This is a genomic window from Kitasatospora sp. NPDC032121, from assembly GCF_055580145.1.
Map to the genome: position 1 here is coordinate 1 of NZ_JBVILX010000015.1, position 41,061 is coordinate 41,061.

At 72.2% G+C, this 41,061-nt stretch carries 42 protein-coding genes; 29 read left to right on the plus strand and 13 right to left on the minus strand.

The features are described 5' to 3' along the window. Nucleotides 1-116: 116 nt before the first annotated feature. From mshD to pstB, 8 genes are all read left to right on the plus strand, one after another. A complete protein-coding gene (gene mshD / locus ACZ5OX_RS29050; RefSeq protein ID WP_465634200.1) occupies nucleotides 117-1,151 on the plus strand; it encodes a mycothiol synthase in 1,035 nt (344 codons plus the stop codon). 215 nt (nucleotides 1,152-1,366) lie between these two features. Next, nucleotides 1,367-3,637 carry an RNA degradosome polyphosphate kinase gene (locus ACZ5OX_RS29055; protein ID WP_465634201.1) on the plus strand — a complete coding sequence of 757 codons (2,271 nt, stop codon included), beginning with the start codon at nucleotides 1,367-1,369 and terminating at the stop codon, nucleotides 3,635-3,637. Between the two features lie 113 nt (nucleotides 3,638-3,750). Next, on the plus strand, nucleotides 3,751-4,839 hold the full coding sequence (locus tag ACZ5OX_RS29060; protein ID WP_465634203.1) for a CHAD domain-containing protein: 1,089 nt from the start codon (nucleotides 3,751-3,753) through the stop codon (nucleotides 4,837-4,839). 1 nt (nucleotide 4,840) lies between these two features. Continuing rightward, on the plus strand, nucleotides 4,841-5,350 hold the full coding sequence (locus ACZ5OX_RS29065; protein WP_465634204.1) for an NUDIX hydrolase: 510 nt from the start codon (nucleotides 4,841-4,843) through the stop codon (nucleotides 5,348-5,350). Between the two features lie 244 nt (nucleotides 5,351-5,594). After that, nucleotides 5,595-6,731 (plus strand): phosphate ABC transporter substrate-binding protein PstS, encoded by a 1,137-nt coding sequence (pstS, locus tag ACZ5OX_RS29070; protein ID WP_449792210.1) that lies wholly within the window; start codon nucleotides 5,595-5,597, stop codon nucleotides 6,729-6,731. A 151-nt stretch (nucleotides 6,732-6,882) separates the two neighbouring features. Beyond that, nucleotides 6,883-7,860, plus strand: a complete 978-nt coding sequence (gene pstC, locus ACZ5OX_RS29075; protein ID WP_449792211.1) for a phosphate ABC transporter permease subunit PstC — start codon at nucleotides 6,883-6,885, stop codon at nucleotides 7,858-7,860. Further along, nucleotides 7,857-8,927, plus strand: coding sequence for a phosphate ABC transporter permease PstA (gene pstA, locus ACZ5OX_RS29080; RefSeq protein WP_465634205.1), 1,071 nt, complete (start codon nucleotides 7,857-7,859; stop codon nucleotides 8,925-8,927). The genes pstC and pstA overlap by 4 nt, the downstream gene beginning before the upstream one ends. Before the next feature lie 42 nt (nucleotides 8,928-8,969). Continuing rightward, a complete protein-coding gene (gene pstB / locus ACZ5OX_RS29085) occupies nucleotides 8,970-9,746 on the plus strand; it encodes a phosphate ABC transporter ATP-binding protein PstB (RefSeq protein WP_449792213.1) in 777 nt (258 codons plus the stop codon). Nucleotides 9,747-9,898: 152 nt separating this feature from the next. On the opposite strand, the gene ACZ5OX_RS29090 is transcribed toward pstB, so the two are convergent. Together ACZ5OX_RS29090 and ACZ5OX_RS29095 are read right to left on the minus strand one after the other, a co-directional pair. Continuing rightward, a complete protein-coding gene (locus ACZ5OX_RS29090) occupies nucleotides 9,899-10,894 on the minus strand; it encodes an inorganic phosphate transporter (RefSeq protein ID WP_392882662.1) in 996 nt (331 codons plus the stop codon). Between the two features lie 5 nt (nucleotides 10,895-10,899). After that, nucleotides 10,900-11,520 carry a DUF47 domain-containing protein gene (locus ACZ5OX_RS29095; protein WP_031064133.1) on the minus strand — a complete coding sequence of 207 codons (621 nt, stop codon included), beginning with the start codon at nucleotides 11,518-11,520 and terminating at the stop codon, nucleotides 10,900-10,902. A 359-nt stretch (nucleotides 11,521-11,879) separates the two neighbouring features. On the opposite strand from ACZ5OX_RS29095, the gene ACZ5OX_RS29100 reads away from it, so the two are divergent. Further along, on the plus strand, nucleotides 11,880-12,248 hold the full coding sequence (locus tag ACZ5OX_RS29100; protein ID WP_392882659.1) for a metal-sensitive transcriptional regulator: 369 nt from the start codon (nucleotides 11,880-11,882) through the stop codon (nucleotides 12,246-12,248). Between the two features lie 36 nt (nucleotides 12,249-12,284). Here ACZ5OX_RS29100 and ACZ5OX_RS29105 read toward each other — a convergent pair whose 3' ends face one another. Beyond that, nucleotides 12,285-12,473: a hypothetical protein gene (locus ACZ5OX_RS29105; protein WP_449810227.1), complete on the minus strand. Its 189-nt coding sequence runs from the start codon at nucleotides 12,471-12,473 to the stop codon at nucleotides 12,285-12,287. Nucleotides 12,474-12,690: 217 nt separating this feature from the next. Beyond that, the gene (locus ACZ5OX_RS29110) at nucleotides 12,691-13,590 is read right to left on the minus strand and encodes an SCO4651 family lipoprotein (RefSeq protein ID WP_465634207.1); all 900 of its coding nucleotides are present in this window, start codon (nucleotides 13,588-13,590) and stop codon (nucleotides 12,691-12,693) included. A gap of 160 nt (nucleotides 13,591-13,750) precedes the next feature. Between ACZ5OX_RS29110 and ACZ5OX_RS29115 the strand changes: the two genes are divergently transcribed. Then, nucleotides 13,751-13,966 carry a hypothetical protein gene (locus ACZ5OX_RS29115; protein ID WP_465634209.1) on the plus strand — a complete coding sequence of 72 codons (216 nt, stop codon included), beginning with the start codon at nucleotides 13,751-13,753 and terminating at the stop codon, nucleotides 13,964-13,966. Nucleotides 13,967-14,021: 55 nt separating this feature from the next. Here ACZ5OX_RS29115 and ACZ5OX_RS29120 read toward each other — a convergent pair whose 3' ends face one another. Both ACZ5OX_RS29120 and ACZ5OX_RS29125 read right to left on the minus strand, forming a co-directional pair. Then, on the minus strand, nucleotides 14,022-14,744 hold the full coding sequence (locus ACZ5OX_RS29120) for a phosphatase PAP2 family protein (protein ID WP_465634210.1): 723 nt from the start codon (nucleotides 14,742-14,744) through the stop codon (nucleotides 14,022-14,024). A 193-nt stretch (nucleotides 14,745-14,937) separates the two neighbouring features. Then, nucleotides 14,938-16,122 carry a C40 family peptidase gene (locus ACZ5OX_RS29125; protein WP_465634364.1) on the minus strand — a complete coding sequence of 395 codons (1,185 nt, stop codon included), beginning with the start codon at nucleotides 16,120-16,122 and terminating at the stop codon, nucleotides 14,938-14,940. Between the two features lie 248 nt (nucleotides 16,123-16,370). On the opposite strand from ACZ5OX_RS29125, the gene ACZ5OX_RS29130 reads away from it, so the two are divergent. The 6 genes from ACZ5OX_RS29130 to ACZ5OX_RS29155 all read left to right on the plus strand — a co-directional run bounded on the left by ACZ5OX_RS29130 (nucleotide 16,371) and on the right by ACZ5OX_RS29155 (nucleotide 23,963). Then, nucleotides 16,371-16,721 carry a hypothetical protein gene (locus ACZ5OX_RS29130; protein ID WP_224284734.1) on the plus strand — a complete coding sequence of 117 codons (351 nt, stop codon included), beginning with the start codon at nucleotides 16,371-16,373 and terminating at the stop codon, nucleotides 16,719-16,721. Nucleotides 16,722-16,887: 166 nt separating this feature from the next. Then, nucleotides 16,888-17,691 (plus strand): hypothetical protein, encoded by an 804-nt coding sequence (locus ACZ5OX_RS29135; protein ID WP_465634212.1) that lies wholly within the window; start codon nucleotides 16,888-16,890, stop codon nucleotides 17,689-17,691. Further along, a complete protein-coding gene (locus tag ACZ5OX_RS29140) occupies nucleotides 17,681-18,958 on the plus strand; it encodes a hypothetical protein (protein ID WP_465634213.1) in 1,278 nt (425 codons plus the stop codon). The genes ACZ5OX_RS29135 and ACZ5OX_RS29140 overlap by 11 nt, the downstream gene beginning before the upstream one ends. A gap of 7 nt (nucleotides 18,959-18,965) precedes the next feature. After that, nucleotides 18,966-20,540 carry an SCO6880 family protein gene (locus tag ACZ5OX_RS29145; RefSeq protein ID WP_449792219.1) on the plus strand — a complete coding sequence of 525 codons (1,575 nt, stop codon included), beginning with the start codon at nucleotides 18,966-18,968 and terminating at the stop codon, nucleotides 20,538-20,540. Between the two features lie 65 nt (nucleotides 20,541-20,605). Next, nucleotides 20,606-21,955, plus strand: a complete 1,350-nt coding sequence (locus ACZ5OX_RS29150; protein WP_465634214.1) for an ATP-binding protein — start codon at nucleotides 20,606-20,608, stop codon at nucleotides 21,953-21,955. Nucleotides 21,956-22,163: 208 nt separating this feature from the next. Beyond that, nucleotides 22,164-23,963, plus strand: coding sequence for a bifunctional metallophosphatase/5'-nucleotidase (locus ACZ5OX_RS29155; protein WP_465634216.1), 1,800 nt, complete (start codon nucleotides 22,164-22,166; stop codon nucleotides 23,961-23,963). A gap of 60 nt (nucleotides 23,964-24,023) precedes the next feature. Here the strand turns inward: ACZ5OX_RS29155 and ACZ5OX_RS29160 are convergent, their stop codons facing one another. The 5 genes from ACZ5OX_RS29160 to ACZ5OX_RS29180 all read right to left on the minus strand — a co-directional run bounded on the left by ACZ5OX_RS29160 (nucleotide 24,024) and on the right by ACZ5OX_RS29180 (nucleotide 29,601). Beyond that, entirely contained in the window at nucleotides 24,024-25,520 is a 1,497-nt protein-coding gene (locus tag ACZ5OX_RS29160) for a HAMP domain-containing sensor histidine kinase (protein ID WP_465634217.1), read from the minus strand. Continuing rightward, nucleotides 25,517-26,287, minus strand: coding sequence for a response regulator transcription factor (locus tag ACZ5OX_RS29165; protein WP_402406154.1), 771 nt, complete (start codon nucleotides 26,285-26,287; stop codon nucleotides 25,517-25,519). The genes ACZ5OX_RS29160 and ACZ5OX_RS29165 overlap by 4 nt, the downstream gene beginning before the upstream one ends. Nucleotides 26,288-26,366: 79 nt before the next feature. Further along, nucleotides 26,367-27,548 (minus strand): S1C family serine protease, encoded by a 1,182-nt coding sequence (locus tag ACZ5OX_RS29170; protein ID WP_465634218.1) that lies wholly within the window; start codon nucleotides 27,546-27,548, stop codon nucleotides 26,367-26,369. Nucleotides 27,549-27,663: 115 nt separating this feature from the next. Continuing rightward, complete coding sequence (locus ACZ5OX_RS29175) at nucleotides 27,664-28,722, minus strand: LacI family DNA-binding transcriptional regulator (protein WP_449792224.1); 1,059 nt, start codon at nucleotides 28,720-28,722, stop codon at nucleotides 27,664-27,666. A 150-nt stretch (nucleotides 28,723-28,872) separates the two neighbouring features. Further along, complete coding sequence (locus tag ACZ5OX_RS29180) at nucleotides 28,873-29,601, minus strand: response regulator transcription factor (protein WP_402406160.1); 729 nt, start codon at nucleotides 29,599-29,601, stop codon at nucleotides 28,873-28,875. A gap of 726 nt (nucleotides 29,602-30,327) precedes the next feature. Between ACZ5OX_RS29180 and ACZ5OX_RS29185 the strand changes: the two genes are divergently transcribed. The 7 genes from ACZ5OX_RS29185 to ACZ5OX_RS29215 all read left to right on the plus strand — a co-directional run bounded on the left by ACZ5OX_RS29185 (nucleotide 30,328) and on the right by ACZ5OX_RS29215 (nucleotide 35,009). Continuing rightward, nucleotides 30,328-30,621 carry a MoaD/ThiS family protein gene (locus ACZ5OX_RS29185; protein WP_392882623.1) on the plus strand — a complete coding sequence of 98 codons (294 nt, stop codon included), beginning with the start codon at nucleotides 30,328-30,330 and terminating at the stop codon, nucleotides 30,619-30,621. Between the two features lie 5 nt (nucleotides 30,622-30,626). Then, nucleotides 30,627-32,060 carry a hypothetical protein gene (locus tag ACZ5OX_RS29190; protein WP_465634220.1) on the plus strand — a complete coding sequence of 478 codons (1,434 nt, stop codon included), beginning with the start codon at nucleotides 30,627-30,629 and terminating at the stop codon, nucleotides 32,058-32,060. 162 nt (nucleotides 32,061-32,222) lie between these two features. Further along, nucleotides 32,223-32,957, plus strand: a complete 735-nt coding sequence (locus ACZ5OX_RS29195) for an LmeA family phospholipid-binding protein (RefSeq protein WP_465634221.1) — start codon at nucleotides 32,223-32,225, stop codon at nucleotides 32,955-32,957. 224 nt (nucleotides 32,958-33,181) lie between these two features. After that, nucleotides 33,182-33,262, plus strand: coding sequence for an Ms5788A family Cys-rich leader peptide (locus ACZ5OX_RS29200; protein ID WP_350517234.1), 81 nt, complete (start codon nucleotides 33,182-33,184; stop codon nucleotides 33,260-33,262). 233 nt (nucleotides 33,263-33,495) lie between these two features. Continuing rightward, nucleotides 33,496-34,332, plus strand: a complete 837-nt coding sequence (locus ACZ5OX_RS29205; RefSeq protein ID WP_449792226.1) for a sulfurtransferase — start codon at nucleotides 33,496-33,498, stop codon at nucleotides 34,330-34,332. 40 nt (nucleotides 34,333-34,372) lie between these two features. Further along, the gene (locus ACZ5OX_RS29210; protein ID WP_030288989.1) at nucleotides 34,373-34,663 is read left to right on the plus strand and encodes a DUF1416 domain-containing protein; all 291 of its coding nucleotides are present in this window, start codon (nucleotides 34,373-34,375) and stop codon (nucleotides 34,661-34,663) included. Nucleotides 34,664-34,736: 73 nt separating this feature from the next. Then, entirely contained in the window at nucleotides 34,737-35,009 is a 273-nt protein-coding gene (locus ACZ5OX_RS29215; protein ID WP_449792227.1) for a DUF3099 domain-containing protein, read from the plus strand. A 13-nt stretch (nucleotides 35,010-35,022) separates the two neighbouring features. Here ACZ5OX_RS29215 and ACZ5OX_RS29220 read toward each other — a convergent pair whose 3' ends face one another. Beyond that, entirely contained in the window at nucleotides 35,023-35,385 is a 363-nt protein-coding gene (locus tag ACZ5OX_RS29220; protein ID WP_392882614.1) for a DsrE family protein, read from the minus strand. Between the two features lie 370 nt (nucleotides 35,386-35,755). On the opposite strand from ACZ5OX_RS29220, the gene ACZ5OX_RS29225 reads away from it, so the two are divergent. From ACZ5OX_RS29225 to ygfZ, 3 genes are all read left to right on the plus strand, one after another. Continuing rightward, nucleotides 35,756-36,340 carry a heme-binding beta-barrel domain-containing protein gene (locus tag ACZ5OX_RS29225; protein ID WP_402406171.1) on the plus strand — a complete coding sequence of 195 codons (585 nt, stop codon included), beginning with the start codon at nucleotides 35,756-35,758 and terminating at the stop codon, nucleotides 36,338-36,340. A gap of 103 nt (nucleotides 36,341-36,443) precedes the next feature. Further along, on the plus strand, nucleotides 36,444-36,908 hold the full coding sequence (locus ACZ5OX_RS29230; protein WP_402406172.1) for a Fur family transcriptional regulator: 465 nt from the start codon (nucleotides 36,444-36,446) through the stop codon (nucleotides 36,906-36,908). A gap of 19 nt (nucleotides 36,909-36,927) precedes the next feature. Then, nucleotides 36,928-37,890, plus strand: a complete 963-nt coding sequence (ygfZ, locus tag ACZ5OX_RS29235; RefSeq protein WP_465634365.1) for a CAF17-like 4Fe-4S cluster assembly/insertion protein YgfZ — start codon at nucleotides 36,928-36,930, stop codon at nucleotides 37,888-37,890. A 36-nt stretch (nucleotides 37,891-37,926) separates the two neighbouring features. Here the strand turns inward: ygfZ and dtd are convergent, their stop codons facing one another. Next, nucleotides 37,927-38,367: a D-aminoacyl-tRNA deacylase gene (dtd, locus tag ACZ5OX_RS29240; protein WP_359818859.1), complete on the minus strand. Its 441-nt coding sequence runs from the start codon at nucleotides 38,365-38,367 to the stop codon at nucleotides 37,927-37,929. A 553-nt stretch (nucleotides 38,368-38,920) separates the two neighbouring features. On the opposite strand from dtd, the gene ACZ5OX_RS29245 reads away from it, so the two are divergent. The 3 genes from ACZ5OX_RS29245 (at nucleotide 38,921) to ACZ5OX_RS29255 (ending at nucleotide 40,919) form a co-directional block, all read left to right on the plus strand. Next, nucleotides 38,921-39,541: an RsiG family protein gene (locus tag ACZ5OX_RS29245; protein WP_449792251.1), complete on the plus strand. Its 621-nt coding sequence runs from the start codon at nucleotides 38,921-38,923 to the stop codon at nucleotides 39,539-39,541. Nucleotides 39,542-39,615: 74 nt separating this feature from the next. Then, nucleotides 39,616-40,584 (plus strand): asparaginase, encoded by a 969-nt coding sequence (locus ACZ5OX_RS29250; RefSeq protein ID WP_465634224.1) that lies wholly within the window; start codon nucleotides 39,616-39,618, stop codon nucleotides 40,582-40,584. Between the two features lie 125 nt (nucleotides 40,585-40,709). Beyond that, nucleotides 40,710-40,919, plus strand: a complete 210-nt coding sequence (locus ACZ5OX_RS29255; protein WP_030288965.1) for a dodecin — start codon at nucleotides 40,710-40,712, stop codon at nucleotides 40,917-40,919. The last annotated feature ends 142 nt before the right edge of the window (nucleotides 40,920-41,061 follow it).

A 41,061-nucleotide genomic window follows, 5' to 3' on the forward strand; every position in this document is an offset into this window, starting at 1 on the left:
GTACTGCAGGGGGGACCCTGTGGGAGAGTAGGACGCCGCCGAACAATTCTTCTGAAAAGCCCCTGATCCATTCGGATCGGGGGCTTTTCGCATTTCCGGTGACGTATCGTCGGTGCATGGACGATCAGACAGCGGTCATGGCGAACGATGTGCTCCGGCCCGAGCAGCGCGACGGTGCTCTGCGTGTTCTGGCGGAGGCCCAGGCGGTGGACGGTAGGGCCGCCGTGTCCGAGCAGGGCCGGCTCCGGCTGCGGAACGCGGAGACTCCGCGCCCGGGCGTCATCCACCTCGTCGAGACCGAGACCGAGACTGAGACCCAGACCCAGACTCACACCGAGGCCGGGACCGGGACCGGGACCGGGACCGAGGAGAAGCACTCAGCCGTCCTCGGCTACGGCCAGCTCGAAGTACCGGAGAACCCCGCCGCGAACCCCGCCGCCGAGCTGGTGGTCGACCCGGCCGTCCGCGGCCGAGGCCTGGCCCGCCCCCTGGTGGACACCGTTCTGGCGCGGGCCCACCGGGCGGGGCACGACGCGGTGGACTTCTGGGTGCACGGCGGCCACCCGGCGGCCCGGCACCTGGCCGAGGTGTACGGCGCCGAACTGGTCCGCGAGCTGCGGCAGATGCGTCGCACCGGCCGGCAGACCGAGGAGGTGGCCGTCCCCGAGGGCATCGAGCTCCGCACCTTCCGTCCCGGGGAGGACGACGCCGAGTGGCTGCGGCTGAACGCCCTGGCCTTCGCCCACCACCCGGAGCAGGGCTCCTGGACCGAGCAGGACCTGGCCGAGCGGATCGCCGAGCCCTGGTTCGACCCGGCCGGCTTCTTCCTCGCCACCCGTGAGGGCAAGGTGGTCGGCTTCCACTGGACGAAGGTGCACCCGGCGAGCGCCACCGAGCCCGAGCTCGGCGAGGTGTACGTGGTCGGGGTGGACCCGGCCGAGCAGGGCAGCGGCCTCGGCCGGGCGCTGACCGCGGCGGGCCTGCGCCACCTGACCGGCACCGGTCCGGGCGAGCGCGGGCTGCACACCGTTCTCCTCTATGTCGACGCTGACAATCCGGCCGCCGTGCGGGTATACGAACGATTGGGGTTCGCCGTTCACGAGGTGGACCTCATGTACCGAGCCCGGTACCGGGCGAACCGGCCGTCCTGAGCGCTGGGGACGGCCCCCTGAGCGGTCGCGGGCGAGCGACGGGACGGCGACGCCTCTTGCCCCGACCGACTCAGCTTTCCTCCCGGCCATGCGGTGTTTACCGTGGATTCAATTGCTGCCGCGAAGATCACAGGATGAAGTCCGTAGTGTCTCGCTCGTGCAGAGTCGACCGCCACGCGCCGGCCGGTCCTGTACGGACCGCACCGGGAGGGTGGGTGCTGTCCCCGGGGTCGGCCCGGGGCGAGGGCGACGGCCCGCAGAGCCATTCGCGTCCGGACGCAGTCCTGCTGCTGGAGGAGCTGGAGCTCATGAGCATCCCCCGCCCCGTCTCTGCCCCGCTGTCGCCTACGGCCCGGATGTCCGGTGCGCTGGGTGTTCCGCCGGAGCTGCCGGCCACGGACGAAGAGGAGTTCGAAGCGTTGCCTCAGGGCCGCTTCCTGGACCGCGAGCGCAGTTGGCTCGCGTTCAACGAGCGGGTCCTGGAGCTGGCCGAGGATCCGGGCATCCCGCTGCTGGAGCGGGCGAAGTTCCTGGCGATCTTCGCCAGCAACCTGGACGAGTTCTTCATGGTCCGGGTGGCCGGCCTCAAGCGCCGGATCGCCACCGGCGTCGCCCAGCGCAGCGCGTCAGGCCTCCAGCCGCGCGAGGTGCTGGACCTGATCTGGACCCGCTCGCGCGAGCTGATGGCCCGCCACGCCGCCGCGTTCCAGCAGGAGGTGCTGCCGGACCTCGCCACCGAGGGCATCGAGGTGGTCCGCTGGTCGGAGCTGGCCGAGAAGGAGCAGGCCCGGCTGCACACGCTGTTCCGCCAGAAGATCTTCCCGGTGCTGACCCCGCTGGCCGTCGACCCGGCGCACCCCTTCCCGTACATATCGGGGCTCTCGCTCAACCTGGCCGTCGTGGTGCGCAACCCGGTCTCCGGGCACAAGCACTTCGCGCGCGTCAAGGTGCCGCAGTCGCTGGCCCGCTTCCTGGAGGCCTCGCCCCAGCGGTACGTCCCGCTGGAGGACGTCATGGGCGCGCACCTGGAGGAGCTCTTCCCGGGGATGGAGGTGCTGGCCCACCACGCCTTCCGCGTCACCCGCAACGAGGACCTGGAGGTGGAGGAGGACGACACCGAGAACATCCTCAAGGCCCTGGAGAAGGAGCTGATGCGGCGGCGCTTCGGCCCGCCGGTCCGGCTGGAGGTCGAGGAGTCGATCGACCCGTACATCCTGGACCTGCTGGTGCGGGAGCTGAACATCACCGAGGCGGAGGTCTTCCCGCTGCCCGGGCCGCTGGACCTGACCGGGCTGTTCGGGATCGCCGACCTGGACCGCCCGGAGCTCAAGTACCCGAAGTTCGTGGCCGGCACGGCCCGCGGGCTGACCGACGTCGAGTCGGCCTCCCAGCCGGACATCTTCGCCGCGATGCGCGAGCGCGACGTCCTGCTGCACCACCCGTACGACAGCTTCTCCACCTCGGTGCAGGCCTTCCTGGAGCAGGCCGCCGCCGACCCGGACGTGCTGGCGATCAAGCAGACCCTGTACCGCACCTCCGGCGACTCGCCGATCGTCGACGCGCTGATCGACGCGGCCGAGTCCGGCAAGCAGGTGCTGGTGCTGGTCGAGATCAAGGCGCGCTTCGACGAGCAGGCCAACATCAAGTGGGCCCGCAAGCTGGAGGAGGCCGGCTGTCACGTGGTGTACGGCCTGGTCGGGCTGAAGACGCACTGCAAGCTCTCGCTGGTGGTCCGGCAGGAGGGCGACACCCTGCGCCGCTACTCGCACGTCGGCACCGGCAACTACCACCCGAAGACGGCCCGGCTGTACGAGGACCTCGGCCTGCTCACCTCCGACCCGCAGGTCGGCGCGGACCTCTCGGACCTGTTCAACCGGCTCTCCGGCTACTCGCGCCGCGAGTCCTACCGCCGTCTGCTGACCGCCCCGCGCGGTCTGCGCGACGGGCTGGTCTCGCGGATCCACAACGAGATCGCGCACCACAGGGACGGCCGCCCGGCCTACGTGAAGCTCAAGGTCAACTCGATCGTCGACGAGGCCGTGATCGACGCGCTGTACCGGGCCTCCCAGGCCGGGGTGCCGGTGGACGTCTGGGTGCGCGGGATCTGCGCGATCCGCCCGGGCGTGCCGGGGCTGAGCGAGAACATCCGGGTCCGCAGCATCCTGGGCCGCTTCCTGGAGCACTCCCGGGTCTTCGTGTTCGGCAACAACGGCGATCCCGAGGTCTGGATCGGCAGCGCCGACATGATGCACCGCAATCTGGACCGCCGGATCGAGGCACTGCTGCGGATCACCGATCCGGCGCACCGTGCCGAGTTGTCCGGGCTGATCGACCTCGGGGTGTCGGACGAGACGGAGTCCTGGCACCTGGGGCCGGACGGCGCGTGGGCCCGCCACTCCCAGGACGCCGAGGGCCGGCCGCTGCGACACGTCCAGGACCTGCTGATCGACTCGCGCCAGCGCCGCCGGGCCGCCACCTCGCGCTGACGCGTCCACTGATGCGAAGCCGCCGGGGCAGTGGCCCACGAGAGGGCACAGTCGCCCCGGCGGTCGGCCACCAGCTCCGGGACCACCCCGGGGGAACGGGGATCTACCACGCCATGACCGAAGCGCCGATGACGGCCCAGGCGGCCTCCACAGCGACCGCCGGGGACATCCTTTCCCGCCACCTCACCGCCCAGGCCGGCGCCTTCCTGCGCGCGCTGCCGCTGGCGGTGGGCGAGGTCGGCGCCAGACCCGGGACGGCCTCGATCGTCCCGTCGGCCGGCACCTCGGACCTGCTGCGGGCCGTCCGGCGGGTCGGCGGGCTGCTGCACACCTTCGGTTCGCTCTTCGAGCAGACCTGGGCGCAGGAGTCGCGCACCGAGCTGCGCTGGCTGCTCAACCTGCTCGCGCTGGAGCCCGGTTACGTCCGCCGCTCGGCCCGGCTGCTGGGCGCGCTGGACTCGCTGAGCGCCACCGGTCCGGACGGGACGGGCATGCTGGCCGGCCACGCCGGCGCCCCCAAGGCGCGGGCGCTGCTGGACCGGCAGCTGACCCTGGCCCGGACCAGGGCGCACTCCACGGTGCTCCAGGAGCTCCGCTCCGCCCGGCTGCACGCGCTGGCGGACCGGATGACCCTGCTGGTCGGCGAGGCGCCGCTGCTGGAGCCGGCGGGCGGCCGGGCCCCGGCGGTGCTGCTGCCGCAGGCCGCCGCCGCGTTCGCCGCGCTGTTCACGGGCGCCCAGCAGCTGCCGCTGCATCGGGCCGCGACGCCGTACGGCGGGGACGGGCTGCGCCGGCTGGGCACGGTGCCCGCGTCCCGCGGGGCGACGGACGCGGACACCGCGCTGGCGGCCGACGACGCGCCCTGGTCCCGGCTGCGGATCCTGGTGAAGCGGGCCCGGTACGCGCTGGAGGTGTGCGGCCGCTCGTCCTCCGAGCTGGACGAGCTGGACCTGGTGCTGGCCCGGCAGCAGGAGGCGGCGGACGCCGCCGTCACCGCCGCCACCGCGGCGCGCACCCCGCGGATCACCCCGGCGACCGCGTACGTGCTGGGCGTGGTGCACGCCGACCAGCGGCTGGAGGTGGAGTCGGCGCGGTACGCCGTCGGCCGCCGCTGGCCCGACCTGCCGCCCGGCCCGGACGGCTGGCTGGAGCTCGTGCCGGCCGAAGCCTGGGGGCACCCGGGCGTGCCCGGGACGGTCTGAGGTGGGGGAGCGCCCGGGCACCGGACGGGCGGCGGCCCGGGCCGGGAGCGGGGCGGAGCACGCCCCGGTGGTGCTGGCGGCGGGTGCGGTGCTGTGGCTGCCGGGGCGGCCGAAGAAGAGCGGCCGGCTGGGGCGGCCGAGGATCGCGGTGATCCACCGGCCCAAGTACGACGACTGGAGCCTGCCGAAGGGCAAGCTCGAACCCGGCGAGGGCGTGGTCGAGGCGGCGCTGCGCGAGGTCCGGGAGGAGACCGGGTTCGGCTGCCTGCTGGGCCCGGAGCTGCCCACCCGGCACTACCGGGTGCAGGGCCGTCCGAAGGAGGTCCGCTACTGGGCGGCGGTGCCGTCGAGCGGGTCGTTCCGGCCCAACCGGGAGGTGGACCGGCTGGAGTGGCTGCCGGCCGGGAAGGCCCGTGCCCGGCTCACCCACGACCACGACCGGGAGCTGGTCGACGCCCTGCTGGCGGTCCTGGGGGCGGAGCCGGTGCGGACGGAGGGGCCGCAGCGGTGAAGGAACGGTGGAAGTGATCTCCCCGCGCCCTTGCCGTGACGCAACCGTTACTACCTGACGTAGTTTCCTGTCATCCCTTCGAGGTTCACTCTCCGTTCACTTGCGACCGGCTGTCGTGTCACTTACCCGGCCTAACTTCGGGACCACCGGAGGGCCGAACGGGCCCCGGACCACAGCAAAACCCGCGCTGGGCCGTACGCGTACGGCCTGCGCAGAGGGCATTGCCACAGAAAGGGACACCCCTGTGAAGCTCCAGCGGAACGGCCGCTCCAAGGCCCTCGCGATCGGTGCCATGGCGCTCGTCAGCTCGCTGTCGCTCGCTGCCTGCGGGTCGGACGACAACAACAACACGACCGCCTCCGGCGGCTCCAGCGGCTCCGCCGCGGCCGCCGGCGCGATCAATTGTGGCAAGCCCGGTTCGCTGATCTCCGCCGGTTCGACCGCCCAGGGCGCCGCGATGGACGTCTGGAAGACCAGCTTCGCCGCCGCCTGCTCCGGTACCACGATCAACTACCAGGGTGGCGGCTCCGGTGCCGGCATCCAGCAGTTCAACCAGGGCAAGATCCAGTTCGCCGGCTCCGACTCGGCCCTCAAGCCGGCCGAGGTCGACGCCTCCAAGGCGGTCTGCACCGGCGGCCAGGGCATCGACCTGCCGATGGTCGGCGGTCTGATCTCGCTGGTCTACAACGTCGACGGCGTCGACAAGCTGGTCCTGGACGGCCCGACCGCCGCCAAGATCTTCGACTCGCAGATCACCAAGTGGAACGACCCGGCGATCGCCGCCCTGAACCCGGGCGCCAAGCTGCCGGACGCGGACATCCAGACCTTCCACCGCTCGGACGACGCCGGCACCACCGAGAACCTGACCAAGTACTTCGCCGCCGCCGGCGGCGGCGCCTGGTCCTACCCGGCCGGCAAGGCCTGGGCGGGCAAGGGCGGCCAGTCGGCCAACGGCAGCGCCGGCGTCTCGGCCCAGGTCAAGCAGGTCAAGAACTCGATCAGCTACGTCGAGCTGGCCTACGCCCAGACCAACAGCCTGAAGAGCGCCGCGATCAACACCGGCGCCTCCAAGCCGGTCGAGGCCACCGCCGAGGCCGCCGCCACCACCATCGGCAAGGCCCAGGCCGCCGGCACCGGCAGCGACCTCGCGCTGAAGCTCGACTACGCGACCAAGGAAGAGGGTTCCTACCCGCTGGTCCTGGTCACGTACGAGATCGTCTGCGACAAGGGCAACAAGGCCGACACCCTCGACACCCTGAAGTCCTTCCTGACCTACACGGCCAGCGACGCGGGCCAGAAGGCCATCGGCGAGAAGGGCTACGTCCCGCTGCCGAAGGCCGTGACCGACAAGGTCAACGGCGTCATCGCCACCCTGGCCTGACCCGACAGGACCCCCGGTGGGGCGGCCCCGTGAGCGAGGGGGGCCGGGGCCGCCCCCACCGGAACGCACCACACCCAGCACCACGTCCGGGGCACCGCCGCCATGGTGCCGTCCCCCTTCCGGGGCGGCGCCACCAGACCGGAGTAGACCAATGACTTCATCCTCCCCTGCCGCCCCGCGAGGCAGGGAACGCCGGCCGCGCGACAGCCGGGTCGGCGACAAGATCTTCATGAACCTCGCCCGGGGCTCGGGCATCCTGCTGCTGGTCATCATGGCCGCGATCGCCGCGTTCCTGACCTGGCGGTCGGCGCTGGCCCTGAGCACCAACGAGGGCAACTTCCTCACCACCTTCGAGTGGACGCCGGACGCCCCGAAGCCCGTCTTCGGCATCGCCGTCCTGGCCTTCGGCACCATCGTCAGCGCCGTCATCGCGATGGCCATCGCCGTCCCGGTCGCCATCGGGATCGCGCTGTTCATCTCGCACTACGCGCCGCGCCGGATCGCCCAGCCGTTCGCCTACCTGGTCGACCTGCTCGCCGCCGTCCCCAGCGTCGTCTACGGCCTGTGGGGCGCGCTCTTCCTGGTGCCGCACCTGGACGGCCTGACCAGCTGGCTCAACGAGTACCTGGGCTGGACGTACATCTTCGACCAGACCCGGACCGGCACCCCGCGCAACCTGTTCACCGTCGGCATCCTGCTGGCGATCATGATCCTGCCGATCATCACCGCGGTCTCCCGCGAGGTGTTCCGCCAGGTGCCGCGGATGCACGAGGAGGCGGCGCTCGCGCTCGGCGCGACCCGCTGGGAGATGATCCGCACCGCGGTGCTGCCGTTCGGCCGCCCCGGCATCATCTCGGCCTCGATGCTCGGCCTCGGCCGCGCGCTCGGCGAGACCATCGCGGTCGCGATCGTGCTCTCCGCCAGCAACGTCCTGTCGCTGCACATCCTGGACGCCGGCGGCGGAACCTTCGCCCAGAACATCGCGCTGAAGTTCAACGAGGCCGGCACCAACGGCCGCGACGCGCTGATGGCCTCCGGCCTCGTCCTGTTCGTCATCACCCTGCTGGTGAACGGCGCCGCGCGAATGATCATCGCCCGCCGCAAGGAGTACTCGGGGGCCAACGCATGACCGCCACCGTCGTCATCGAGGACGCCCGGCCCGTCGCCCGTCCGCTGACCGCCAACCGCCTGCCCAAGTGGGCCCCGGCCGCCATCGCCGGCGGCTCGATCGCCCTCGGCTGCGGGATCGGCGCGGTCGCCGGACTGACCAGCCACATCCAGTGGGGCCTGATCTCGGCCCTGCTCTTCGTCCTGATCACCTACGGCCTCGCGGCCCGGGTCGAGGGCCGCCGGCAGGCCAAGGACAGGGTCGCCACCTCGGTGGTCTGGGTCGCCTTCATCCTGGCGGTCATCCCGCTGGTCGCCCTGACGGTCTACACCGTCCAGCAGGGCATCGAGGTGATCAACGGGAACTTCCTGAGCCACTCGATGAAGGGCGTGATCCAGTCCGGTCCCGGCGGTGGCATCTACCACGCGCTGATCGGCACCCTGGAGCAGGTCGGCCTGGCCACCGCGATGGCCGCCCCGATCGGTCTGCTGACCGCCGTCTACCTGGTCGAGTACGGCCGCGGCAAGCTCGCCAAGGCGGTCACCTTCTTCGTCGACGTCATGACGGGCATCCCGTCGATCGTCGCGGGTCTGTTCGTCCTCTCGCTCTGGAACCTCGCCCTGGGCTTCGGCTACTCCGGTTTCTCGGGCAGCCTCGCGCTGGCGATCCTGATGATCCCGGTCGTGGTCCGGTCCACCGAGGAGATGCTGAAGCTCGTCCCGAACGAGCTGCGCGAGGCCTCCTACGCGCTCGGCGTGCCGAAGTGGAAGACCATCCTGCGGATCGTCCTCCCCACCGCGATCGGCGGCATCACCACCGGTGTGATGCTCGCGGTCGCCCGCATCACGGGCGAGACCGCCCCGGTGATGATGCTGGTGTTCGGCGCCGACTACATCAACAGCAACCCGTTCGACGGGCCGCAGCAGTCCCTGCCGATGTACATCTGGACGCAGTACTCGCAGGTCAACAACGACTTCGGCTACGCCCGTGCCTGGGGTGCGGCGCTGGTGCTGATCGCCTTCGTGATGGGGCTCAACCTCATCGCCCGGGGCATCGCACGCTGGCGCTCGCCCAAGGGCGGGCACTGAGCGACCGACTGACGTACGAGACAGACGAGAGAAGCAACGATCATGGCCAAGCGCATCGACGTCAGCGGACTGTCGGCCTACTACGGCTCCACCAAGGCCATCGAGGACATCTCGATGAGCATCGAACCCCGCTCGGTGACCGCCTTCATCGGCCCCTCCGGCTGCGGCAAGTCCACCTTCCTGCGGACCCTCAACCGGATGCACGAGGTGATCCCCGGCGCCCGGGTCGAGGGCAAGGTCCTCCTGGACGACGAGAACCTGTACGCCTCCAACGTCGACCCGGTCGCCGTGCGCCGCTCGATCGGCATGGTCTTCCAGCGCCCGAACCCGTTCCCGACCATGTCGATCTACGACAACGTGGTCGCGGGCCTGCGGCTCGCCGGCGTGAAGAAGAAGTCCGTGCTGGACGAGGTGGTGGAGCGCTCGCTGAAGGGCGCCAACCTCTGGAAGGAGGTCCACAACCGGCTGAACAAGCCGGGGGCCGGCCTCTCCGGCGGTCAGCAGCAGCGCCTGTGCATCGCCCGTGCCATCGCGGTCGAGCCCCAGGTCCTGCTGATGGACGAGCCCTGCTCCGCACTCGACCCGATCTCCACCCTCGCCATCGAGGACCTGATCGGCGAGCTGAAGGAGCAGTTCACCATCGTCATCGTGACCCACAACATGCAGCAGGCGGCCCGCGTCAGCGACCGCACCGCCTTCTTCAACCTGGCCGGCGTCGGCCAGCCGGGCAAGCTGATCGAGCTGGACGACACCCAGCGGATCTTCTCCAACCCGCAGGTCCAGGCGACCGAGGACTACATCTCCGGCCGCTTCGGCTAGACCGGACCCCGTCGCGCCCCCGGCAACGGGGAGCGCGACGGACCCGAGCTGTCCCGTGGTGCTGCATGGCGGTGCCGCCGCGGGACATGGAAAAGGGCCCGCCCCCGAGATGTGGGGGCGGGCCCTGTCCGTTCACGCGTCCTGCCGGGGTGTCAGCCCCAGAACAGGTGGACGAACCAGTACACCAGCGCTGCGACGATGGCGGCCGCCGGCATCGTGATGAACCAGCCGAGCACGATGTTCTTCGCGACGCCCCAGCGCACCGCGCGGATCCGCTTGGTGGCCCCCGCGCCCATGATCGCCGCGGTGATCACGTGGGTGGTGGAGATCGGCGCCTTGAAGACGAACGACGTGATGTACATGACCGTCGCGGAGGTGGCCTCGGCCGCGAAGCCCTGCGGCGGGTCCAGCTCGATGATCTTGCGGCCGAGCGTGCGCATGATCCGCCAGCCACCCGCGTAGGTGCCCAGCGAGAGCATGGTCGCGCAGGAGATCTTCACCCAGACCGGAATCCCGTTGCCGGACTGGTGGCCGGAGATGGTCAGGGCCAGGACCACGATGCCCATGGTCTTCTGGGCGTCCTGGAGGCCGTGCGCCAGGGCCATCGCGGCGGCCGAGGCGGTCTGGGCGACCCGGAAGTTGCGCTTCGCCCGGTGCGGGTTGGCCCGGCGGAAGATCCACAGGATCGCCAGCATCACCAGGAAGCCGCCGACCAGGCCGACCACCGGCGAGACGATCATCGGGATGATGATCTTGTCGAGGACGCCGCCCCAGATCACGTCGACGCCGCCGGCCAGCGCCGCGCCCACCATGCCGCCGAACAGAGCGTGCGAGGAGGAGGACGGGAGGCCGAAGTACCAGGTGACCAGGTTCCAGGCGATCGCCCCGACCAGGGCCGCGAACAGGATCACCATCCCCTGGTCACCGGTGGGGGTCTCGATGATCCCCTTGGAGACGGTGTGCGCCACGCCGCTGCCGAGGAACGCGCCGGCCAGGTTCATCACCGCGGCCATCGCCAGCGCCGCCCGCGGGGTGAGCGCCCGGGTGGAGACCGAGGTGGCGATCGCGTTCGCCGAGTCGTGGAAGCCGTTGGTGTACGTGAAGAAGAACGCAACGCCGACGACGGCGATGAGTGCTGCCATGTCCACGAGGGTCAGGACTCCTTGACGGCGATGGTCTCCACCGTGTTGGCGACGTGCTCGAACGCGTCCGCCGCCTCCTCAAGGACGTCCACGATCTGCTTGAGCTTGAGGACCTCGATGGCGTCGTACTGACCGGAGAACAGGTGGGCGAGCAGCTTGCGGTGGATCTGGTCGGCCTGGTTCTCCAGCCGGTTGACCTCGATCCAGTACTCCGTCAGGTTGGACATGCTGCGCAGGTTCGGCATCGCCTCGGCGGTGAGTTCCGCGGCGCGCGCCAGCACCTCGATCTGCTGCTCGATGCCCTTCGGCAGGGTCTGGATGTCGTAGAGGACGACCAGGTCGACGGCCTCCTCCATGAAGTCCATGATGTCGTCCAGCGACGAGGCGAGGCTGTAGATGTCCTCGCGGTCGAAGGGCGTGATGAAGGACGAGTTCAGCTGGTGGAAGACGGCATGGGTGGTGTCGTCCCCGGCGTGTTCGGCGGCGCGCATGCGCTCGACGATCTCCGCACGGGCCGACACGTCTGATCCCAGCAGCTCCAAAAGGAGCTTCGATCCGACGACGAGGTTCTCCGCCGCGGCGGCGAACATGTCGTAGAAGCTCGTCTCCTTCGGGGTCAGGCTAAAACGCACGGAAATCTCCGATGTGCGGGGTAGGGACTGAACGATGCTAGGTGCAACCAAGCGCAATCACGCAAGCGGGGTGTCGGGGCAGGAGCCGGAACCTCCCCTTCCGTTCGACGGTCGCACCGGCTGTCCGGGCCGCACCACCACACGTGGACTCGAACCCTCAGTCTGACGGAACCTCGACCGGATTGTCCCCGTCGTGCGCACGGAAGACGGGGTCGACGCCCAGACGGGCCAACCGGCGGGCACCCCCTCCCGGGCCCCGTGGCACATGCCGGGTCGGCCGTCGGAACACCACGGAAGGCCCCGGTGTTGGACACTGGTGGCCGACGCAGCCACCAGGCACTGAGACGAAGGCGGGGCCGATGACCACGACGCAAGCGCGCACCGAGCCGGAGCAGGCGCAGGGGACCGACCCGCACGCCGACCACGCTCCGACGGGGCACCACGGCCCGCACGGCTACAGCGCGCAGAAGGACGCCCACCTCAAGCGGCTGCGCCGGATCGAGGGCCAGATCCGCGGCCTGCAGCGCATGGTCGACGAGGACGTCTACTGCATCGACGTGCTCACCCAGGTCTCGGCCAGCACCAAGGCGCTGCAGTCCTTCGCGCTCTCCCTGCTGGAGGAGCACCTGCGGCACTGCGTCGCCGCGGCCGCCGAGGAGGGCGGCACCGAGCTCGACGCCAAGGTCGCGGAGGCCACCGCCGCGATCAGCCGCCTGCTGCGCAGCTGAGCGCGGCCCCGGGGGCGCTTCGCCCCCGGGCGCCCGCTAGCCGTCGGCCTCCCGGTCGGCCCGCCCGGGCTCGGCCCGGTCCAGCAGCACCTCGTCGATCCGCTCGGTCGGCAGCCGGTCGCCGGAACTGGCCGTCGCGGCGATCATCAGCTCGCCGGCCAGATCGATCTCGTCGAGGGCCGCGTCGTCGTGGCCGCCGCTGCGGCCACCCGTGGACGACACCACCTGCACCACCCCTTCAGTGCCTCGCCAGCCCGGGCGGCAGCCACCCGGAGTCCAGCCTAGGCACTTCGGGGCCCGTCCACATGGCACGGACGGGCCATCTCGGCGCCGCCGAAACGGGTGGCCGCCGCTCCCCGGACGGCCACCCGCCCCGGTGGCACCCCGTCTCGCCCCGACGCCGGAGCGCTGCCCCGGCGACCCGGGGCGTGTCCGACCCGCCCTACTTCGGGCTCTCCGTGGGCTTCATCTGGTAGATGTCCGAGGCCGAGGGCTCGGCCGCCTCGACCGGCTTGCCGAAGTCCGTCAGCGAGGTCGTCGACGTCACCTTCACCTGGTCCTTGGGCTCCTTCGACCCGGCCACCCCGGCGAAGGTGAACACCTCGACCACCTTGCGCAGCCGGCCCTGGTCGTCCAGCCAGGCGTCGTACGGGACCTCCTTGACGGTGAAGGTCTGCCCGCCCATCCGCAGGCCGTCACCGCCGCGGCCGCCGGTCGCGTCGGCCGCCTTCGCCAGGTCCAGGGTGCCCCGGTAGTGGTGCAGCGCGACCCCGTCGACGGTCTCGGTGCCCACCGCCTCCGCCTTCTGCGCCCCGCGCAGCGCCCCCGCCGCCGAGGCCGGGTCGGTGGCGCCGCTGCTGACCAGGTTGCCGTCCGGCAGCTGGCGCACGTCCAGCTTGACCCACTTGCCCTCGGGGACCTTGGCGCCGCTGTTCTGGAGGTAGACGGTGCCCGGCAGGACCACCTCGACGATCTTCCCGGTGGTCGCCGCGCCCGGTGGCACCTGGACCTCCAGCCGGCCGATCCGCTTGACGTAGTCGTAGCCGCCGGTGCCGCTGAACGAGGCCTTCTTCTCGGCGGACTCGGTGACCAGCTCCGTCGCGGTGTGCGCGGAACCGGTGCGACCGGTGATGTCGGCGGCGTTGCGCACCGCCGTCAGCGCGTCCGCGGCGAGCTGGTCGGGGGCGCCCGACTGCTGGTCGGAGGAGCCGTCGACGGAGCCGCCGGAGCAGCCGGCGGCCCCCGCCGCCAGGGCGGCGGCGAGCAGGGCGGCCCCGGCCGCCGCGCGCAGGCGCGGACCCGGACGGCGTGCCGACCGTCCGGTGCGCTGCTGGTCGGTCATCTTCATCCTCGCGACAACCCCCTCGGGCCCGACAGCCCCGCCGGCCACCACCGGGTGGGCAGAGCTCTTTCCGGGCAAACGAGTTGGGAGGCAAAGGGTTACGGGGGCCGGTGTGACGGGGGCTTCGCGACGGGGCCCGTGGCGCGTTACGGTGAGCCACGTGCACAGTGAGCTGCCGGTCGCCCCCGGCGCCGCCCGGATGCCCGAACACCGCCTCGTGATCAGCGAGCGCGGCTCCTTCGCCTTCGCGACCTGCAGCTGTGGCTGGTACGCCCCGGCCCGCCGCTCCCGCGACCTGGCCCGCCGCGAGGGAGCCGACCACCTCGCCGGGAACGGTGCCGGGAACGATGCGGCGAACGGTGCGGAGCCGGACTGATCCGGAGCCGGACCCCGGCACCCCCGCGGGGCCGCAGGAGGGGGCGGGCGCGAGGTCAGGCCGCGAGGTCGGACTCCGGCGGCTGCTCCCCGGTCCGCACCGCCCCGCGACCGCGCCGACGGCCGCGCGCGGCTCCCCCGCCGCGGGCCGCTCCGCCGCGCTCGGGCGCCCGGATCAGCGGGGCGACCGCCGTCCGGCTCAGCGCGTGGCAGAACGGCACCAGCACCGCCATCGCGATCGGCGCCAACAGCAGCACCACGGCGACCGCGAGCGCGAAACCGCCGATCACGTCGGTCGGGTAGTGGACGCCCATGAACATCCGGCAGAAGCCCTGGAGGAGCGCCAGCCCGCCGGCGATCCAGCCGAGCCTGCGGTTCACCAGGAACAGCGCCACCGCGACGGCCATGGTCATGGTCGAGTGGTCGCTGACGAAGGAGTGGGTGCCGGCCTTGCCGTCCACCAGCACCAGCAGCCCCGGATGGTCGACGAAGGGGCGCGGGCGGTTCACGATCGCGGCGATCGGGAGGTTGGCCAGCTCGGCGACGGCCACCGAGAGCGGCACCCAGAGCAGCCCGGCCATCGCCACCGGCGCGTCCGGACGGCGCCTGGCCTGGAGCCAGGCCACCAGACCGAGCATCGCCAGGCCGATCAGGATGCCGTACTCGCCGATCCACGAGACCAGGTGGTCCAGCCACTGCGGGGAGCGCTTGGCCAGGCCGTTGACGGCGTAGAGCAGATCGAGGTCGGGGTTGGTCGTGTCGGCAAGCGGCGTCGACACGCCGCACCTCCTTCTGGTCCGCTGCACCTGGTCGTCGTGGCCGGGGCCCGCCCGATGCGGGGTGCTGACGAGGGGCCACCGGAGGAAACGTCATTTCCGGGGCACAGCGTTCCACGGAAACGCGCGGTTATCGAAACTTGACTCAGCGTCCACAGTGCGCACACAGGTCCCGGCCGTCCCCGCCGCACCGGGCCTATCGTCCCGACCCGGCGGGGCTCGGCCCGGCCGGCGCGGGCGGCGCCGCGACCGCCGACCGGGTGGGGGCCGCCGGAGCCGCGGTGGCGCCGCCCTGCGCGCCGCCCTGCTTCCCCGCCGGGGCGGTGGGCTCCGTCCCGCCCGGCCGGCTCGGGGCGTTGACCGCGCCGTCGTTGTTGCGGGTCGGCAGCGCCTGGGCGCCGTCCGAGGTGACCCGGGTCGCGCCGATGTACTCCCGGGTGTCGATCTTGTCGTAGCGGATCACCGCGCCGGTGTGCGGCGCGTTGATCATGTACCCGCCGCCGACGTAGATCCCGACGTGGTGGATGCTCCGCGGATCGCTCAGGTCCGTCGCCCAGAACACCAGGTCGCCCGGCCGCAGCTGATCGCGCGACGGGTGCGGCCCGGCGTACCACTGGTCGTTGGCCACCCGGGGCAGGGTGATGCCCACGCTGGCGAACGCGGCCTGGGTCAGGCCCGAGCAGTCGAACCGCCCGTTCTGCGAGGGCAGGCCCTCACCGCCCCACAGGTACGGGGTGCCGAGCTTGGTCTGCGCGAAGTAGATCGCGGCCGACGACTGCGGGGACACCTCAAGCGGAGCGGTCGGCGAGGCCGGCGCGGCGAAGCTGCGGGCCATCGCCTGGATGTTCCGCACGTAGCCCTGGGTCTCCTTGTACGGCGGGACCCCGTTGTACTTGATGACAGCGCCCTCGCCGGCGTTGTAGGCGGCCAGCACGTTGGCCTGCGGGTCGCCGGGCACCTTCGCGACCTCCTTGGCGATCGCGCAGTCGTAGGTCGCCGCCGAGGCGATCGCGTCCAGCGGATCCCAGACGTCCGTCTTGCCGTCCCCGTTGCCGTCGGTGGCGTAACTGGGCCAGGTGCCCGGCATGAACTGCGCCATTCCCTGCGCCCCGACCCCGGACCGCGCCCTGGGGTCGAAACCGCTCTCCTGGTACAACTGCGCCGCGAGCATCGGCGGGGAGATCTCCGGGCAGAGCGAGCCCCACCGCTGGATCGGATCCTGGTAGGCCGCGGGGACCGTTCCGGGGGACAAGGCGGAACGATTCGCCGACTGTTGCGGCGTCCCACTTGCCGCAAAAGTCCCCATCGTCACCAGCCCGATGAACCCGAACGCGACAACTCCCGCAGCGGCGGCGGCCGTACCGGCCTTCCGGAGTACCATCAGCACCATCCCGACGAATCGTCAGTCGAAGTGTCCCGGAAGGCGTTGCTCACCGCAATCATCAGAGATACGAACAGTGAGCGCTATCCTTCGTACGGTGTACATCCTCGCGTACGTGCCCGATGCCTCACGACCAATTTGCGAGAAGTAGCCAAGTCGACATCAGATCTGGCCAAGAATAGGTACCGACCCTTCGCGCGGGCCGGGTCCGGGCCCTTGAATTTGCCTGATCGGGCGGTGAGATGGAAATGAACCTGAGCAGCGTGCACACCAATGCGGTCGGCCACCTGGCCGAGGACCCCCCCAAGAAGCCGAACATCGACACCATCATCGGCGGAATCGCGCCGGACTGGGGTCCGTTCGCGAGCCTCGGGTCGGAGGCGCGGGTGATGGTCGAGGTCATCATGGCCGTCGCCATCCTCATCTGCCTCGGCCTCGCGGTCTGGGGTGCGGCCAAGCAGCGGATCGGAGCGACCGCGATGCGCGACAGCTTCGGCGCCGAACAGGGCAAGGGGCTGATCGTCGCCGGCCTGACCGGCGTGTTCATCATCGGATCACTCGGCACTCTGTTCACCATTGTCTACGGCATGGCGATCTGACGAACAGGCAGCAGTAGTCCGACCTGCCTGAGGCCGGGGCCCGTCCGGACCCCCTCCGACGGCCGGCCCGCCAGGAGTCCATCCCCGTCCCCGCCCTCCGCCCGCGCCCGCCCCCGGGCGGAGGCCCCCCGGAGCCGACCCGGCTCCCCGCACTTGGAGGGCCGCCGTGCCGTTGTCCGACGACCAGCCGCGCACCCGCACGCGCCTGCCGGTCGGCGAACAGTCCTCCGCCCAGCCGAACCCCCGTCAGACCCGACCGCTGCGCGCCCTGCTGGCCGTCCTGGTCGTCGTCACCCTGCTCGTGGTGGCCGTCGCCATCGCCAACCGCGTCACATCCGGCACCGCAGGCGGCAGCTCCTCCGCCGACCGCGCCGACGCCGGTGCCGGCCCCGCCCCCAGCGGCGACCAGCCCGTCGGCACCACCGTCAACGGCATCCCGACCGGCTACCCGCACACCGAGCCCGGCGCCCAGTCGGCCGCCACCAACTACGCGGTGGCGATCGGCTCCGCGGACATGTTCCGCACCGACAGCCGCCACGGCATCGTCGCCACCATCGCCGACCCGGGCGCACTGGCGGGGCTCCAGAGCCGACTGGACCAGGGCTTCGGCGGCGACACCGTCACCCGCTACGGCCTCGACTCCCAGGGCCGCGCACCCAAGGGCCTCACCTTCGTCAGCCGCACCGTCCCGGTCGGCGCCAAGTCGACGGGCTACAACGAGGGCGACGCCAAGGTCGAGGTGTGGTGCACCGGCCTCACCGGCCTCGCCGGCGAGCGCTCCGTCCAGCCGGTGACCACCAACTGGTTCACCCTCACGCTCTCGCTGCACTGGACCGGCAGCGATTGGAAGCTCACCGACTTCACTCGAAAGTCAGGCCCGGCCCCGCTGCCGGGCGACCAGCAAGCGGCCACAGCGGATGAGATCGCCGGATCAGCAGAGCAGTTCGGAGGGTTCCGCTATGCGCGTTGACAGTGCGAACGGGAAGCGGCTTCCTCGCTTCGGCCGGATCGTAACGGCCCTTGTTCTGTTCCAGGCCGCAGCCATCGGTATGGCGTCCCGCGCCATGGCTGAGCCAAGCCCGAGTCCTTCAGCCAGCAACAACTGCGATGTCCTTCCCCTGCCCGGTAGCGACGTCTACTGCGCCTCCAAGCCTGGTGGCTCTCTTCCCGGGAGTGGCACCGTCGGGACTGTGACCGATCCGCTCGGGTCGTTGGCCAAGAGTTGTGCGCAGGCCGCGGCGTGGGTGGTGCGGAAGTTGTCGGGGGCGATCGACGGGACGACGCAGGTGGACTTCACCAATGCGTCGTTCCTGCAGCAGTACGCCGTGGTGTTCGCCGTGTCGACGGTGATCACGTTGGTGCTGTGGCTGCTGGCGGTGACGAAGCGGGCGGTGCGGGGGGCGCCGCTGACGACGGCGTTCTCGGAGGCGATCGGCTTCCTGTGGCTGACGGTGGTGGCGTCCGCGTTCACGCCGTTGATCCTGTTCACCGTGGTGAGTGTGACGGACGGGCTGACCAAGGCGATCGCGGTCGGGACGAAGACGGACACCGGGTCGTACCTGGGGGGGTTCGCCGACACGCTGGAGAAGGGCGACGTGGGTGGTGGTCCGCTGATCCTGGTGATCGTGTCGTTGGTCGCGGTGCTGGCGGCGGCGGTGCTCTGGATCGAGCTGCTGATACGGGCGGCGATGCTGTACGTCGGCGCGCTGTTGGGTACGGCGGTGTACGCGGGGCTGGTGGACCGGCAGTTGTGGAAGCACGTGCGGCGCTGGGCGGGGGTGATGCTGGCGGTGGACCTGGCGAAGCCGATCATCGTGGTCATCCTGGGGCTGGCGGGCGCGGTGGCGACCGGGTCCGGGGCCGACGACGACTTCGCCCGGGTGTTGTCGGGGCTGGCGATCCTGTTCCTGTCGATCTTCGCGAGTGCCGCGGTCTACCGCTTCGTGCCGGGCTTCGGCGACGAGATGCTGAACATGCGCGGGGCCCGGGCCAACGCGGTGCAGGCCGGTTCGGCGATGATCAACGGCACCGCGAACCTGATGAAGCAGGGCATCACGACCCACGGCGACCGTGGTCCGCAGGCGGCGGGCACGGGTGGCGGCGGGGGTGCGGGCGGCGGTTCGGTCGCGCCGGGCATCGCCGCCCACGCCGGCCGGACGCCTACGCCACCGCCGCAGGGCGGGCCCCCGCAGGCTTCGGTTCCGATCCGCGACAGCAATCCAGCGAAGGGAGGGTGACGGGTAAGTGAGCAGCGAACCGCTGGGCCAGTACGGTGCCCAGTACGCCCAGCCGTACGTGCACCAGCGCCGTACCTACCTGATCGGCAAGGCCCGCCCGAACGCGCCGATCGGCCGGAACCGGGAGTCCGGCGAGATCATGCTGATCATCCTCGGGGCCTTCCTCGGCATGCTCTGGGGCCTGTTGATGCCGATCCTGCCGCTGCGGATCGGCGGGTTGGTCGGTCTGCCGGCGCTCGCCATCGCGGCGGTGTACGTGCCGTACCGCAAGCGGACGTTCTACAAGTGGGTGGAGATCAACCGCACCTACCGCCGGACGGTCCGCAGTGGGCGGGCGGTGTGGCGCTCGGACGTGATGGACGCCGGCACCCGGCTGGACGGCCGGGAGGTGGAGGTCGGCCCGCCGCCGGGGGTGGGGCGGCTGCGCTGGCTGACGGCGCCGTTCGGGCCGGACGAGGTCGGGGTGCTGATGCACCTGGAGCGTCGGACGGTGACGGCCGCGATCGAGATCGAGGGTCCGGGCGTCGGCCTGCGTGACTCGGAGGACCAGGAGGCCCTGGTCGACCGGTTCGGGACGCTGTTGAAGCACGTCGCCAACGGGGACGGCTTCGTGACGCGGCTGCAGATCCTGGCCCGGACCCTGCCGGCCGATCCGGACGCGCACGCCAAGGACGTCGAGCGGCGCGGCGACCCGTCGTCGCCGCGCTGGCTGCAGGACTCGTACGACCAGTTGCAGTCGATGGTGTCGACCTCCTCGGAGCAGCACCGGGCGTACCTGGTGGCCTGCATGCACTACACCCGGGACCTGGCCGCCGAGGCGCACGCGATGGGCCGGACGGCCACCGGGCGGCGGGCGCGGGACGACGAGGGGCTGGCGGCCGTGATGGCGCGCGAGCTGACCGACATCTGCGCCCGGCTGGCCGAGGCGGACATCCGGGTGCGTCAGCCGCTGGGTCAGGCCCGGCTCTCCTCGCTGCTGCACTCGATGTACGACCCGGACCACCCGATCGACCACATCCAGGCGATGTCCCGGCGCAACGCCTGGCCGGCCGAGCTGGACGCGACCCAGCCGCAGTACCTGCAGGCGAAGACCCGCGAGTCGGCGACCCGGGAGCCGTGGTGCCACGCCACCGCGTGGATCAAGGAGTGGCCGCTCACCCCGGTGGGCGTCAACTTCCTGGCGCCGCTGCTGGTGCACACTCCGGACGTGATCCGGACGGTCGCGGTGACGATGGACCTGGAGCCCACGGACGTCGCGATCGAGCGGATGCTGACCGAGAAGACCAACGACGAGGCCGAGGCCAGCCGTGCGGCCAAGATGAACCGCACGGTCGACCCGCGCGACCTGGCCCACACCGGCCGGGTGGACCAGCGCGGTGACGACCTGGCCTCCGGCGCGGCCGGGGTGAACCTGGTCGGCTACATCACGGTCTCCTCGCGCAACCCCGACGCGCTGGCCCGCGACAAGCGGACCATCCGGGCCTCGGCCGGCAAGAGCTACCTCAAGCTGGAGTGGTGCGACCGCGAGCACCACCGGGCCTTCGTCAACACGCTTCCGTTCGCCACCGGCATCCGCCGCTGAGCACGGCCGCACGCCCCCCGTACACCCGCACCCTCGTCCACCGCTGACCCGTCAGGAGGCCGCCCATGGCGCTCGGCAACCTCACCGATGCGTTCACCAGCCTGATGTTCGGCAAGGTGGAGACCACCCGCCTGCCGGTGCGCACCTCCACCGGCCAGGCGCAGGCCGTCTACCTGCCCACGGCGGCTCCGGGCCTGGGCGACTCCGGTGTGATCATCGGTCGCGAGGTGTACAGCGGCAAGGGGTACGTCTACGACCCGTTCCAGCTGTACGGGCAGCAGCTGCCCGCCCCGCACTGGCTGGTGCTCGGTGAGTCCGGCAACGGCAAGTCGGCGCTGGAGAAGACGTACGTGCTGCGGCAGCTGAGGTTCCGCGACCGCCAGGTCGTGGTGCTGGACGCGCAGGGCGAGGACGGCGTGGGCGAGTGGAACCTGATCGCCGACGCGCTGGGCATAAAGTCGATCCGGCTGGACCCGATGGCGGCCAGGGACGGCGGGGTGAAGCTCAACCCGCTGGACCCGGCGATCACCCAGACCGGCCAGCTGTCGCTGCTGCGCACGATCGTCGAGGTGGCGATGGGGCGCGGGTTGGAGGAGCGCGCGGGCTTCGCGCTGAAGGCCGCGCACGCCCACGTGGTGGCCGCGGTGAAGGATCGCCAGCCGGTGCTGGACGACATCATCGACACGCTGCGCAACCCCGACCTGTCCTCGGTGGAGTCGCTGGGCGTGGCGGTGGAAGAGGTGCAGTCCTGGGGCCTGGACGTGGCGCTGGTGCTGGACCGGCTGGTCGACGGCGACCTGCGCGGCATGTTCGACGGGTCGACCACCGAGGGCATCGACCTTGACGCGCCGCTGATCGTCTTCGACCTCTCGCACATCGACCGCAACTCGATCGCGATGCCGATCCTGATGGCGATCGTCGGGGTGTGGCTGGAGCACACCTGGATCAGGCCGGATCGGAAGAAGCGCATCTTCCTGGTCGAGGAGGCCTGGCACATCATCAACAGCCCCTTCGTGGCCCAGCTGTTCCAGCGGCTGCTGAAGTTCGGCCGCCGGCTGGGCCTGTCCTTCGTCGCGGTGGTCCACCACCTGTCCGACGTGGTGGACGGCGCGGCGGCCAAGGAGGCCTCGGCGATCCTGAAGATGGCCTCGACCCGGACGATCTACATGCAGAAGGCCGAGGAGGCGCGGGCGACCGGCCGGGTGCTGGGCCTGCCGCGCTGGGCGGTGGAGATCATTCCGACCCTGTCGCCGGGCATCGCGGTCTGGGACGTCAACGGCAACGTCCAGGTGGTCAAGCACATCGTCACCGAGGCCGAGCGTCCGCTGGTCTACACGGACCGCGCGATGACGGAGGACGCGGTGGCCGAACGGGACCGCGCGGAGCGGCAGTTGGCGGCCGAGCCGGGGGTCTGAGGGCCCCTCGGGAGGGCCCGCGCGGCGGCCGTCTCCGCGGGCTCCGCGCCCCTCGGACGGCGATGGTTCGTCAGTAGGTAATCCTCTCGTTACGTTCGACGTCCTGACAGCTACGCGCGTTGACCATAGGCTTCGCAGTCGCAACACATGCCCGAACGCCGATGCTGTCCACAGCCGGTGCTCCTTCCAAGGTGCAGGGGAACCCTTCATGCTCACCGTCAGATCCCGACGGACGGCGCTCGCCGTCGTCGCCGCCGCAGGTCTGTTCGGCACGGTGGTCGTGCCGACGGCCGCCCAGGCCGCCGACGCCGACGCCAAGCGCCACAAGACCGTCAACCTCCAGCTGCTGGCGATCAACGACTTCCACGGCAACCTGGAGCCCCCGGCCGGCTCGTCCGGCACGATCAAGGAGATCGACCCGGCCACCGGCAAGGAGGTCGCCACCCCGGCCGGCGGCATCGAGTACCTGGCCACCGAGCTGCGCAAGGCGCGCATCCCGGCCGACGACTCGATCACCGTCGCCGCCGGCGACATCATCGGCGCCAGCCCGCTGACCTCGGCGCTCTTCCACGACGAGCCGACCATCGAGGCGATGGACAAGCTCGGCCTGGACGTCACCTCCGTGGGCAACCACGAGTTCGACGAGGGCGCGCAGGAGCTGCGGCGCATGCAGGACGGCGGCTGCCACCCGACCGACGGCTGCTACGAGCCCGGCCGCACCTTCAAGGGCGCCAACTTCAACTTCCTGTCGGCCAACGTCACCGACGAGAAGTCCGGCAAGCCGCTGCTGGCCCCGTACTGGATCACCAAGTCCCAGGGCGTGAAGGTCGGCTTCATCGGCGTCACCCTGGAGGGCACGCCGAACATCGTGACCGCCGAGGGCATCAAGGGGCTGAAGTTCGCCAACGAGGTCACCACGATCAACAAGTACGCCGCCGAGCTCAAGGCCAAGGGCGTCAACTCGATCGTCGCGCTGATCCACGAGGGCGGTTACCCGGCCAGCGGCGTCTACAACTACGACTGCGGCGCGGCCGGCCAGGGCATCTCGGGCCCGATCGTCGACATCGCGAAGAAGATCGACCCTGCGGTCGGCGCCATCGTCACCGGCCACACACACAACGCGTACGCCTGCAGCATCCCCGACCCCAACGGCGTCCCGCGCTCGGTGACCAGCGCCGCCTCCTTCGGCCGGCTGTTCACCGAGATCGACATGAAGCTGGACAAGACCACCGGCGAGATCGTGCGTCCCTCGGTCAAGGCCGAGAACCACGTGGTGCGCCGCACGGTCGAGAAGGCGCCCGACATGACGGCGCTGGTCGGCCACTACTCCAAGCTGGCCGCCCCGATCGCCAACCGTCCGATCGGCTACATCGCCTCGGACATCAACGGCCGCGGCAACGGCGACCCGGAGAAGCCGCTCGGTGACGTGATCGCCGACGCGCAGCTCGCCGGGCTGGCCCCGGCCGACAAGGGCGGCGCGCAGGTCGCCTTCATGAACCCCGGCGGCATCCGCTCCGACCTGGTCTACAAGGCCTCGGGCGGCGAGGGCGACGGCGTGGTGACCTACGGCGAGGCGTTCACCGTCCAGCCGTTCACCAACATGATGCAGGTCAAGACGCTGACCGGCGCCCAGCTGATCCAGCTGCTCCAGCAGCAGGTGAGCGGCTCCAATGCCGCCGCGCCGAAGATCCTCCAGGTGTCCTCGAACCTGCACTACACCCTGGACATGCGCAAGACCGGTGCGGACCGCGTGGTCCTGGACTCGGTCCGGCTGAACGGCGCCCCGGTCGACCCGGCCGCCACGTACCGCGTCGCGGCCAACGAGTTCCTGGCCGGCGGCGGTGACGGCTTCCCCGCCTTCGCGGCCGGCACCGACAAGCTGGTCGGCGCCTCGGACCTGGACGTCTTCACCGCCTACCTGGGTGCCCACAGCTCGGCGGCCGCGCCGCTCCAGGCCCCGGCGCAGGACCGGATCAAGGTCATCGGCCCGGGCAGCACCATCGACTGACCGTGAGCCGGCCATGGGGCGGGTGGGAGCGCTGTCGGGGCGCCCCCACCCGCCCTTCCGTCATTCCGGGGCGGGGCCGCCGGGCAGGCGGACGGTGGCCAGCGCGCCCGGGCCGCCGTCGGTGGCGGGGCCGAGGGTGACCTCGCCGCCGGCCTCCCGGACGCTCTGGGCGACGATCGAGAGCCCGAGGCCGGAGCCGGGCAGCTGGCGCGAGGACGGCGAGCGCCAGAACCGGTCGAAGACGTACTGGAGCTCGTCCGGTGGGATGCCGGGGCCGTGGTCGCGGACGGTCAGGACGCCCTGGTGCAGCCGGACGTCGATGGTGCCGCCGGGCGGGCTGTACTTGACCGCGTTGTCCAGCAGGTTGATCACGGCCCGTTCCAGCCCGGCCGCGTCGCCGTGCACGTACCAGGGCTCGGTGTCGGTCTCGAAGACCAGCCCCGGGCCGCGCAGCTCGGCCCGTTCGACGGCCCGTCCGGTGATCTCGTGCAGGGCGACCACGGTCGGTGCCGGACCGCTCTTCGGGGTGTCCGGGCGGGAGAGCTGGAGCAGGTCGCCGATCAGGACGGTGAGTTCCTGCATCTGCGCCTTCATGTTGCCGAGCAGCTTGGTCTTGGTCGCGGCGGGCAGCGGGCGGCCGGTGTCGTTGCTGCGGATCAGCAGGTCGACGTTGGTGCGCAGGGAGGTCAGGGGGGTGCGCAGTTCGTGTCCGGCGTCGGCTATCAGCCGGGTCTGCCGCTCGCGGGAGTTGGCGAGGGCGGTGCTCATGGAGTTGAAGGAGGTGGAGAGGCGGGCGATCTCGTCGTCCCCGCGAACCGGGATGGTGGTGCCGACCTCCTCGGTCCTGGCGATGTGTTCGACGGCGTCGGTGAGCCGGTCGACGGGCTTCAGGGCGGAGCGTGCGACCAGGCGGCCGGCGATGGCGGCGAGCAGGATGCCGCCGGCGGAGACCGAGCCGAGGAGGATGGCGAGGCCCTGGAGGGACTCCTCGATCGGCTGGGTGGAGGTGGCCACCATCATGAGTGCCGGGCGTGATCCGTGGGTCGGGGAGATCCGGACGACCGCGGGGGTGCCATCGGTGAACCGGCCGTCGCGGATGATCGACTGGCCGTTCTGGAGCTTGAACCCGGTCAGGTCGCCGGGCTGGACGACTATGGCCTTGCTCGCGTTCGGCGGCAGGCAGACGGCGGTCGGGCCGGCCACCACGTACTGGGTGTCCCGGGCCACCGCGCCGCCGTTCTCCGGGGTGAGGCTCGTCGGCTGTTCCGCCAGGGCCTGGTCCGCGGTCGGGTAGCAGCTCAGGAGTACTCGGGGGGCGGGGGGCATCGGTGCGCTGAGGAGGTCCGTCCGCACCTGCCCGTACAGCTGTTTCTGCACGATGAACCAGCACGCCAGCGCCGAGAGCGCGATGGCCACCGCCACCGCGGCCGCGCTCAGGAAGGTGAGGCGGCCGCGCAGCGAGCGGGAGCGGTACCAGTGGACCAGACGGTGCCGGAGCCCCGGCGTGCGGGGCGGAGCCGGCGGAGGGGCCAGCGGAGGGGGCGGGACGTTGTTCACGCGCTCGTGCCGGAGGCCGGGCGCAGCGCGTAGCCGACGCCGCGCACGGTCTGGATCAGGCGGGGCATGCCGCCCTGCTCGGTCTTGCGGCGCAGGTACATCACGTACACGTCCAGGGAGTTGGAGGAGGGCTCGAAGTCGAAGCCCCAGACCGCCTTGAGGATCTGTTCGCGGGTGAGGACCTGGCGCGGGTGGGAGAGGAACATCTCCAGCAGCATGAACTCGGTGCGGGTGAGCTCGATCGGCTTGCCGGCCCGGGTGACCTCGCGGGTGGCGGTGTTCATCCGCAGGTCGGCGAAGGCGAGCACCTCGCTCTCGTCCTCGACGGCGGCGCGGGCGGCGGCCTCGGCGGCGAGGGCGTTGCGGCGCAGCAGGGCGCGGACGCGGGCGAGGAGTTCGTCGAGTTCGAAGGGCTTGGCGAGGTAGTCGTCGGCGCCGACGTCGAGGCCGGTGACGCGGTCGCCGACGGCGTCGCGGGCGGTCAGCATCAGCACCGGGACGGTGTCGCCGCGCGAGCGCATCCGGCGGACGGCGGTGAGGCCGTCCATCCGGGGCATCATGATGTCCAGCAGGACGAGGTCGGGCCGGTCGCGTTCGACGGACTCCAGGGCTTCGTAGCCGTCGGTGGCGGTGGCGACCTCGTACCCCTCGAAGGCGAGGCTGCTCTCCAGGGCGTCCCGGAGGGCGGGTTCGTCGTCGACCACGAGGAGCCGGGCGGAGGGGTGGGCGGCCTCGGCGGTGGTGCGGTCGTCGGCGGACGGGGTCATGGGCGGGTGCCCTTTCTCGTCGGGTTCTCGTCGGCTGGAGGGCCTGCTGGGAGCAATTGTCCGTCTCAGGGAGTGTGGCTCACAGGCTCTGTCCGGCTGCGAGCTTCGGCAGGACCTGCTTGATGTCGTTGATCGGGATGGCGAAGCCGAGGCCGACGCTGCCGGCCGAGCCGTTGCCGGAGGCGCCGGAGCTGCCGGGCGCGTACATCGCCGAGTTGATGGCGATGACCTGGCCGTTGGCGTTGATCAGCGGGCCGCCGGAGTTGCCGGGGTTGAGCGCGGCGTCGGTCTGGAAGGCCTTGTAGGTGGTGGTGCTGCCGCCGGTGGACTGCGGGGCGGTGCCGCGCATGCCGGGCAGGAAGGGCAGGCCGAAGCCGCCGTTGTTGCTGGTGCTGCCCTCGTCGAGCTGGACGGTGACGTCGCGGTTCTCGGCGCTGATGATGCCGGAGGTGACGGTGCCGGTGAGGCCGTCGGGGTTGCCGATGGCGACCACCGGGTCGCCGATGGCCACCGTGGCGGAGTCGCCGAGGACGGCGGGGGTGAGGTTCTTCGCGCCGGTCGCGGTGATCACGGCGACGTCGAGGGCCTTGTCGGTGCCGGTCACGGTGGCCTGGGCGGTGGAGCCGTCCTTGAAGGTGACGGTGATCCGGCCGCCGCCGGCCGCGGCGGTGTCGATCACGTGGTAGTTGGTGAGGATCCGGCCGTCGGTGTCCAGGACGACGCCGGTGCCGGTGGCGGTGCCGTTGCCGGTCTTGACGGTGATCTGGACAGTGCTGGGCGAGACGGCGGCGGCGATGGCGGCCACGTCGGCGCTGCCGTCGGAGCGGGCGGAGACCGGGCTGGCAATGGTGCCGACGCGGCTGTCGGAGCTCTGCCGGTCGGCGGCGACCAGCCCGCCGGTGACCCCGCCGAGGACGGCGGCGATCGCGGCGACGGCGGTGACCATGGCGAGCCGGCCGCGCAGCAGTCCGCGCCGGGCCCGGCCGCCGTGGTGGCCGGGGCCCTCGGGGGAGCCGGGGCCGAGGATCGTGGGCGGCTCGGGCGGGATCGGCGGGGGCGGCGGCGGTCCGTCGAAGCCGCCGTCGGAGTGGTCCTCGCGGTAGCTGTACCCGGCGGTGGTGCCGGGGGCGTCCGTGGCGGGGCCGGCGCCGAGCACGGTGCCCTCGATCACCCGGGGCTCGTGCGCCCGGTACGGGTCGTACGGCCGGTGGGGCTGGTACGGGTCGTACTGCTCGCTGGGGTGCTGCTGCTGTTCGCTCATGCAGACCAAGCTCGGCCCGGTGCATGAGGAGTGGATGAGAACCGGCTCAGAACGGGGAGAGAAGCCCGTTGGGTTCTCATAAAGCCTGGTCAGGCCGCCTGTCGAGCGGAACCGGCTACTCCGGTGCGGATCGGCCGGGGGTGGTGCCGTCGCAGCCGCAGGAGCGGCGGATGACCAGCCGGGACGGGAAGGTGCGGACCCGCTCGGTGTCTGATCCCGGCACCATCAGCGAGTCGTCCAGCACCAGGTCCACGGCGGCCCGGGCCATCGCGTCGCGGTCGGAGGCGACGGTGGTCAGCGGCGGGTCGGCGAGCGCGGCCTCGGGCACGTCGTCGAAGCCGGCCACCGCGAGGTCCTCCGGGACCCGCAGGCCGACCTCGCGGGCGGCCCGCAGCACGCCGATCGCCTGGTCGTCGGTGGAGCAGAAGATCGCCCGCGGCCGGTCCGGCGAGCGGAGCACGCCGAGCGCGACCTCGTAGGCGCCGTAGCGGTGGAAGGGCGCGTCGATCAGGTGCGGTTCGGTGGGGATGCCGTGGGCGTCCATGGCGCGCTGCCAGCCCTCGACGTGGTCGATGACCGGGTCGCCGGGGGCGGGGGACTCGACCGGGCCGCCGAAGCAGGCCACGTACGGGTGTCCGTGCACCTCCAGCAGGTGGCGCACGATCGCCTCGGCGCCCGCCACGTCGTCGGTGACCACCGCGACGTCGTCGATCGCCTCGGGCCGGCGGTGCAGCAGCACCACCTTGGCGCCCTCCATGGCGGCGAACTCCTCGGCGGCGCGCTGCGAGGGGCCCTGGCTGACCAGGATCAGGCCGGAGACGCGCATCCCGAGGAAGGCGCGGACGTAGTGCACCTCGCGGTCGTCCACGTAGTCGGAGTTGCCGATCAGCACGAGCTTGCCGCGCTCGGAGGCGGCCCGTTCCACGGCGTGCGCCATCTCAGCGAAGAAGGGCTGGCGGGCGTCCGGGACGACCATGCCGATCAGGTTGGTGCGCCGGGAGGCCATCGCCTGGGCGACGCTGTTCGGCCGGTAGCCGAGCTGCTCGATCGCCGCGAGGACCTTCTCCCGGGTCGCGGGCGCGACCGGGCGCGGCCCGTTGTTGATGACGTAGCTGACGACCGCGGTCGAGGTACCAGCCAGCCGGGCTACATCGTCGCGCGTCACTTTGGCCACGGGGGGGAGTCTACGCGTGTGGCCCCCCGGGGCGGCAGTGGGACCTGAGGCCTTGTCCGGCAGGCCGGCGGGCGGCTCCGGGAGGAACCGGACAAGCCGGGCGGTCGGCGGTCCGTCCGGCCCCGGACGGGTGCCGGACGGACCCGTGCCTCAGGCGTCCAGGGGGGCGGGCCGCTGGGCGAGCTCCGGCCGTTCGCCCTTCTCGGGCTTCTCCGGGACGACGAAGCGGTAGCCGACGTTGCGCACGGTGCCGATCAGCTGCTCGTGCTCGACGCCGAGCTTGGCGCGCAGCCGCCGGACGTGCACGTCCACCGTCCGGGTGCCGCCGAAGTAGTCGTAGCCCCAGACCTCCTGGAGCAGCTGCGCCCGGGTGAACACCCGGCCGGGGTGCTGGGCGAGGTACTTGAGCAGCTCGAACTCCTTGAAGGTGAGGTCGAGCGCCCGGCCCTTGAGCTTGGCGGAGTAGGTGGCCTCGTCGACCGAGAGGTCGCCGTTGCGGATCTCCATCGGGCTGTCGTCGGTGACGACCTGGAGGCGGCCGAGGGCGAGCCTCAGCCGGGCCTCGACCTCGGCCGGGCCGGCGGTGTCCAGCAGGACGTCGTCGATGCCCCACTCGGCGGTGACGGCGGCCAGGCCGCCCTCGGTGACCACCAGGATCAGCGGGCAGCCGATGCCGGTGGAGCGCAGCAGCTGGCAGAGGCTGCGGATCTGCGGCAGGTCGCGTCGGCCGTCGACCAGGATGACGTCCGCGCTGGGGGTGTCGACCAGGGCCGCGCCCTCGGCGGGCGCCACCCGGACGTTGTGGAGCAGCAGTCCGAGGGCGGGCAGCACCTCTGCGGAGGGTTGCAGCGCATTGGTGAGGAGGAGGAGAGAACTCATGCCCGGTGGTCCCCTTTCCGGGTCGTCGCGGTCGCGTTACGGCTGCCGCCACAGCCGGATGGCGCACGTGCTGGAGGGGAGGAGGGGACGACGGTCGGCCGCGGCGAACCGGGGGTGCGGACGGCGTACAGGGCGCGACGGCGGGTCGGCCGGGGGTCCCGCAACCCCTGGCGCACCGTTTCTGCCCTGTTCCTCACCGCGAACCCTCCGGTCTGTCCGGTGCCGGGTGGCGGCCCGGTGCCGGGTGGCGATGCCCCGGCCGGCCGGGGCACGTCGTTGTGCCGCGTCAGGCGGGGCGTCCGTGCGGTGCGCCGGGGGTGGACCGACGAATCGCAAGAACGTCCGTACTGGCGTCCTGGAAGCACAAAAGGACCCGGGGGCGACTCTGCCCGGATCCCTCTTGGTGGTCGAGGATAGCCGACCGCCCCCTCGGTCGGGAGTGCCCGAATCCGGCGGTTCGCCCAAATCGGGCGTGCGCCGGGTGAGGCTGGACACAGCGTCGAACGCCGGTCCCGCGCCCCCGGCGACGGTCCGGTGGGCGGCCGCCGGGTGCCGCCCGGCCGTCCGGCCAGGGCGATTGCCGCTCGTGGTGGCGGACACGCCATCATGGGACGCACATCGGAGGCGCTGTTCGGGTCCATCGTTCGGGTGATCGGGCGGCCGTCGCGATGGCGAGCCGGACCGGGGCACCGGGGCCGGGCGAGGACGACGAGAAGGGGTGGCCCGATGGGCGCGACCACCGAGCCCGCGAGCGGCGCCCGGGTGCGCGGGACGATCCGCTACTGGGCGGCGGCGAAGTCCGAGGCCGGGCTGGCCGAGGAGCCGTACGAGGCGGCGACCCTGGCGCAGGCGCTGGCGGCGGCCAAGGAGCGGCACGCCGACCGGCCGAAGCTCGTCCGGCTGCTCGGGCACTGCTCGTACCTGGTCGACGGGGCCCAGGTGGGCGGTCGCGACCACGCGGCCGTCGCCCTGACCGAGGGTGGGACGGTAGAGGTCCTCCCGCCGTTCGCGGGAGGCTGAGCGGCGTGACGGACATGAACAACCCGAACCGCGGCGGCTCCGGCGACTGGCCGCAGCAGCCCCACCCGCAGCAGCGGCCGTACCCGCCCCAGGGACAGCAGCCGTACTTCCCGCCGCAGCAGCCCGACCCGCAGCCGCCGTACGGCTACCCGGTGGACGACGCGGCGACCGCGGTGCTGCCGCTCGTGCCGGCGTTCGACGACGCGGCCGCGACCACCCTGCTGCCGCCGGTGCCGGCGTTCGACGACGCCGAGGCGACGGCGCTGCTGCCGCCGGTGGTGGTGTCCGGTTCGATGCCGGTCGCGCCGCCGCGGCACCAGCAGCAGCCCCCGCAGCACCAGCAGCAGGCCCCGCGGCACCCTCAGCAGCAGCACCCGCAGCACCCGCAGCACCCGCAGCACCCGCAGCACCCGCAGCAGGCTCCGCAGCACCAGCAGCAGCCCCCGCAGCACCCGCGGCGGCGGCAGCCGGTGCAGCCGGTGCAGCCCCAGCCGGACCCGACGATCCAGCTCCAGCAGCCGCCGAGGCCGCGGGCCAGGCACGCGGCCCCGGCGCCGCAGCCGGCCCCCGTGCCGCAGTCGGCGGAGGCCTTCGACCCGCCGACCATGACGCTCAAGCGTCCGCCCCTCCCCGGCCTCCCCGGCCCGCAGGGCCAGGGCGCGCCGGGGTACGCGGCCGCCCCGCCGCAGGCCGGGCCGGCGCAGGCCGTCCCGCCCGCCGGCCCGCGCGGCCGGACCGGCTCGCCGATCATCGACCCGGGCCTGCAGCCGGCGCTGATCACCGCCGGAGCGGCGGCCCTGCTGGCCGGCGGCGCCGCGCTCGGCCAGGTCGCGCTGGCCCTGGTGGTGGCGCTGCTCCAGCTGCTGACGGCGGCCGGCTGGTTCCGGCTGAACGGCATGTGGCCGGCCCGGCAGGGCATCCTGCTCGCCGCGCTGGCCGGCTTCACGGCGGACGCGGCGGTGCTGCTGGCGGACTCCGACGGTGGCGTGGCGGCCGTGGTCGGCACCCTGGGCGGGTTCTTCCTGCTCGTCCTGGTGCTGCAGACGTTCCGCCCGTCGGACCCGAAGGAGCGCTTCTACGCGCTGACCGTGCTCGGCTCGGCCACCGTGGTGACGGCACTGTGCACCACGCTGCTGCTGGCCGACTGGGTGCCCGCAGCGGTGGGTGCGGTGGCGCTGGCCACCCTGCTGGCCGCGGCGCCGCTGCCCGGGCCGAAGCAGCTGGGCCCGGTGCTGGGCCTGGCCGCGGCGGTGGCGCTGGGCCTGCTGGTCGGGGCGCCGGTGGCGCTCGGCGCGCTGGCCGGGCTGGGCGCGCTGGTCGGTCGCCGGGTCGCGGCGTACGACTTCCCGTCCCGTTTCGTGCACATGACGGCGGGCGTGGCGCTGCCGTTGGCGGTGGCGGCGCCGCTGATCTGGATCGCCACCGAGCTGCTGGCCTGACCCTTCCGCTCCGCCCCAGGTCGGATTCCGGCCCCGGAACCATGTTCCGGGGCCGGACGTCGTACGGTCGTGCTAGGGCGGACGTGTCCTGCGACCGCCGTGGAACGACGACTGACGACGACCGACGAACGACCACAGCGACCGGCGACGACGGGGGACACGATGCGCGGATGGCTGAAGGCCACGATCGGCCTGGTGGTGCTCTCCGGCCTGCTGCTGGGCGCCGACCGGATCGCGGTCGGCGTGGCCGAGGACGAGGCCGCCGACCGGATCGTGAAGAGCGGCCGGATGAGCCAGCGCCCGGACGTCTCGATCGAGGGCTTCCCGTTCCTCACCCAGGTGGTGTCGAAGAAGCTGGACGACGTCCGGATCTCCTCGGACGGCCTGACCGTCGGCGACGGCAGCCACCGGGTGGCGCTGCACTCCTTCAAGGCGCGGCTCTCCGGGGTCAAGGTGAGCGACAGCATGAGCAGTGCCACGGTGGACAGCGGCACCGGCAGCGGGGTGATCTCCTACCAGGACCTCGCGCAGCTGCTGCCGCCCGCCTCCGAGCTGCTGCACGGGACCAAGCTGCCGGTGGGCGGCAGCTCCCGGCTGAGTCTGTCCTACGCGGGCCCGGGCAAGGTCAAGGCCGCGCTGGGGCCGATCGCGATCGGCGAGGGCACCGTGCACAACAAGGGCAACACCGTGACGGTGGACGGCTTCCGGCTGAGCTCGCTCGCGGGGATGGTGGCCGGTGCCACCGGCCAGCAGATCGAGCCGATGAGCTTCACCCTGGACTCGCTGCCGGCCGGCCTGAAGCTGGCCGACCAGGAGGGCGGGAGCGGCGGTGTGACGCCGCTGGCGGAGGGCCTCCAGCTGACCTTCGACGGCAAGGACGTCAAGCTCCTGGGCTGATCCCGGCCCGTGCCGGGCGCTGCCGAATCGTTCCGCTCCGCGAGACGCGCTGTCCAGCGCGGACCGCGGAGCGGTGTCGTTTCCGGCCCGCGCACGCCGTCGGAGGGCCTCCGGCGGGGCCCCGGCGGGCCGCGCCGAGGGTGAATCCCATCATCCGGTCGTTTCGATCCCATTATTCGATACGTTGATGACAGCGGGCCTCCGGTGTCCCTAGCATCGTCGGCATGAAGCGACAGACGGACCTCACGAAGCGGCGGGCGGTAGACCTGTGCCGCGTGGCCGCCTGTCTGTGTCGAATGCGCTGACTCGGCGCTCCGGCAGGGCAGTTGACGCCCGCCGCCGATCTTCCCGGTGACCGTGCCCGGCTCTGTGAGCGGGTGGTCCCCGAGGTATTCCGCAGTTCACCGCCCGGCCGCACCGGTCCGCCCTCTCGTCCCAGTATTCGGACGGATTTTCGGACCGTGCCTGCCCGGGCCCCTGCAGCACCCCTCCTGAGCAGCACCTTCCGCACAACCGCCCTCGGATGGAGATCACCACCATGAGCCGCAGCGACGTCCTGGTCGACGCCGACTGGGTCCAGGCCCACCTGGACGACCCGAAGGTCGTCATCGTCGAGGTCGACGAGGACACCTCCGCGTACGACAAGAACCACATCCGCAACGCCGTCCGGATCGACTGGAAGCAGGACCTCCAGGACCCGGTCCGCCGTGACTTCATCGACCAGGCCGGCTTCGAGGCGCTGCTCAGCGCCAAGGGCATCGCCAACGACGACACCGTCGTCCTGTACGGCGGCAACAACAACTGGTTCGCCTCGTACGCCTACTGGTACTTCAAGCTGTACGGCCACGGCGACGTCCGCCTGCTGGACGGCGGCCGCAAGAAGTGGGAGCTGGACTCCCGCGACCTGGTCGCCGAGGTGCCGGCCCGCCCCGCCACCTCGTACACGGCGCAGGCCGCCGACTCCTCGATCCGCGCCTTCCGCGACGACGTGATCGCCGCCATCGGCAACCTGAACCTGGTCGACGTCCGCTCGCCCGACGAGTTCTCCGGCAAGCTGCTCGCCCCGGCGCACCTCCCGCAGGAGCAGTCGCAGCGCCCCGGCCACGTGCCGAGCGCCCGCAACATCCCGTGGGCCAAGAACGCCAACGACGACGGCACCTTCAAGAGCGACGACGAGCTCAAGGCGCTGTACGAGGCCGAGGGCATCGACCTGGCGAAGGACACCATCGCCTACTGCCGCATCGGCGAGCGCTCCGCGCTCACCTGGTTCGTGCTGCACGAGCTGCTCGGCCAGGAGAACGTCAGGAACTACGACGGCTCGTGGACCGAGTACGGCAGCCTGGTCGGCGTGCCGATCGAGCTCGGCAGCAACTGAGCCCCGGCTCGACCCGTAAGTCAGAAGGGAAAACACAGACATGTGCGGTGCGAAGGCCGGCGGCCCGGACCTGGCAGGAGTTGACGTGGCGAACGAGACGATCATCCAGGGTTCGGTGACCCGCGACGGTGAGCCGGTCAACGGCTACGTCCGGCTGCTGGACGAGAACAACGAGTTCACGGCCGAGGTGCCCACCTCGGCGACCGGCCAGTTCCGGTTCTTCGCCCGCCCGGGCAAGTGGACCCTGCGCGCGCTGGTGCCGGGCCAGACCGTGGACCGCCAGGTGGTGGCCTCCCAGGGCACCGCCGTCGAGGTCGCGATCGCGGTCTGACCCCGGTCGGAACGAATCCGGAGCACCCCGAGGGCCCCTGCCGCGCAGGGGCCCTCGGCCGTACCGTGGAGGGGTGCGGGCAAAGCGGCGGCGTCGCTACTACTTCGCCATGATGGGCGTGTGCCTGGGCCTGTTCGTCATGGCCTGGGGCGTGGTGCGGTTCTTCTCGGTCGGCGCGGCGATCGGCATGTGCGTGGTCGCGATGGTCATCCCGCCCGTCGCCGCGGTGTTCGCCAACAAGCGGGACCCGGACGACGACTGGTGGGACGACCCGCGCTGGGACGACCCGAAGTGGGACGAACCCGGTCACGACCGGGACCGCCCCGACCACGAGCGACGCCCGTAGGGCCCGGCGGGCGTCAGTACACGAGCGCCTGGACGCCGTCCGCCATGATCTCGCTGACGAAGACCTGCGCGCCCGCGATGCGGACGCCCTCGACGGTGTCCTTCTGCTCGATCCCGCGCCGGGTCGCGCACTGGGTGCACAGCGTCACCGAGCCGGCCGCCAGGATCGACTCCAGCAGGTCCGGCAGCGGCGCCGCGTGCGGCAGCTCGAACTCCGCCGCCCGGCCCGGCAGTGCGAACCAGGAGGATTCCCCGGTCAGCCAGAGCGAGACCTCGATCCCGCTGGCGACGGCCACCGCCGCCACCGTGAACGCCTGCGAGCACCGCTCCGGCGCGTCCGCCCCTGCGGTGACCTTGATGACCAGTTTCTTCGACATGGCGCCACCATAGATCGCCCGCCACCCCCGCCGTCCGGCATCCCCGGAACCCTTGGGCAAAGCTTGGGCAGCGCCGGGGAGACGGCGGGAACACGGCGGGGAGGCGGCGCGAGCCGCGACGTGGTGGGGCTCACCGCGACCGCCCGGAACCCGGCGGATAGAGTGAGCGGAGCAAAATCCACCACACTGTCGCCGCCTGGGAGCCCCCCGTGTCCGGTCTGGAAATCTTCTTCGACGGTCTGCTGGCCCTCATGGCCGTGCTGATCACCTGGTTCGCCATCTTCTCGGTGATGAAGCTGTACCAGGGCCAGCGCTGAGCCTGCCGTACGGTTGAGGCAGTCCCACACCGACGAGAACAGCGACCAGGAACATGATCGAGATCCCCTCTGACCTCCACAGGGACGTCGTCCCGCTCGCCTTCCTCCTCGGCACCTGGGAGGGCGCGGGAGTCTTCGACTTCCCCGGCGCGGAGAAGTGCAACTTCGGCCAGGAGATCGTGATCCGCCACGACGGCCGCCCCTTCCTGGAGTTCCGCTCCCGCACCTGGGTGCTGAACGAGGAGGGCGAGAAGGTCCGTCCGCTGGAGAACGAGCACGCGTTCTGGCGCATCACCAGCAACCACGACGGCACCAGCGGCGCCCGGGGGATCGAGATCTCCTCCGTCCGCGACGACGGCACGGTCGAGATCTGGTACGGCGAGCTGGCCGACGGCAAGCCCCAGGTCGACGTCTCCACCGACGCCGTCGCCCGGATCGAGGGCTCCCCGGAGTACTCGGGCGGCAAGCGGCTGTACGGCTTCGTCAACGGCGAGCTGCTCTGGGTCGGCGAGAAGGCCGCCCCGAACGTGCCGCTGCGCCCGTACATGTCCGCGCAGCTGAAGAAGGTGCTCAGCCCCGCCCAGCTGATCAAGGACATCAACGACCTGCCGGACGACGGCATCGCGTTCTTCAAGTAGGCCGGTCGCACGACCGGCACTTCGGTGCACGAGGTAGGGACCGGCCCGCGGCCGGTCCCTACACTTGCATCCAGGACCCCCGACCATTGGCAGGGACAGTACCGTGGCGGACACCGGCACCACCGACTGGCAGCTATCCGGCGACTGGAAGGCCGACCTGCGCGAACGCGGGTACCGACTGACCCCGCAGCGCCAGCTCGTGCTGGAGGCCGTCGACGAACTCGACCACGCCACCCCCGACGACATCCTCTGCCACGTCCGCCGGACGGCCAGCGGCGTCAACATCTCCACCGTCTACCGGACCCTGGAGCTGCTGGAGGAACTGGGCCTGGTCTCGCACGCCCACCTCGGCCACGGCGCCCCGACCTACCACCTGGCCGGCCGCCACCACCACCTGCACCTGGTCTGCCGGGACTGCGAGCAGGTCACCGAGACCGGCACCGAGATCGCCCAGCCGCTGGTCGACAGCCTGCGCGAGCGGTACGGCTTCGACACCGACCTCAAGCACTTCGCGATCTTCGGCCGCTGCGCGGACTGCACCGCCAAGCTCGCCGAGGGGCGGTCGTAAGCTGGCCGGTATGACCGGTGTGAAGAGCCCGCTGCTTTCCCTGTCCGGAGCCGTCCCCGCCGAGGGGGCAGACGAAGGCGTCGCCGCCCACTACGGCGACATCTTCCGCGAGCAACGCAACCTGGCGCAGGGCGCGGGCTTCGTGGACCTCTCGCACCGCGGCGTGGTCACCGTGACCGGCCAGGACCGGCTCTCCTGGCTGCACCTGCTGCTCACCCAGCACGTCAGCGAGCTGCCGCCGCAGCAGGCCGCCGAGGCGCTGGTGCTCTCCCCGAACGGGCACGTCGAGCACGCGCTCTACCTGGTGGACGACGGCACCACCACCTGGGCGCACGTCGAGCCGGGCACCCAGGAGGCGCTGGTGGCCTACCTGGACAGCATGAGGTTCTTCTACCGGGTGGAGGTCGCCGACGCGACCGCCGAGTACGCCGTGGTCCACCTGCCGGCCGGCTCCACCGCCGCCGTCGAGGGTGCCGCCGCCGTCCGCGAACTCCCGTACGGGCGTGACCTGTTCGTGCCGCGCGGCGAGCTGGAGCGGCTCACCGCCGGGTACGGCCCGGCGGCCGGGGTCTGGGCGTACGAGGCGCTGCGGATCGAGGGCCACCGGCCCCGGCTGGGCTTCGAGACCGACCACCGGACCATTCCGCACGAGGTGGACTGGCTGCGCACCGCCGTCCACCTCCAGAAGGGCTGCTACCGCGGCCAGGAGACCGTCGCCCGGGTGCACAACCTGGGCCGCCCGCCGCGCCGGCTGGTCTTCCTGCACCTGGACGGCACCGAGGAGACGCTGCCCCCGCACGGCACCGAGGTGCGGCTGGCCACCGACCCGGACGGGCGGGCGCTGGGCTTCGTGACCTCCTCGGCCCGGCACCACGAGCTGGGGCCGATCGCGCTGGCGATCGTCAAGCGGAACGTCCCGGTGGACGCCGTGCTGCTGGCCGGGACGGTGCCGGGCACCCAGGACGTGATCGTCCCCCAGTAGACCGCCGCGCGGCCGGGGCCGCCCGGCCCGACGCGGTCAGACCTCGACGAGGACGGTGAACGGGCCGTCGTTCACCAGCGCCACCCGCATGTCGGCGCCGAACCGGCCCGTCTCCACCTTGGCGCCCAGCGCGCGCAGCTGCGCCACCACCTCGTCCACCAGCGGCTCGGCGACCGGGCCGGGGGCGGCGGCGTTCCAGGTGGGGCGGCGGCCCTTGCGGGCGTCGCCGTAGAGCGTGAACTGGCTGATCACCAGCAGCGGGGCGCCGAGGTCGGAGCAACTCTGCTCGACGCCCTCGTCGTTCGCGGGCAGCAGCCGCAGCGTCCAGAGCTTGCGGGCCAGTTGGGCGGCCTTGGCGGGGGTGTCGTCGTGGGTGACGCCGACCAGGACGCAGAGCCCGGGCCCTTCGATCGCGCCGACGGTCTCACCGGCCACGGTCACCCGGGCCTCGGTCACTCGCTGCACCACTGCTCGCATGCCGCCATTGTGCCGGAGCGCCGCAGGGCCCCTGGGAGGGCCCCCGAGAGGCGTCCGCCGCCGTGCGTCGGCCCGTGCCCCGGGTGCCCGCCGCACCCTTCCCGTCCGCCCCAGCGGCCTACTCAGGGCGCACACCAGGGGCGCGCGTAAAGGTCGTGCACGCCCTGGAGTGCGCGCCTGCGCTGAATCGGGCGCCGCTCTTCCTGCGAAAAGGACCGGTCATATCAGCCACCCCCGTTCGCCAGGGGGCCGTTCGGGTGCACGGGCGGTGCGCGCGCGCCGGGAGGGGTGGCACGCTGGTGGACCGTACGAAGGGTCCGGGGCGCCAGGAGGTCCGCCGCGCCGGGCCGGGTTCGGCCGGGCGGTCGAGCCGGTAGGTCAGGCGTCTGGCGGTGCCGCCCGGTGGGCGGTCGCGGCCGGGGACCGGACCCTCCCGGGGTTCCCGGGGGTGCCGGTGGACGGGACGCCCGGCCCGTCGGGGGCCGGGCCGGACCGGCGGCAGGGACGGGGTGCCGCGAGCGGGCGGGATCGGACGACGTCAGGTGGTTGGGTGATGGACGCGAGCGGCGCGGCGCGGGACCGGTTCGGGCCGGTGGTGCGGGACCCGGGGGGCCCGTACGGTCCGGCGGCGGGCGCGGAGGACGAGCCCGACCTGGAGCGGCTGGGCCTGGAGCAGCTGCGGGTGCTGCGCCGGGAGACCCTGGAGCAGGAGGCCGACCTGTCCTACCTGCGGCGGCTGCTGCACGGGCGGATGGACATCCTGCGCGCGGAACTCGACCGGCGGCCCGGGGTGGGCCCGGTCCGTACGGCCGGCCCGTCCGGCCCCGACCTCGTCCCCGGCGACCTGCTGGACCGGCTGCCGGCCATCCTGACCGACGCGCCCTCCACCGTGCGGCGCTCGGCCCGGCACGTCACCCTCGGCCCGCCGCGCACCGAGGAGTCCCGGCTGGAGGCGGACGCGCTGATGGGCGACGTCCAGCTCGCCGACCTGGCCGCGCACCCGGCCGAGGAGCTGCTGGCCGCCCTGGAGCGGCTGCGGGCGCACGAGCGCGAGGTGTCCGGACGGCGCCAGCGGCTGCTGCGCACGGCCGACGGTTGCAATGCCGAGATCACCCGCAGGTACCGTGATGGGGAGGCACGGGTCGACGACCTACTCGCTGGTGGGCCGCTCTGACCGGGTGAGTCACCGCGGGCGGTGGGACCCGGCTCGCTCCCGGCCCACCCTCGCCCCCGGAAGGCTCATCCGTCATGTCCCTGCCCGTCACCGCGCCCGTTCTCGCCGAGGTCGTGCGCTCCGGTTTCGTCGAGGGCCGCCACCGTGGCTCCCTGGTGCTGCTCGCGGCCGACGGCTCGGTCGAGTTCGCGCTCGGCGACCCGGACGCCCCGGTCTTCCCGCGATCGACCGCCAAGCCGTTCCAGGCGGTGGCCACGCTGCGGGCCGGGCTCGCGATCGGCGGCGAGCTGCTGGCGCTGGCGGCCTCCAGTCACTCTGCAGAATCGTTTCACCTCGATGGTGTGCGGAGCATCCTCGGCTCCGCCGGGCTCGACGAGTCGGCGCTGCGCACCCCGGCCGACCTCCCGCTGGACGAGACCGAGGCGGAGCTGCTGCTCGCCGCGGGCCGCGGGCGCGCCCCGATCCTGATGGACTGCTCCGGCAAGCACGCCGGCTGGCTGGCCGCCTGCACCGCCAACGGCTGGGACACCGCGAGCTACCTCGACCCGGTCCACCCGATCCAGCTCCTGGCCCGCGAGGCCCTGGAGGAGGCCACCGGCGAGACCGCCGTGCACGCCGGGGTGGACGGCTGCGGCGCGCCGCTGCTGGCCGTTTCGCTGACCGGCCTGGCGCGCGGCTACCGCGGCCTCGTGCTGGCCGCCGAGGGCACCGGGCCGCGCCGCGTCGCCGACGCGATGCGCGCCCACCCCGAGTACGTGGCCGGCACCCGCCGGGCCGACACCTGGCTGATGCGGGCGGTGCCGGGCGCGCTGTCCAAGATGGGCGCCGAGGCCGTCCAGGTGGTCGCGCTGCCGGACGGGCGGGCGCTGGCCTTCAAGATCGAGGACGGCGCCGAGCGCGCCCGTGGCCCGGTGTTGGCTGCCGCGCTGCGCCGGCTCGGGGTGGCCGGGGTGGCCGGGGCGGACGGGACCGTCGAGCGGATAGGCGCGGCTCCGCTGCTCGGCGGCGGCGTGCCGGTCGGCGAGGTGCGGGCGGCCTTCTAGGGTCCCTGCCCGGCGGGGTGCGGACGGCCCTCCGGAGCCCCTCGCCCCGGCGGCCGTCGGGGTGCGGGCGAACCCGGGCCGGTGCACGGTGGACCGGGGGCCGTCGCACAGCTGAGGAGTCCGCCATGACCGACCATGTGTACCGGGTGACCGAGATCGTCGGGTCCTCGACCGAGAGCGTCGACGCCGCGATCCGCAACGGGGTGGAGCGGGCCTCCCGGACGCTGCGCAACCTCGACTGGTTCGAGGTCTCGCAGGTCCGGGGCCACCTGGAGGACGGCCGGATCAAGCACTACCAGGTGTGCATCAAGGTCGGCTTCCGGCTGGAGGACTGACCTCCCCGGCGCCGGCCGGGTTCGGACATGACAGGGGCCGGGGGGGGGGGGGGGGGGGGGGGGGGGGGGGGGGGGGGGGGGGGGGGGGGGGGGGGGGGGAGCCGGTGGGGGGGGGGGGGGGGGGAGGGGGACGGAGGGGGCG

Excerpts from the sequence above, each read along its gene's own strand:
- mshD (WP_465634200.1), top strand. The coding sequence starts at position 117 with ATGGACGATCAGACAGCGGTCATGGCGAACGATGTGCTCCGGCCCGAG.
- ACZ5OX_RS29060 (WP_465634203.1), top strand. The coding sequence starts at position 3,751 with ATGACCGAAGCGCCGATGACGGCCCAGGCGGCCTCCACAGCGACCGCC.
- pstC (WP_449792211.1), top strand. The coding sequence starts at position 6,883 with ATGACTTCATCCTCCCCTGCCGCCCCGCGAGGCAGGGAACGCCGGCCG.
- pstA (WP_465634205.1), top strand. The coding sequence starts at position 7,857 with ATGACCGCCACCGTCGTCATCGAGGACGCCCGGCCCGTCGCCCGTCCG.
- pstB (WP_449792213.1), top strand. The coding sequence starts at position 8,970 with ATGGCCAAGCGCATCGACGTCAGCGGACTGTCGGCCTACTACGGCTCC.
- ACZ5OX_RS29100 (WP_392882659.1), top strand. The coding sequence starts at position 11,880 with ATGACCACGACGCAAGCGCGCACCGAGCCGGAGCAGGCGCAGGGGACC.
- ACZ5OX_RS29110 (WP_465634207.1), bottom strand. The coding sequence starts at position 13,590 with ATGACCGACCAGCAGCGCACCGGACGGTCGGCACGCCGTCCGGGTCCG.
- ACZ5OX_RS29125 (WP_465634364.1), bottom strand. The coding sequence starts at position 16,122 with ATGGTACTCCGGAAGGCCGGTACGGCCGCCGCCGCTGCGGGAGTTGTC.
- ACZ5OX_RS29130 (WP_224284734.1), top strand. The coding sequence starts at position 16,371 with ATGAACCTGAGCAGCGTGCACACCAATGCGGTCGGCCACCTGGCCGAG.
- ACZ5OX_RS29140 (WP_465634213.1), top strand. The coding sequence starts at position 17,681 with ATGCGCGTTGACAGTGCGAACGGGAAGCGGCTTCCTCGCTTCGGCCGG.
- ACZ5OX_RS29150 (WP_465634214.1), top strand. The coding sequence starts at position 20,606 with ATGGCGCTCGGCAACCTCACCGATGCGTTCACCAGCCTGATGTTCGGC.
- ACZ5OX_RS29155 (WP_465634216.1), top strand. The coding sequence starts at position 22,164 with ATGCTCACCGTCAGATCCCGACGGACGGCGCTCGCCGTCGTCGCCGCC.
- ACZ5OX_RS29165 (WP_402406154.1), bottom strand. The coding sequence starts at position 26,287 with ATGACCCCGTCCGCCGACGACCGCACCACCGCCGAGGCCGCCCACCCC.
- ACZ5OX_RS29170 (WP_465634218.1), bottom strand. The coding sequence starts at position 27,548 with ATGAGCGAACAGCAGCAGCACCCCAGCGAGCAGTACGACCCGTACCAG.
- ACZ5OX_RS29180 (WP_402406160.1), bottom strand. The coding sequence starts at position 29,601 with ATGAGTTCTCTCCTCCTCCTCACCAATGCGCTGCAACCCTCCGCAGAG.
- ACZ5OX_RS29185 (WP_392882623.1), top strand. The coding sequence starts at position 30,328 with ATGGGCGCGACCACCGAGCCCGCGAGCGGCGCCCGGGTGCGCGGGACG.
- ACZ5OX_RS29195 (WP_465634221.1), top strand. The coding sequence starts at position 32,223 with ATGCGCGGATGGCTGAAGGCCACGATCGGCCTGGTGGTGCTCTCCGGC.
- ACZ5OX_RS29200 (WP_350517234.1), top strand. The coding sequence starts at position 33,182 with ATGAAGCGACAGACGGACCTCACGAAGCGGCGGGCGGTAGACCTGTGC.
- ACZ5OX_RS29205 (WP_449792226.1), top strand. The coding sequence starts at position 33,496 with ATGAGCCGCAGCGACGTCCTGGTCGACGCCGACTGGGTCCAGGCCCAC.
- ACZ5OX_RS29210 (WP_030288989.1), top strand. The coding sequence starts at position 34,373 with ATGTGCGGTGCGAAGGCCGGCGGCCCGGACCTGGCAGGAGTTGACGTG.
- ACZ5OX_RS29220 (WP_392882614.1), bottom strand. The coding sequence starts at position 35,385 with ATGTCGAAGAAACTGGTCATCAAGGTCACCGCAGGGGCGGACGCGCCG.
- ACZ5OX_RS29225 (WP_402406171.1), top strand. The coding sequence starts at position 35,756 with ATGATCGAGATCCCCTCTGACCTCCACAGGGACGTCGTCCCGCTCGCC.
- dtd (WP_359818859.1), bottom strand. The coding sequence starts at position 38,367 with ATGCGAGCAGTGGTGCAGCGAGTGACCGAGGCCCGGGTGACCGTGGCC.
- ACZ5OX_RS29245 (WP_449792251.1), top strand. The coding sequence starts at position 38,921 with ATGGACGCGAGCGGCGCGGCGCGGGACCGGTTCGGGCCGGTGGTGCGG.
- ACZ5OX_RS29250 (WP_465634224.1), top strand. The coding sequence starts at position 39,616 with ATGTCCCTGCCCGTCACCGCGCCCGTTCTCGCCGAGGTCGTGCGCTCC.
- ACZ5OX_RS29255 (WP_030288965.1), top strand. The coding sequence starts at position 40,710 with ATGACCGACCATGTGTACCGGGTGACCGAGATCGTCGGGTCCTCGACC.